This is a genomic window from Rhizobium sp. 01N48 (assembly GCF_056399145.1).
Genome location: NZ_JBFTQT010000003.1, coordinates 55,807 through 110,821, shown reverse-complemented (window position 1 = coordinate 110,821; position 55,015 = coordinate 55,807). Strand labels below are relative to the sequence as shown.

At 63.2% G+C, this 55,015-nt stretch carries 57 protein-coding genes (2 of these 57 running past the window's edge); 33 read left to right on the top strand and 24 right to left on the bottom strand.

Annotated elements, in window-relative coordinates; genetic code table 11:
- From chrA to AC1DOG_RS06880, 3 genes are all read left to right on the top strand, one after another.
- Positions 1 to 718: the 3' portion of a chromate efflux transporter gene (gene chrA, locus AC1DOG_RS06890; RefSeq protein WP_477927163.1), read on the top strand. It extends 710 nt beyond the left edge of the window; the window shows 718 of its 1,428 coding nt (coding positions 711–1,428); the start codon falls outside the window, past its left edge; the stop codon is at positions 716 to 718.
- Between the two features lie 118 nt (positions 719 to 836).
- The gene (locus AC1DOG_RS06885) at positions 837 to 1,685 is read left to right on the top strand and encodes a TIGR01459 family HAD-type hydrolase (protein WP_112533577.1); all 849 of its coding nucleotides are present in this window, start codon (positions 837 to 839) and stop codon (positions 1,683 to 1,685) included.
- A 58-nt stretch (positions 1,686 to 1,743) separates the two neighbouring features.
- Positions 1,744 to 2,730, top strand: coding sequence for a bifunctional riboflavin kinase/FAD synthetase (locus AC1DOG_RS06880; protein ID WP_477927162.1), 987 nt, complete (start codon positions 1,744 to 1,746; stop codon positions 2,728 to 2,730).
- Positions 2,731 to 2,734: 4 nt separating this feature from the next.
- Here AC1DOG_RS06880 and AC1DOG_RS06875 read toward each other — a convergent pair whose 3' ends face one another.
- Positions 2,735 to 3,637 carry a DMT family transporter gene (locus AC1DOG_RS06875; protein WP_477927161.1) on the bottom strand — a complete coding sequence of 301 codons (903 nt, stop codon included), beginning with the start codon at positions 3,635 to 3,637 and terminating at the stop codon, positions 2,735 to 2,737.
- Between the two features lie 583 nt (positions 3,638 to 4,220).
- On the opposite strand from AC1DOG_RS06875, the gene AC1DOG_RS06870 reads away from it, so the two are divergent.
- On the top strand, positions 4,221 to 4,418 hold the full coding sequence (locus AC1DOG_RS06870; protein ID WP_018898575.1) for a DUF3311 domain-containing protein: 198 nt from the start codon (positions 4,221 to 4,223) through the stop codon (positions 4,416 to 4,418).
- Entirely contained in the window at positions 4,408 to 5,883 is a 1,476-nt protein-coding gene (gene mctP, locus AC1DOG_RS06865) for a monocarboxylate uptake permease MctP (RefSeq protein WP_037186719.1), read from the top strand. Before AC1DOG_RS06870 ends, mctP begins: the two co-directional genes overlap by 11 nt.
- 42 nt (positions 5,884 to 5,925) lie before the next feature.
- On the opposite strand, the gene AC1DOG_RS06860 is transcribed toward mctP, so the two are convergent.
- Together AC1DOG_RS06860 and AC1DOG_RS06855 are read right to left on the bottom strand one after the other, a co-directional pair.
- Entirely contained in the window at positions 5,926 to 6,123 is a 198-nt protein-coding gene (locus AC1DOG_RS06860) for a type II toxin-antitoxin system HicA family toxin (RefSeq protein WP_477927160.1), read from the bottom strand.
- On the bottom strand, positions 6,124 to 6,378 hold the full coding sequence (locus AC1DOG_RS06855) for a DUF1902 domain-containing protein (protein ID WP_477927159.1): 255 nt from the start codon (positions 6,376 to 6,378) through the stop codon (positions 6,124 to 6,126). It abuts the gene before it with no gap.
- Between the two features lie 318 nt (positions 6,379 to 6,696).
- On the opposite strand from AC1DOG_RS06855, the gene ileS reads away from it, so the two are divergent.
- Together ileS and AC1DOG_RS06845 are read left to right on the top strand one after the other, a co-directional pair.
- On the top strand, positions 6,697 to 9,639 hold the full coding sequence (gene ileS, locus AC1DOG_RS06850) for an isoleucine--tRNA ligase (protein ID WP_477927158.1): 2,943 nt from the start codon (positions 6,697 to 6,699) through the stop codon (positions 9,637 to 9,639).
- 137 nt (positions 9,640 to 9,776) lie between these two features.
- A complete protein-coding gene (locus AC1DOG_RS06845; RefSeq protein ID WP_477927157.1) occupies positions 9,777 to 10,406 on the top strand; it encodes a hypothetical protein in 630 nt (209 codons plus the stop codon).
- A 54-nt stretch (positions 10,407 to 10,460) separates the two neighbouring features.
- Here AC1DOG_RS06845 and AC1DOG_RS06840 read toward each other — a convergent pair whose 3' ends face one another.
- The 3 genes from AC1DOG_RS06840 to AC1DOG_RS06830 form a co-directional block, all read right to left on the bottom strand.
- Positions 10,461 to 10,844 (bottom strand): ribonuclease toxin HepT-like protein, encoded by a 384-nt coding sequence (locus tag AC1DOG_RS06840; RefSeq protein WP_477927156.1) that lies wholly within the window; start codon positions 10,842 to 10,844, stop codon positions 10,461 to 10,463.
- Positions 10,845 to 10,960: 116 nt separating this feature from the next.
- A complete protein-coding gene (locus AC1DOG_RS06835) occupies positions 10,961 to 11,281 on the bottom strand; it encodes a nucleotidyltransferase domain-containing protein (protein ID WP_477927155.1) in 321 nt (106 codons plus the stop codon).
- An 88-nt stretch (positions 11,282 to 11,369) separates the two neighbouring features.
- Complete coding sequence (locus AC1DOG_RS06830) at positions 11,370 to 11,801, bottom strand: nucleoside deaminase (protein WP_477927450.1); 432 nt, start codon at positions 11,799 to 11,801, stop codon at positions 11,370 to 11,372.
- 89 nt (positions 11,802 to 11,890) lie between these two features.
- Between AC1DOG_RS06830 and AC1DOG_RS06825 the strand changes: the two genes are divergently transcribed.
- The 4 genes from AC1DOG_RS06825 to AC1DOG_RS06810 are packed head-to-tail and all read left to right on the top strand — an operon-like array spanning position 11,891 to position 15,831.
- Positions 11,891 to 14,059, top strand: a complete 2,169-nt coding sequence (locus AC1DOG_RS06825; protein ID WP_477927154.1) for a pseudouridine synthase — start codon at positions 11,891 to 11,893, stop codon at positions 14,057 to 14,059.
- The gene (rsmD, locus tag AC1DOG_RS06820; protein ID WP_018898585.1) at positions 14,040 to 14,600 is read left to right on the top strand and encodes a 16S rRNA (guanine(966)-N(2))-methyltransferase RsmD; all 561 of its coding nucleotides are present in this window, start codon (positions 14,040 to 14,042) and stop codon (positions 14,598 to 14,600) included. The genes AC1DOG_RS06825 and rsmD overlap by 20 nt, the downstream gene beginning before the upstream one ends.
- Before the next feature lie 23 nt (positions 14,601 to 14,623).
- Positions 14,624 to 15,532: a patatin-like phospholipase family protein gene (locus AC1DOG_RS06815; RefSeq protein WP_477927153.1), complete on the top strand. Its 909-nt coding sequence runs from the start codon at positions 14,624 to 14,626 to the stop codon at positions 15,530 to 15,532.
- 23 nt (positions 15,533 to 15,555) lie between these two features.
- The gene (locus tag AC1DOG_RS06810) at positions 15,556 to 15,831 is read left to right on the top strand and encodes a type II toxin-antitoxin system TacA family antitoxin (RefSeq protein ID WP_477927152.1); all 276 of its coding nucleotides are present in this window, start codon (positions 15,556 to 15,558) and stop codon (positions 15,829 to 15,831) included.
- Here the strand turns inward: AC1DOG_RS06810 and AC1DOG_RS06805 are convergent.
- Positions 15,828 to 17,636 carry a monovalent cation:proton antiporter-2 (CPA2) family protein gene (locus AC1DOG_RS06805; protein ID WP_477927151.1) on the bottom strand — a complete coding sequence of 603 codons (1,809 nt, stop codon included), beginning with the start codon at positions 17,634 to 17,636 and terminating at the stop codon, positions 15,828 to 15,830. The two genes, AC1DOG_RS06810 and AC1DOG_RS06805, sit on opposite strands and share 4 nt — an antisense overlap.
- A 118-nt stretch (positions 17,637 to 17,754) precedes the next feature.
- On the opposite strand from AC1DOG_RS06805, the gene AC1DOG_RS06800 reads away from it, so the two are divergent.
- The 6 genes from AC1DOG_RS06800 to lpxK all read left to right on the top strand — a co-directional run bounded on the left by AC1DOG_RS06800 (position 17,755) and on the right by lpxK (position 23,604).
- Positions 17,755 to 19,101: a TldD/PmbA family protein gene (locus AC1DOG_RS06800; RefSeq protein WP_477927150.1), complete on the top strand. Its 1,347-nt coding sequence runs from the start codon at positions 17,755 to 17,757 to the stop codon at positions 19,099 to 19,101.
- 33 nt (positions 19,102 to 19,134) lie between these two features.
- A complete protein-coding gene (locus AC1DOG_RS06795) occupies positions 19,135 to 19,929 on the top strand; it encodes a 3'(2'),5'-bisphosphate nucleotidase CysQ (protein ID WP_477927149.1) in 795 nt (264 codons plus the stop codon).
- A gap of 68 nt (positions 19,930 to 19,997) precedes the next feature.
- Positions 19,998 to 20,243: a DUF4170 domain-containing protein gene (locus AC1DOG_RS06790; protein WP_026283020.1), complete on the top strand. Its 246-nt coding sequence runs from the start codon at positions 19,998 to 20,000 to the stop codon at positions 20,241 to 20,243.
- Between the two features lie 158 nt (positions 20,244 to 20,401).
- Positions 20,402 to 21,721 (top strand): lipid IV(A) 3-deoxy-D-manno-octulosonic acid transferase, encoded by a 1,320-nt coding sequence (gene waaA / locus AC1DOG_RS06785; protein ID WP_477927148.1) that lies wholly within the window; start codon positions 20,402 to 20,404, stop codon positions 21,719 to 21,721.
- A 19-nt stretch (positions 21,722 to 21,740) separates the two neighbouring features.
- Positions 21,741 to 22,454, top strand: coding sequence for an HAD family hydrolase (locus tag AC1DOG_RS06780; RefSeq protein ID WP_477927147.1), 714 nt, complete (start codon positions 21,741 to 21,743; stop codon positions 22,452 to 22,454).
- 106 nt (positions 22,455 to 22,560) lie between these two features.
- On the top strand, positions 22,561 to 23,604 hold the full coding sequence (gene lpxK, locus AC1DOG_RS06775) for a tetraacyldisaccharide 4'-kinase (protein ID WP_477927146.1): 1,044 nt from the start codon (positions 22,561 to 22,563) through the stop codon (positions 23,602 to 23,604).
- A gap of 299 nt (positions 23,605 to 23,903) precedes the next feature.
- Here the strand turns inward: lpxK and AC1DOG_RS06770 are convergent, their stop codons facing one another.
- Positions 23,904 to 24,365, bottom strand: coding sequence for a MarR family winged helix-turn-helix transcriptional regulator (locus tag AC1DOG_RS06770; protein WP_477927145.1), 462 nt, complete (start codon positions 24,363 to 24,365; stop codon positions 23,904 to 23,906).
- A 118-nt stretch (positions 24,366 to 24,483) separates the two neighbouring features.
- On the opposite strand from AC1DOG_RS06770, the gene AC1DOG_RS06765 reads away from it, so the two are divergent.
- Together AC1DOG_RS06765 and AC1DOG_RS06760 are read left to right on the top strand one after the other, a co-directional pair.
- Positions 24,484 to 24,861, top strand: a complete 378-nt coding sequence (locus tag AC1DOG_RS06765) for a nuclear transport factor 2 family protein (protein WP_477927144.1) — start codon at positions 24,484 to 24,486, stop codon at positions 24,859 to 24,861.
- A 65-nt stretch (positions 24,862 to 24,926) separates the two neighbouring features.
- The gene (locus AC1DOG_RS06760; RefSeq protein WP_477927143.1) at positions 24,927 to 25,268 is read left to right on the top strand and encodes a YciI family protein; all 342 of its coding nucleotides are present in this window, start codon (positions 24,927 to 24,929) and stop codon (positions 25,266 to 25,268) included.
- 217 nt (positions 25,269 to 25,485) lie between these two features.
- Here the strand turns inward: AC1DOG_RS06760 and AC1DOG_RS06755 are convergent, their stop codons facing one another.
- From AC1DOG_RS06755 to mutL, 4 genes are all read right to left on the bottom strand, one after another.
- The gene (locus AC1DOG_RS06755; protein ID WP_477927448.1) at positions 25,486 to 26,232 is read right to left on the bottom strand and encodes a phosphodiester glycosidase family protein; all 747 of its coding nucleotides are present in this window, start codon (positions 26,230 to 26,232) and stop codon (positions 25,486 to 25,488) included.
- A gap of 92 nt (positions 26,233 to 26,324) precedes the next feature.
- A complete protein-coding gene (locus AC1DOG_RS06750) occupies positions 26,325 to 26,537 on the bottom strand; it encodes a hypothetical protein (RefSeq protein WP_113010083.1) in 213 nt (70 codons plus the stop codon).
- A 60-nt stretch (positions 26,538 to 26,597) separates the two neighbouring features.
- Positions 26,598 to 26,828: a DUF2093 domain-containing protein gene (locus AC1DOG_RS06745; RefSeq protein ID WP_047508114.1), complete on the bottom strand. Its 231-nt coding sequence runs from the start codon at positions 26,826 to 26,828 to the stop codon at positions 26,598 to 26,600.
- An 84-nt stretch (positions 26,829 to 26,912) separates the two neighbouring features.
- Positions 26,913 to 28,787: a DNA mismatch repair endonuclease MutL gene (gene mutL / locus AC1DOG_RS06740; protein WP_477927142.1), complete on the bottom strand. Its 1,875-nt coding sequence runs from the start codon at positions 28,785 to 28,787 to the stop codon at positions 26,913 to 26,915.
- 180 nt (positions 28,788 to 28,967) lie between these two features.
- On the opposite strand from mutL, the gene AC1DOG_RS06735 reads away from it, so the two are divergent.
- A complete protein-coding gene (locus AC1DOG_RS06735) occupies positions 28,968 to 30,686 on the top strand; it encodes a response regulator (RefSeq protein ID WP_477927141.1) in 1,719 nt (572 codons plus the stop codon).
- Between the two features lie 142 nt (positions 30,687 to 30,828).
- Positions 30,829 to 32,169: a putative bifunctional diguanylate cyclase/phosphodiesterase gene (locus tag AC1DOG_RS06730; RefSeq protein WP_477927140.1), complete on the top strand. Its 1,341-nt coding sequence runs from the start codon at positions 30,829 to 30,831 to the stop codon at positions 32,167 to 32,169.
- Positions 32,170 to 32,179: 10 nt separating this feature from the next.
- Here AC1DOG_RS06730 and AC1DOG_RS06725 read toward each other — a convergent pair whose 3' ends face one another.
- From AC1DOG_RS06725 to AC1DOG_RS06700, 6 genes are all read right to left on the bottom strand, one after another.
- Positions 32,180 to 32,380 (bottom strand): hypothetical protein, encoded by a 201-nt coding sequence (locus AC1DOG_RS06725; RefSeq protein WP_477927139.1) that lies wholly within the window; start codon positions 32,378 to 32,380, stop codon positions 32,180 to 32,182.
- A gap of 118 nt (positions 32,381 to 32,498) precedes the next feature.
- On the bottom strand, positions 32,499 to 33,104 hold the full coding sequence (locus AC1DOG_RS06720) for a PRC-barrel domain-containing protein (protein WP_477927138.1): 606 nt from the start codon (positions 33,102 to 33,104) through the stop codon (positions 32,499 to 32,501).
- 256 nt (positions 33,105 to 33,360) lie between these two features.
- On the bottom strand, positions 33,361 to 34,248 hold the full coding sequence (locus AC1DOG_RS06715) for an SMP-30/gluconolactonase/LRE family protein (protein WP_477927137.1): 888 nt from the start codon (positions 34,246 to 34,248) through the stop codon (positions 33,361 to 33,363).
- A 4-nt stretch (positions 34,249 to 34,252) separates the two neighbouring features.
- The gene (locus AC1DOG_RS06710; protein WP_477927136.1) at positions 34,253 to 34,885 is read right to left on the bottom strand and encodes a 2-dehydro-3-deoxy-6-phosphogalactonate aldolase; all 633 of its coding nucleotides are present in this window, start codon (positions 34,883 to 34,885) and stop codon (positions 34,253 to 34,255) included.
- Between the two features lie 24 nt (positions 34,886 to 34,909).
- Complete coding sequence (locus AC1DOG_RS06705; protein ID WP_477927135.1) at positions 34,910 to 35,827, bottom strand: 2-dehydro-3-deoxygalactonokinase; 918 nt, start codon at positions 35,825 to 35,827, stop codon at positions 34,910 to 34,912.
- Complete coding sequence (locus AC1DOG_RS06700; RefSeq protein ID WP_477927134.1) at positions 35,827 to 36,597, bottom strand: SDR family NAD(P)-dependent oxidoreductase; 771 nt, start codon at positions 36,595 to 36,597, stop codon at positions 35,827 to 35,829. Before AC1DOG_RS06700 ends, AC1DOG_RS06705 begins: the two co-directional genes overlap by 1 nt.
- 120 nt (positions 36,598 to 36,717) lie before the next feature.
- Between AC1DOG_RS06700 and AC1DOG_RS06695 the strand changes: the two genes are divergently transcribed.
- The 11 genes from AC1DOG_RS06695 (at position 36,718) to AC1DOG_RS06645 (ending at position 47,831) form a co-directional block, all read left to right on the top strand.
- A complete protein-coding gene (locus tag AC1DOG_RS06695) occupies positions 36,718 to 37,506 on the top strand; it encodes an IclR family transcriptional regulator (protein WP_477927446.1) in 789 nt (262 codons plus the stop codon).
- Positions 37,507 to 37,745: 239 nt separating this feature from the next.
- On the top strand, positions 37,746 to 38,480 hold the full coding sequence (locus AC1DOG_RS06690; protein ID WP_477927133.1) for a helix-turn-helix transcriptional regulator: 735 nt from the start codon (positions 37,746 to 37,748) through the stop codon (positions 38,478 to 38,480).
- 529 nt (positions 38,481 to 39,009) lie between these two features.
- Positions 39,010 to 40,176 carry an iron-sulfur cluster carrier protein ApbC gene (gene apbC, locus AC1DOG_RS06685; protein WP_477927132.1) on the top strand — a complete coding sequence of 389 codons (1,167 nt, stop codon included), beginning with the start codon at positions 39,010 to 39,012 and terminating at the stop codon, positions 40,174 to 40,176.
- Between the two features lie 417 nt (positions 40,177 to 40,593).
- Entirely contained in the window at positions 40,594 to 41,571 is a 978-nt protein-coding gene (corA, locus tag AC1DOG_RS06680) for a magnesium/cobalt transporter CorA (protein WP_018898613.1), read from the top strand.
- An 18-nt stretch (positions 41,572 to 41,589) separates the two neighbouring features.
- Complete coding sequence (locus tag AC1DOG_RS06675; RefSeq protein ID WP_018898614.1) at positions 41,590 to 43,488, top strand: potassium transporter Kup; 1,899 nt, start codon at positions 41,590 to 41,592, stop codon at positions 43,486 to 43,488.
- Between the two features lie 302 nt (positions 43,489 to 43,790).
- A complete protein-coding gene (locus AC1DOG_RS06670) occupies positions 43,791 to 44,867 on the top strand; it encodes a cell wall hydrolase (protein WP_477927131.1) in 1,077 nt (358 codons plus the stop codon).
- Positions 44,868 to 45,149: 282 nt separating this feature from the next.
- Positions 45,150 to 45,494, top strand: a complete 345-nt coding sequence (locus AC1DOG_RS06665) for an AtpZ/AtpI family protein (RefSeq protein WP_018898616.1) — start codon at positions 45,150 to 45,152, stop codon at positions 45,492 to 45,494.
- Positions 45,495 to 45,569: 75 nt separating this feature from the next.
- Entirely contained in the window at positions 45,570 to 46,322 is a 753-nt protein-coding gene (locus tag AC1DOG_RS06660) for a F0F1 ATP synthase subunit A (RefSeq protein ID WP_018898617.1), read from the top strand.
- A gap of 69 nt (positions 46,323 to 46,391) precedes the next feature.
- Entirely contained in the window at positions 46,392 to 46,619 is a 228-nt protein-coding gene (locus tag AC1DOG_RS06655; protein ID WP_015338972.1) for a F0F1 ATP synthase subunit C, read from the top strand.
- A gap of 78 nt (positions 46,620 to 46,697) precedes the next feature.
- The gene (locus AC1DOG_RS06650) at positions 46,698 to 47,336 is read left to right on the top strand and encodes a F0F1 ATP synthase subunit B (RefSeq protein WP_477927130.1); all 639 of its coding nucleotides are present in this window, start codon (positions 46,698 to 46,700) and stop codon (positions 47,334 to 47,336) included.
- Positions 47,337 to 47,339: 3 nt separating this feature from the next.
- Entirely contained in the window at positions 47,340 to 47,831 is a 492-nt protein-coding gene (locus AC1DOG_RS06645; RefSeq protein WP_018898619.1) for a F0F1 ATP synthase subunit B, read from the top strand.
- Positions 47,832 to 47,932: 101 nt separating this feature from the next.
- Here the strand turns inward: AC1DOG_RS06645 and AC1DOG_RS06640 are convergent, their stop codons facing one another.
- Together AC1DOG_RS06640 and AC1DOG_RS06635 are read right to left on the bottom strand one after the other, a co-directional pair.
- Positions 47,933 to 48,604: a ribonuclease HII gene (locus AC1DOG_RS06640; protein WP_477927129.1), complete on the bottom strand. Its 672-nt coding sequence runs from the start codon at positions 48,602 to 48,604 to the stop codon at positions 47,933 to 47,935.
- Positions 48,605 to 48,769: 165 nt separating this feature from the next.
- Positions 48,770 to 49,927: a PA0069 family radical SAM protein gene (locus AC1DOG_RS06635; RefSeq protein WP_477927128.1), complete on the bottom strand. Its 1,158-nt coding sequence runs from the start codon at positions 49,925 to 49,927 to the stop codon at positions 48,770 to 48,772.
- 141 nt (positions 49,928 to 50,068) lie between these two features.
- On the opposite strand from AC1DOG_RS06635, the gene AC1DOG_RS06630 reads away from it, so the two are divergent.
- Complete coding sequence (locus AC1DOG_RS06630; RefSeq protein WP_111561831.1) at positions 50,069 to 50,587, top strand: glycosyl transferase; 519 nt, start codon at positions 50,069 to 50,071, stop codon at positions 50,585 to 50,587.
- Between the two features lie 4 nt (positions 50,588 to 50,591).
- Here AC1DOG_RS06630 and moaB read toward each other — a convergent pair whose 3' ends face one another.
- From moaB to AC1DOG_RS06610, 4 genes are all read right to left on the bottom strand, one after another.
- Positions 50,592 to 51,137, bottom strand: a complete 546-nt coding sequence (gene moaB, locus AC1DOG_RS06625; RefSeq protein ID WP_477927127.1) for a molybdenum cofactor biosynthesis protein B — start codon at positions 51,135 to 51,137, stop codon at positions 50,592 to 50,594.
- Complete coding sequence (locus AC1DOG_RS06620; RefSeq protein WP_477927126.1) at positions 51,124 to 52,035, bottom strand: 4-(cytidine 5'-diphospho)-2-C-methyl-D-erythritol kinase; 912 nt, start codon at positions 52,033 to 52,035, stop codon at positions 51,124 to 51,126. Before AC1DOG_RS06620 ends, moaB begins: the two co-directional genes overlap by 14 nt.
- A gap of 6 nt (positions 52,036 to 52,041) precedes the next feature.
- Positions 52,042 to 53,874, bottom strand: a complete 1,833-nt coding sequence (locus AC1DOG_RS06615; protein ID WP_289728796.1) for a tetratricopeptide repeat protein — start codon at positions 53,872 to 53,874, stop codon at positions 52,042 to 52,044.
- Positions 53,875 to 54,003: 129 nt separating this feature from the next.
- Positions 54,004 to 55,015: the 3' portion of a polyprenyl synthetase family protein gene (locus AC1DOG_RS06610; protein ID WP_018898627.1), read on the bottom strand. 5 nt of this gene lie beyond the right edge of the window; the window shows 1,012 of its 1,017 coding nt (coding positions 6–1,017); its start codon lies off the right edge, out of view — the gene reads right to left on this strand; it ends in the stop codon at positions 54,004 to 54,006.

Below are 55,015 nucleotides of genomic sequence, written 5' to 3'. Positions count from 1 at the left end.
GCTGCTCGTCCGCAATCTGCACGCGCCATCCGATCTCATTGCCGAGGCGCTGAGCGGCGAGACCAATGTCTTCGGCGCGCTCTTCATCTTCTTCTCCAAGATGGCGGTCATCACTTTCGGCGGCGCCTATGCGGTGCTCACCTATGTCGCGCAGGTCGCCGTCGGCCATTATGCCTGGCTGCAACCGGGCGAGATGCTGGATGGCCTGGCGCTGGCCGAGACCACGCCCGGCCCGCTGGTTCTCGTCCTCTGTTTCGTCGGCTTCCTCGCGGGCTACCGTAACCCGCTTTTCATGGCGCCGCTGATGGGCGGCGCGCTCGGCGCCACGCTGGTTGCCTGGGCCACCTTCGTCCCGAGCTTCGTCTGGATCTTCGCCGGCGCGCCCTTCGTCGAGAAGCTGCGCGACAATGCCGGTCTGTCGGCGGCTCTATCGGCCATCACATCAGCCGTCGTCGGCGTCATCCTCAATCTGTCTCTCTGGTTCGGCCTGCATGTGCTCTTCGCCGAGGTCGGCCGGATCGCACTTCTGTCGCGCGGCGCGGGCCTCCCCATCGTCAGCCTCGCCTGGCCGCAATGGGCCACGATCGATATCGCGGCGCTGGCGATCTTCGTGATCGCGTCCGTCCTGCTGTTCTACGTGAAGATGGGCATGGTGAAGGTCTTGGGCCTTTGCGCCGTGGCTGGTCTCGCCATAAAGGGCGCCGAACTGCTGCTTTGAAGGCCGCAAGAGCGCACCGGGTCGCAAGAATTTCATCGTTCTGCATTGCAAAATTTCTTGCCATCGCGGCGGGGCTTTGCGATGTCAGCCCTCATCGAATGAAAACCGGGACTTTGAAATGGCGCAGCGCATCGAGAATTTCGCAGAGATCACCAGCCACTATGATGCGGTGTTCTGCGATGTGTGGGGCGTGTTGCACAACGGCGTTTCGCCGTTCCCGAAGGCCGCTGCAGCGCTGCAGGCCGCGCGCGAGGCCGGCCTGACGGTCGTACTGATCACCAATTCGCCGCGCATCGCGCCGCTCGTCGTCGATCAGCTCCGCAACATCGGCATTCAGGATGAAGCCTATGATCGGATCGTCACCTCCGGCGACGTTACCCGTGGCCTGATCGCCGAGGGCCCGAAGAAGGTCTTCCTGCTCGGCCCGGATCGCGACATCGCCATCATCGAAGGCATCGGCGTCACCCGCGTTTCCGCCGAGGAGGCCGATTGCGTCGTCTGCACCGGCTTCTTCGACGATGAGACCGAGACGCCTGAGGATTACACCGACATGCTCAAGGCCTTCCAGGCCCGCGACGTGCCGCTGATCTGTGCCAACCCCGACTTGATCGTCGAGCGCGGCCACAAGATGATCCCCTGCGCCGGCGCCATGGCCGCCTATTACGATCAGCTCGGCGGCAAGACCCGCATCGCCGGCAAGCCGCACAAGCCGATCTATGACGCCGTGCTCTCGGTTGCCCGCGAAATGCGTGGCGATCTCAAGATGGACCGCATTCTGGCGATCGGCGACGGCATGCCGACGGATGTGCGCGGCGCCCTCGATTACGGTCTCGATCTTCTCTATATCAGCGGCGGCATTCATGCGGCCGAATACACGCTGAACGGCGAGACCGACGAGGCGATCCTCACCGCCTATCTCGAACGCGAGAAGGCAACGCCGAAGTGGTGGATGCCGCGACTGGCCTGAGCCTTCGCGCACCTGAAGCCGCCTTGCCTAAGCCCGAAGCATCAGTAAAGTCTGCCCGATGACCGTCTTCCACCGCAACGAAACCCGAGAGCCCTTGCCCGATCACCTGCACGGTGGCGTGGTCGCCATCGGCAATTTCGACGGTGTCCATCGCGGTCATCAGTCGGTGCTGGAGCGCGCGCTCGAGATCGCCGAGGCGCGTGGCGTTCCAGCCCTCGTTCTCACCTTCGAGCCGCATCCGCGGACGGTCTTCAATCCGCAGACACCGGTCTTCCGCCTCACGCCTGCGCCGCTGCGTGCCCGCATCCTTGAGGCCATGGGCTTCGGCGCCGTCATCGAATACCCATTCGACCGCGAATTCTCGCAGCGCTCGGCTGACGATTTCATCCACTCGATCCTCAAGGATTGGCTGGCTGCATCCGAGGTTGTCACCGGCGTCGATTTCCATTTCGGCCGCGGTCGCGAGGGTGGCCCGGCCTTCCTCATGGACGCCGGCAACAAATACGGCTTCGGCGTCACCCTGATCGACACCTTCCGCGATGAGAACGCCGACGTGGTCTCTTCCAGCCGCATCCGCGCGCTGCTGAAGGAGGGCGAAGTCAGCGAGGTCGCCGGCCTGCTCGGTTATCACTACACGGTCGAATCCGAGGTGATCGGCGGCGAAAAGCTCGGCCGCCAGCTGGGCTTCCCGACAGCCAACATGCGCCTGCCGGCCGAGGTCGAGTTGAAGCCCGGCATCTACGCCGTCCGCTTCCGCTTCGAGGATGGGTCGATGCACGACGCCGTCGCAAGCTACGGCCGCCGCCCGACGGTCACCGACAACGGGGCGCCGTTGCTCGAGACCTTCGTTTTCGATTTTTCCGGCGATCTCTACGGCCAGATCTGTTCCGTCTCCTTCTTCTCCTACCTGCGCCCCGAGCTGAAGTTCGACGGCCTCGAACCGCTGGTCGAGCAGATGAACCGCGACAAGGAAGAGGCGAGGGCGGTCCTGTCAGGCATCCAGCCGATCAGCGAGCTCGACCGCAAACTCTGCGGCCTCGTCTGAAGCTTCATTCCTCTTCCGCATTGCGTTGAAGCAATGCCGCCACCGGATCCTCCGGCTCGATCGTCACGATCACGATCGAGAGAAAGATCAGCGCCGCCCCGACGCAGGCCATCACAGGCGGCCGCTCCAGCAAGACAAGGCAGGCGCCGATCGCGCCGAATATGCTCTCGCCGGACACCAATACCGCCGCCTTCGATGCCGGCACATGACGTTGCGCATAAGTCTGCAGCCCGAAAGCCGCCGCCGTCGAGAGAATGCCTAACATCGCCAGTTCCGGCGCCGCCCGCCACATCATCTCGCCCGTCAGCGGCTCCAGCAGCGGCGCCACCGGCATCAACAGCAGCGCGGCGATCGCGAATTGCACGAAGGCCGAGGTGAACGGCCCGCCATGACGCCGGGCGTGGCGCCCGAGCAGCACCATCCAGAACGCGTAGAAGACGGCGGATACCAGGCAGGCAATATCGCCCGTGTTCAGCGCCGCGAAGCCGCCGATCCCATCGGCCATCAGCCCGATGCCGGCAAGTGTCAGGCAGGCCGCGAAGACACCCAGCCGCCGCGTCGTCTCGCCGAAATAGACCCATGCCACGACAGGCGTGAGCACGGTGGCGGTGTTGACCAGGAAGCTCGCATTGACGACCGTGGCGTTGACATAGGCCGTCTGCTGTATCGCGATCGCCACGGTGAAGGTGAGCGCAACACGAATGATGCTTTTCGTCCACCCCGCGCTGCGGCGTTCATTGCGCTCGACGACCGCCAGCGGCAGCATCACCAGCGCCGCGATCAGGCAGCGCAGCATGGTGACCGACAGCGGGCCGATATGCGTGAGCACCGTCTTCTGCGCGATATTGCCGAAGCCCCAGAAGGCGGCGGCGAGGATCAGCGAAATATAGGCGCTTCGCTTCGACATGGCGGTTCACACCACGACCAGGTGGTGCGCCGCCCGCAAACCGGGCAAGATGTCGCCGCGCGCCGCATGATATGGAAAATCATCCATCGGCATGCCCTCCCGAAAAGAGATCGAGCCGAGGATGCCATAAGGGTATCGAGCGCTTGCGGTCGACGGCAGCCGCCGCCGCCCGCAAGCGTCGCCCCTCAAACACCCTGTCTGCTATTTGGATCTGCTACTTGGTATTGTTGGGATAGCGCCGGTCACTGCCGCGGTCGCTATCGATCACATGTTTCATCCGCGCCCTCTCGCTGAAAACAGGCAACGCTTCGCGCGCGGCGATTTCGCCACGAGCCACTGCCTGCAACCACGTACGTCAGATTGAAATCAACTTATAGTATATTAGCAATATTTGAATTGAATGTGAAGGCACGCGAGGAAAGCGGCGAGGCGAGGGAGCCTCCGCGTCCGACGCGCGCTTGCCCGCTCACGAACTGTGTCTTTTTCGCGGCAGAGATGCTTGCCGAGCGAGCCGGCTGGCATATCTCATCTATCTGATAAGACGCGGATAAGCCGCGCCCGATCCGCGAAAGGCACTCTCCCCATGGACAAAAGATTTGGAACGGCGGCCTGCTGGCTGCTCATCATTCCCTATATCGGGCTGCTCTGGGTCCCCTTCTACAATTTCCACGATCCGGTTCTTTTCGGCTTCCCCTTCTTCTACTGGTATCAGCTCCTCTGGGTGCCGATCACCGCCTTCCTGACCTGGATCGCCTACCGGAGCATGCGCAATGACGACTGATCTCAACGTCACGGCGCTCAGCGTCTTTATCTTCTTCTTTGTCCTCGTCACCGTCATGGGCTTCGTCGCGTCGCGTTGGCGCCGGCCCGAAACCATGGCGCATATCGACGAATGGGGCCTCGGCGGCCGCTCTTTCGGCACCTGGATCACCTGGTTCCTGGTTGGTGGCGATTTCTACACCGCCTACACCGTCATCGCCGTTCCGGCGCTCGTCTACACCGTCGGCGCCTACGGCTTCTTCGCGCTGCCCTATACGATCGTCGTCTACCCCTTTGTCTTCATGGTCATGCCGGTGCTCTGGAAGCGGGCGCGGGACTTCGGCTATGTCACGGCCGGCGACGTCGTCCATGGCCAGTATGGCTCGCGCGGGCTGGAGCTTGCGGTTGCAGCCACAGGCGTCATCGCCACCATGCCCTATATCGCCCTGCAGCTCGTCGGCATGACGGCGGCGCTGAAGGCGCTTGGCCTGCACGGGGAGGTGCCGCTCGCCATCGCCTTCATCGTGCTGGCACTCTACACCTATTCGGCGGGCCTCAGGGCGCCGGCACTGATCGCCTTCGTCAAGGACATCATGATCTATATCGTGGTGATCGCCGCCGTGGCGCTGATCCCCTCGAAACTCGGCGGCTACGCCAATGTCTTCGCCTCCGCCGACGCCGCTTTCCAGGCCAAGGGTTCCGGCAGCCTGCTGCTCGGCTCCAACCAGTATGTCGCCTATGCGACGCTGGCGCTCGGCTCGGCGCTCGCGGCCTTCATGTATCCGCACACGCTGACCGGCATCTTCGCCTCCAACAGCGGCAACACGATCCGCAAGAACGCGGTGCTGCTGCCGGCCTATACGCTGCTGCTCGGCCTCTTGGCGCTGCTCGGCTACATGGGCCACGCCGCCGGCCTCAAGCTCGACAGCGCCAACGATGTCGTCCCGGCTCTATTCCAGACGCTCTTCCCCAGCTGGTTCGCCGGCTTCGCCTTCGCGGCCATCGCTATCGGCGCACTGGTGCCGGCGGCGGTGATGTCGATCGGCGCAGCCAACCTCTTCACCCGCAACTTCTGGAAGGCCTATGTAAACCCCCAGGTGACGGATGCGGGCGAAGCAAAGGTCGCGAAGATGACCTCGCTGGTCGTCAAGGTCGGCGCGCTTCTGGTCATAATCTTCCTCCCCACCCAGTTCGCGCTCGACCTGCAGCTCCTCGGCGGCATCTGGATCCTGCAAACGCTCCCGGCCCTGGTCTTCGGCCTCTACACCAACTGGTTCCGCGCCCCGGGCCTTCTTGCCGGCTGGTTCGTCGGCTTCTTCGGCGGCACGCTGCTGGTCTGGATCAACGGCCTGAAGCCGCTGCAGCCGGTGACGATGGGCGAGACCTCGTTCACGATCTACATAGGGCTGCTGGCGCTGGCAGTGAACATCATCGTCGCGGTGGTGGTAAATGCTGTGGCACCGGGCAAGGCCGTGGCGCGGGCGTGAGAGTGATGAGAGGGGAGGGCTGCGGGTAAGCCGCGGCCTTCCTCAAAGCTTTCCCTTGTAACCGGCGTCTTTCAGGATCGCGTTCGCCGTATGGCGGCTCTGGAGATTGCGCGGCACCAGAAGCATCTTCTTGGTATCCGGCGATTGCCATTTCTCGTGTGATCCCTTGGCATTCTTCAGATAGACGTAGCCGAGGGCGGAAATGATCTCGCAGACGACCTTGTAGTAGCCCTCGGCCATTCAGGCCGCCGCGACATGTGGGGTCGGGCGCTGCCAGAGGATCGCCGGGATAAGGTCTTTCAGCGGCGTGTCGGCAAGATCAGATGGGGCGATGTGATTGGCGATGATCAGGTCGATGGCGCTGTCGAAGATGATGTCTTCGAAAGCGTCTATATCGGCCGTTTCGATATGCAGTCCTTCGATATCGCTCTCGGAATAGAAGACCTTGGCCTCCTCGTCCCAGATTGCCTTGATGAAAAAGGTACGTTTCACCATCGAAAGAGCCTCTGTGTTGCTATGGCCTCAATATATAGCATCGGCGGTGACGCACAACGGTAGCAGAGGGCGGAGCAGCGCCAATTCTCCTCTTCCTTTTCCCGCCAAAAGCGCCTATGAACCGGCGCGATGAACAAGTTCCGGCTGGCGATCACGATACGAATTATCGGCCCGGCCTTCCGCGCGCGCTAAGCGGCCGGAAGGTCCGGGTTTTCGGCGCTCGACCTCAGAGCGCTTCCGCCACCACGATATTTCCAAGTCCGTTGCGCCCGTTTGCGAGGCGTAAAGCACGATCGCTAGAAGAGACGATTGCCAGACATGACCGATACAGCCGAAAAGATCGATTACTCCAAGACCCTCTATCTCCCCGAAACCGATTTCCCGATGCGCGCCGGCCTGCCGCAGAAGGAGCCGGAGACCGTTGCCCGCTGGCAGGAGATGGGCCTTTACAAGAAGCTGCGCGCGTCTGCCGCCGGTCGCGAGAAATTCGTCCTCCACGACGGCCCTCCCTACGCCAACGGCAACATCCATATCGGCCACGCGCTGAACAAGATCCTGAAGGACGTCATCAACCGCTCGTTCCAGATGCGCGGCTTCGACGCCAACTATGTTCCCGGCTGGGATTGCCACGGCCTTCCGATCGAGTGGAAGATCGAGGAGAAGTATCGCGAGAAGGGCAAGAACAAGGACGAGATCCCGGTCAACGAATTCCGCAAGGAATGCCGCGAATTCGCCGCCGGCTGGATCCAGACTCAGGCCGCCGAGTTCAAGCGTCTCGGCATCGAGGGTGATTTCGACAACCCCTACACGACGATGGCCTTCCACGCCGAAAGCCGCATCGCCGGCGAACTCCTGAAGATCGCCAAGTCCGGGCAGCTCTATCGCGGCTCCAAGCCTGTCATGTGGTCGGTCGTCGAGCGCACCGCGCTGGCCGAAGCCGAGGTCGAATACCACGACATCGAGAGCGACATGATCTGGGTGAAGTTCCCGGTGGCGCCGCATGATCCGACGAAGATGTGGCACGACAAGGCTACAAATACGGCGGTTGCTGTTCCTCAGCAGTTTTCTGATCTAGCAGATGCCTTCGTCGTCATCTGGACAACCACTCCCTGGACGATCCCCGGCAACCGCGCGATCGCCTTTTCGTCGCGCGTTTCGTACGGCCTTTATGAGGTTACCGAAGCCGCGAACGATTTCGGCCCGCGCCCCGGCGAAAAACTCATCCTGGCTGACAAACTGGCCGAAGACGCTTTTGCCAAAGCCAAGCTGCAGTTTAAGCGTTTGCGCGATGTTCCGGCTGAGTATCTCGCCGCCATCACCTGCGCCCACCCCTTCAAGGGCCTCGGCGGCGGCTACGAATTCCTCGTCCCCCTCCTCGATGGCGACCATGTCACCGATGACGCCGGCACCGGCTTCGTGCACACCGCGCCAAGCCACGGCCGCGAGGACTTTGATGCCTGGATGAGCCATGCTCGCGAGATCGAAGCCCGCGGCATCGACACCAAAATCCCGTTCCCCGTCGACGACGCCGGCTTCTACACCGCGGATGCCCCCGGTCTCGAAGGCGGCCGCGTCATCGACGACAACGGCAAGAAGGGCGATGCCAACGAGCGCGTCATCAAGGAGCTCATCGCTCGCAACGCGCTCTTTGCCCGCGGCCGGCTGAAGCATTCCTATCCGCATTCCTGGCGCTCCAAGAAGCCGGTCATCTTCCGCAACACGCCGCAGTGGTTCGTCTACATGGACAAGACGCTGGCCGATGGCACGACGCTGCGCTCGCGTGCGCTGAACGCCATCGACGACACTCGCTTCGTCCCCGCCGCCGGCCAGAACCGTCTGCGCGCCATGATCGAAGGCCGCCCGGACTGGGTCCTGTCGCGTCAGCGCGCCTGGGGCGTACCGATCTGCGTCTTCGTCGACGAAGCCGGCGAAGTCTTGGTCGACGACGAGGTCAACGCCCGCATCCTCGAAGCCTTCGAAGCCGAAGGCGCCGATGCCTGGTTTGCCGAAGGTGCGCGCGAGCGCTTCCTCGGCAAGATGGCCAACGAACCCTGGAAGCAGGTCATGGACATCCTCGATGTCTGGTTCGACAGTGGCTCGACCCACACGTTTACGCTGGAAGACCGCCCGGACCTCAAGTGGCCGGCCGATCTCTATCTCGAAGGCTCCGACCAGCATCGCGGCTGGTTCCACTCGTCACTCTTGGAATCGGCCGCCACCCGTGGCCGCGCGCCCTACAACGCCGTTCTCACCCATGGCTTCACCATGGACGAGAAGGGCGAGAAGATGTCGAAGTCCAAGGGCAACGTCACCTCGCCGCAGGAGATCATGAAGGATGCCGGCGCCGACATCCTGCGCCTCTGGGTCATGACATCAGACTACGCAGACGACCTGCGCGTCGGCAAGACGATCATCCAGACCAATGTTGATGCCTATAGAAAGCTGCGCAACACCATCCGCTGGATGCTCGGCACGCTGGCACACGACAAGGGCGAGACATTCGAAGTCTCCGAAATGCCGGAGCTGGAGCAGCTGATGCTCCATCGTCTGGCCGAGCTCGACCAGCTGGTGCGCGAGAACTACGACGCTTTCGACTTCAAGAAGATCGCCCGCGCGCTGATCGACTTCGCCAATGTCGAGCTCTCGGCCTTCTACTTCGACGTCCGCAAGGATGCGCTCTATTGCGACGCGCCGTCGAGCCTGCGCCGCCGCGCCTCGCTGCATGTCATCCGCAACATCTTCGATTGCATGGTGACCTGGCTTGCCCCGATGCTGCCCTTCACCACCGAAGAGGCATGGCTGTCGCGCAACCCCGGTGCCGTCTCCGTCCACCTCGAGCAGTTCCCCGAGATTCCAGGCAACTGGAAGAACGAGGCGCTGGCCGAGAAGTGGAAGAAGATCCGCGCGGTCCGCACGGTCGTCACCGGCGCTCTCGAAATCGAGCGCAAGGACAAGCGCATTGGTTCCTCGCTGGAAGCCGCACCCGTCGTCCACATCGCCGATGCCGAGCTCCTGAAGGCGCTTGAGGGCCAGGACTTCGAGGAGATCTGCATCACCTCGGGTATCGTCGTCGAAGGCAATGAAGGCCCGTCCGAAGCGTTCCGCCTGCCCGAAGTGGCCGGCGTCAGCGTCGAGCCGAAGCTTGCTGAAGGCGAGAAGTGCGCCCGCTCGTGGCGGATCACCACGGATGTCGGCTCGGATCCCGAGTATCCCGACGTTTCCGCCCGCGATGCTGCCGCGTTGCGCGAACTTGCGGCATAAACGCAAGAAAGTTACCGGATGAATTGCGCTATCGCGGTTCATCCGGTAAAAGCTGCCTGAAATTGGCCGGATTTTTCCGTCACGGGGAGGGTGTCCGGTTGAGCATTGACTGCACCGGCATGGCTGGAAGGGTTTTCATGTTATCGAAGCGTTGGTTCCGTTTGGGCGTATGCCTGACTGTTGCGATGGCAGGCACTGCGATGATGTCGAGCTGCACGAGCGGCCCCCGCTACGGCACGGACAAGACGGCATTCGAGCAGCTGACCGATGACCTTGGCCAATCCACCTCCCTGACGGGCACCGAGCCGAAGAACAAGGGCGTCAAGTACAATCCGCGTCCGGGCCTCGTGGTTCCGAAGGCCGGCGACAAGGAAAACCTGGTCGCGCCGCAGGAATCGATTGCCAGCAAGGACAATCCGCAGTGGGTCGAATCGCCTGAGGAAACCCGCGCCCGCCTCGTCAAGGAAGCGGACGAGAACAGCGACAAGTCCGGCTACCAGTCGCCGCTCGCCAACAACGAGGTCGAAGGCGGCCGCCGCACGACGGAAGCCCAGGCCAAGGCCTTCCGCGAAGCTCGCGCCATCCAGAAGGGCGCCTATATCGACCAGCGCCGCTACATCTCCGATCCGCCGACCGAGTACCGCCAGATCGACGATCCCGCCAAGCTCGACGATCTCGGCGAGCCTGAGCTGAAGAAGATGAAGAAGAAGAAAAAGGAAGCCGCAGTCGCCGGCTCCGGCAAGCAGTGGTGGAACCTGCTGCAGTAAGGCTTCGGGCCGGGCGGTAGCGAAGGTGAAAAGTTGCCGCCATCCATGCCTGAACTAGGTTTTAGGCGTATGCGGTGTGCCGTCCTCTTCGACGCCATCTCTCATTGCCGCTTCCAACGTGGTGACTGCGGCGATGAATGTCGGAAAGACTCGCCGCAAAAGCTCCAGATTTTCAACGACCTTATCTGGCTTTAGATCGAATCCGTACCGATGGCGTACGAGGTGTCGAAAGCCCTTGAGCTCCGTCAGGGCCTCATAGAGATCTTGATCTATAAGCGCCGGTCGCGTTCCCGAAACTTCCGATGCCATCTGGTCGAGTACATCCTGGTGCGCGGAAGGCCCTGTCGGGACATCGTCGTCGATGTCACGGGCGAGACTGAGAAGAATGTCCTCTATTCCGTTGTAAACATTGTGGATGCCGGCGGAGACGGCCGACATGGCGCCCCAGTCATTTGCAGCCGTCTCGGCCGCATGCTTCGCATAGAGCTTCCATCTGGGCGAGCTCGCGCTCGGCGCGATGAATCTTGGGCGTAAGCCGCGCAAATGCCGGCAGGCTAAACGATGCCATCGAGAAGCTCCTGAAGGCGATCGTGGGGGAGATCGGCCTCGAAGACGAGGTCATATGGAATTTCCGACGCCCGCATCCCGTCAGCCACGAGCTGTTCAGCCAAGGCGCGGCGCTTTCGGTCCATGGGGCCGCGAACGAGCAGATCGACATCCGAATGCGAGCGGAATTCTCCTCGCGCAAGGGATCCCACGAGCGTGATGTCGATGCCCTTGATGGATGCGTCGTGTAGCACCTGCGAAACGGCTGCCGATGCCGCACTGTGCCGCCTGTCGCGTCTCCTCGCCATCAGTGCCGTCATTCCGACCATTCAGAAACTCCGATTTCTTTCAATTGTATAGCATTGGAAGATCGGCGAAAAGTGGCGCAACGCGGTGGATGATTGGCCGCAAGCGCCCCTAATCCCGCTTCCCCTGAAAGAACCCCCGCAGGATCTCCGCCGCCTGCACCTCGCTCATCCCGGAATACACCTCCGGCGCATGATGGCACGTCGGCTGTGCGTAAAACCGCACCCCGCTATCCACCCCGCCACCCTTCGGATCTTCCGCCCCATAATAGAGCCGGCGGATGCGGGCGAACGAGATCGCCGCGGCGCACATCGTGCAGGGTTCCAGCGTCACGTAGAGATCAGCACCCGTCAGCCGCTCCTGGCCAAGCGCCTCGCAGGCCATGCGGATGGTGGCCACTTCGGCATGCGCGGTGATGTCGTTGAGCTCGCGGGTGCGGTTGCCGGATGAAGCAATCACGGTGCCGTCGAGGACGACGACGGCGCCGATCGGCACCTCGCCGCGCGCGCCTGCGGCACGCGCCTCATCCAGCGCCAGCTCCATAAATTGATTTGTCTTCACGATCCGACAATTTCCACTTAACCGCAGGGGCGCGAACTGATAGAAGGCCCCAAAAGGCAGGCAAACAACAAATGACATTCAAAGACAAGCCAAAACGGCCGGGTGGCAAGCCATCCCCGCGCGATACCGGCGCGAAATCGGGAGAGAAGCCCGTAAGGAAGTTCGCAAAATCGGCTGACAAGGCGGATGCCGTGTCCGACGCGACGAGCGACAGCAAGGCGGAACGCATCTCCAAGGTGATGGCGCGCGCCGGCGTTGCCTCGCGTCGCGACATCGAGCGCATGATCCTCGATGGCCGCGTCACGCTGAACGGAAAGCCGCTGGATACGCCCGTCGTCAACGTCACGCTGACCGACAAGATCGAAGTCGACGGCATGCCGATCCGCGGCATCGAGCGTACTCGCCTGTGGCTCTACCACAAGCCGGCCGGCCTGGTGACAACCAACGCCGATCCGGAAGGCCGCCCGACCGTATTCGACAACCTGCCGGACGATCTGCCGCGCGTCATGTCGATCGGCCGCCTCGATATCAACACCGAAGGTCTGCTGCTGCTTACCAACGACGGTGGCCTCGCGCGTGCGCTGGAGCTGCCGACGACAGGCTGGCTGCGCCGCTACCGCGTGCGCGCCCATGGCGAGATCGACCAGGAAGCGCTCGACAAGCTGAAGGACGGCATCGCCGTCGACGGCGTGCTCTACGGCGCCATCGAGGCGACGCTCGACAAGGTGCAGGGCTCCAACGTCTGGCTCACCATGGGCCTGCGCGAAGGCAAGAACCGCGAAATCAAGAACGTGCTCGGCGCGCTCGGTCTCGACGTCAACCGTCTGATCCGCATCTCCTACGGCCCGTTCCAGCTCGGCGATATCCCTGAGCGGGCGGTAATCGAAGTGCGTGGCCGCACCCTGCGCGACCAGCTCGGCCCGCGCCTGATCGAGGACGCCAAGGCCAATTTCGACGCGCCGATCTACAACGCGCCCGCCGTGACTGAGGAAGAAGAAGCCGACGCCAAGCCCGAGCGCCGCGAACGCTCGTGGAAGCCGGAAGACAAGCGCGAACGCGCGCTGAGCCGCCTCGACACCAAGCGCGACGATAAACGCGACGACCGCCGTGGCGGTGATCGCGATCGCGATGGCGGCCGTGGCCCGAGCCGTGCTGGCGACCGCAAGGACGAGGGCCCGAAGCGTCCCGCGCTCGGCAGCCGCCGCAACGCCAATGTGTGGATGGCGCCCGGCGCCCGTCCGCTCGGCGAAAAGGCAGCAGCCAAGGCAGAAAAGAACGCCCAGACGGCGCTTCGCCGCGGCGAAAAGCCCGGCCGCTCCAAGCCGCAGCCGACAAGCTACGACGAAGGTCCGCGCGTGCAGATCAACCGCGCCCGCGACGAAGAGGGCGAATGGATCCGCTCCAGCGATGTGAGCCGCGACGACGACCGCAAGCGCGGTGATCGTGGCGATCGCGGCTTCGGCGACCGTCCCCGTGGCGACCGCTCCTTCGGGGATCGTGCTGACCGCTCCGGCGGCGACCGCACGGCACGCGGCGACCGGCCTTATGGTGATCGCCCACCCCGTGGCGACCGTCCCCAGGGCGAGCGCCCAAGGGGCGATCGTCCCTTCAGCGACAAGCCTCGCGGCGAGCGCAAGCCGCGCGAGGATGGCGACCGTCCGCGCTCCTTCGGCGACCGCCCACCCCGTGCTGACAGGCCACGTGGCGATCGGCCTTTCGGCGATCGTCCTCCCCGTGGTGACCGGCCGACAGGCGACCGCCCGTTCGCAGCCAAGCCTCGCGGCGACCGCAGGCCGCGTGAGGATGGCGACGACCGTCCCCGTTCCTTCAGCGATCGTCCCCCACGTGGCGACCGGCCGTTCGGCGACAAGCCGCGTCGTCCGCGCGAAGAGGGGGACGAGCGTCCTCGCGCCAACCGTTTCTCCGGCGAGGCTCGCTCCGAGCGTCCGGCCGGCGAGCGTTCGTATGGCGACCGGCCTCGTGGTGAACGTCCGCAGGGTGACCGTCCCCAGGGCGAGCGCCCGAGAGGCGACCGTCCCTTCGGCGACAAGCCGCGTGGTGACGGGCCGCGCGGCAAGAGCTTTGGCGGCAAGCCAAGCGGCTCCAAGCCGGGTGCGAAGAGTTTTTCGGGCAAGCCTTCGGGCGATCGTCCCGGTGGCGGTGGCAAGCCCTCGGGCGGGCCGTCTCGTGGTGGACCAAAAGGCAAGGGAATAGGACGCGGTGCGGATCGTCGGCGGTGAGTTTCGCGGACGGTCGCTCGCCGTGCCTAAATCCAACGACATCCGGCCGACTGCTGACCGGACGCGTGAGAGCCTGTTCAATATTCTGAGCCATGCCTATCCGGAATGCGTCGATGGCACCCGGATACTCGATCTCTTCGCCGGCACCGGCGCCGTCGGGCTGGAGGCCGTCTCGCGCGGCTGCCGCCATGCGCTCTTCGTTGAAAACAGCGTCGAGGGCAGGGGGCTGCTCTGGGAAAACATCGATGCGCTCGGCCTGCACGGCAAGACGCGCATCCTGAGGCGCGACGCGACCGATCTCGGCAGTGTCGGCAATCTTGAGCCGTTCCAGTTCCTCTTCGCCGACCCGCCTTATGGCAAGGGTCTCGGCGAGAAGGCAATGGCCGCTGCCGCCAAGGGTGGTTGGCTGTTTCCGGGCGCGATTGCCGTGCTCGAGGAGCGCGCCGACGTTGCCGTTTCGGTCGATCCTTCCTATCTGTTCCTGGAAAGCCGGATTTTCGGCGATACCAGGGTGCATTTCTACCGCTACCAGCCTGAATAGGTAGCGGCTATCGGGAGCAAAGGGTGACACAGCAGGCCGAAAAGACCAGTTCCGCGTTCCCTGCTCTCGAAGATGTCGCCTCCGGCGCGTCGCCGCGCGTGGCCATCGCGTTCGGCGGCGGCGGCGCCCGCGGGCTTGCCCATATCCACGTTATCGAAACGCTCGATGAGCTCGGCATTCGCCCGGTGGCGATATCGGGCTCCTCGATCGGCGCCATCATGGGCGCCGGCATGGCGGCCGGCATGACCGGCGAGGCGATCCGCGAACACGCGCTGATGACCGTCGGCAACAAGACCGCCGTGGTGAGCCGCCTTTGGGGCCTGCGCCCGCAGACCGTGCGCGATGCGGTGGCGAACGGCGTGCGCATCGGCCAGTTCAACCTCGAACGTATCCTGAAAGCATTTCTCCCGGCCGATCTCCCCGATCGCTTCGAGGACCTGCCGATCCCGATGACGGTGACTGCCACCGACTATTACGGCCAGCAGGAAGTGCTGGTGAGCGAAGGCCAGCTGTTTCCGGCGCTTGCAGCCTCGTCGGCCATCCCCGCCGTGTTCATGCCCGTCAGGCTGCACGGCCGAGTGATGATCGACGGCGGCATCAGTAATCCGGTTCCCTATGAGTGCCTGATGGATCGCGCCGATATCGTCATCGGCATCGATGTCGTGGGCGCCCCGGAGGGTGACGGCACGCATATACCGAACCGCATGGAAAGCATCTTCGGCTCCGGCCAGCTGATGATGCAGACCGCGATCACCCTCAAACTCCGCATCCAGCCCCCGCACATCTTCCTCCGCCCCGCCGTCGGCCGCACCGGCGTCATGGATTTTCTGAAGGCCCGCGAAGTGCTGGCCATGTCTCAAGGCGTCAAGGACGAGCTGAAGTATGCGCTGGACGGGGCGATCGAGGCGCATGCGCGGGCCGAGCGACTGTGATAACGTCCGCATAGGAGGGCGTCATGAGCAATGCGAGGCGGCCAATGCGTACAGTCAGATTGAAAACGTCCGACGACGTCTGGTCGCTGATCGACCGCGCCGCGAAGCTACGAGGGCAGACAAGCGCCGAGTTCCTTGTCGATGCCGCGCAGCGCGTAGCCGAGGATGTCCTTGCCGATTGCCCGGTCGCGTTGGTCCCGGCCCCAAGCTACGACCACTATCTCCAAATCCTGGATCAGCTGCCATGCAATGATGGTTTTCGACGGCTCATGCGCGTGGAAAAGCCCTGGCAGGACTAAGCATCCGCCACCGCATCCCCCGTTCCCGCCAGCGGGTCCTGCGAAAAATCCATCGTCCGCTTCGGCTTGACCAGCGGTTCCGGCTTGACCGGCTGCGAATAGAGCATGTCGCGGCCTGCCTGCAGTCCCTCGGTGACCTGGAGCACCAGTCGCTGTTCGTCGCGGCGGCGGATGTCTTCGCCGATCTCGTAGGCGGCGGCCTCGCTGATGCCGAGCGCTTCCAGCGTCCGGCGGCCGAACAGCAAGCCCGATTCCAGCGTCTCGCGCAGTTCGTAGTCGACATTGAGGTTGCGCAGCGCGATCGAATGGACGCGGTCGTAGGAGCGCACGAAGAGCTTGGCCTCGGGATAGTCGGCCTGCACCAGCTCGACGATCTTGTCGGTCACTTCCCGCTTCTGCGTGCAGACGACGACGATCTTGGCATGGTCGATGCCAGACGCGCGCAGCACGTCCTTGCGTGTACCATCGCCGAAATAGATGCGAAAGCCGAAGGAGGAGGCCTGGCGGATACGGTCGGCCGAGGTGTCGATGACGGTTACCGCACGCCCGCCGGCAAGCAGGATCTGCGCCGCGATCTGGCCGAAACGGGAGAAGCCGATCATCAGTACGTCGGCGCCCGCGCCCTCGAAATCTTCTTCCAGCGTCTCCTTCGTCTCTCCGCTCTCGAGCCGCTTGGCAAGCTTCGTGCCGATCGGCGTCAGCGCCATGGAGAGCGTCACGATGGCGATGAGAAGTGATGCAGTGCTCGATGGCATCAGCGACGAGGCGCCCGCTGTCGAAAACAGCACGAAGCCGAACTCCCCACCCTGCGGCAGCAGGAAGGCGATACGGATCGCGTCATTGTGATCGGAGCCCGTCAGCCGGCAGAGCCCGTAGATGATCAGCGCCTTCGCCGCCATCACGACAGGAACGGTGACGAGAATGACGAGTGCATTGTCCCACAGCACGTCGAGCTGCAGCGACAGGCCGACGGCGATGAAGAAGATGGCGAGAAGCACGCCGCGGAAGGGCTCGATATCCGCTTCCAACTCGTGTCGGTAAGAGGATTCGGCCAGCATCACGCCTGCCAGGAAAGCTCCCATCGCCATCGACAACCCGGCCATCTGCATCAGCGTTGCCGATCCCATGACGACGAAAAGTGCCGCCGCGATCATCGCCTCGCGCGCGCCGGTGCTGGCGATGATCTGGAACAGCGGCGTCAGCAGGTAGCGCCCCATGACGATCATCGCGCCGACAGCGCCGATAGCAATCCCGAAATCGACGATCGGCGTGCCGTGGCCCTTGCCGGTGTCGAGAATATTGATCAGCGCCAAAAGCGGCACGATGGCGAGGTCCTGGAACAACAGCATCGAGAAGGAGCGTTGTCCGTAACGCGTGCTCACATCGCCGTCATCCTCGAGGATCTGCATGGCAAACGCCGTGGAGGACAACGCCAACCCAAAGCCGGCGATGATACTGCCGCGCCAGTCGAGCAGGCCGGAGAGATCGGCAAGCGCCGTCAGCACCAGCCCTGTCAGGATCACCTGCGCCGTGCCCAGCCCGAAAATGTCGCGCCGCATCTGCCACAGGCGGCTTGGCTTCAGCTCCAGCCCGATGATGAAAAGCAGGAAAACGACACCGAGTTCGGCGACGTTGAGGATCTGCTCTCCGTCAGTCAGCCCGTGAAAGATCGGGCCGATCACCACGCCGGCGGCGAGATAACCGAGCACGGTTCCAAGCCCCAGCCGCTTGAAGATCGGGGCCGAAACGACGGTGCCGCCGAGCAGCAGGATCGTTTCGGTGAAGAGGGCGTTGGGCTCGGACATCCGCTAAGCTTCTTTCAATGATCATGGTTGCGCAAGCAGCGCGAAAAAGAATCGGCACTGTCGGCCTTGATGCTTTCCGTAGCGCACAATAAATGGAACGCGAAGGAAAGGCCAAACCATGTCCTCTGAAATTGATTCCTCGACGCTTCTCTCCCGCGCCAGCCAGCTGATCGATCTCGCCAGGAAGGCGGGCGCCGATGCCGCCGATGCGGTGGTCGTCCGCTCCCGTTCGCAGTCCGTCAGCGTGCGGCTCGGCAAGGTGGAGGAAACTGAATCCTCCGAGAGCGATGATTTCTCGCTGCGCGTCTTCGTCGGCAAGCGTGTCGCCAGCGTTTCGGCCAATCCCGGCTTCGACATGTCGGTGCTCGCCGAGCGCGCGGTCGCCATGGCCAAGGTCTCGCCGGAAGATCCATTCGCGTGCCTGGCGGATGAGAGCCGGCTCGCCAAATCCTATCCCGACCTGCAGCTGCTCGACACGACGGAAGTCTCCGCGGACCAGCTGCGCGAGGCCGCCCTTGCAACGGAAGCGGCCGGCCTTGCGGTCAATGGCGTCACCAATTCCTCGGGCGCCGGTGCTTCGGCCGGTCGCGGCGGCATGGTGCTCGTCACCTCGCACGGCTTTGAAGGCAGCTACATGGGCTCGCGCTTCGGCCGCTCCGTCAGCGTCATCGCCGGCGAGGGCACCGGCATGGAGCGCGATTACGATTTCGACAGCCGCATCTATTTCTCCGAACTGGACGATCCCGCCGAGATCGGCCGTCGCGCCGGCGAGCGCGCCGTCAAGCGCCTGAAGCCGCGCCAGGTCGATACCGGCAAGAACGTCACCGTGATCTTCGATCCGCGTATCGCGCGCGGCTTCGTCGGCCACATCGCCGGCGCCATTAACGGTGCATCGGTCGCCCGCAAGACCAGCTTCCTGCGCGACAAGATGGGCGAGCAGGTGCTGAAGTCCGGCCTGTCGATCACCGACGATCCGATGATCGTGCGCGGCCCGGCCTCGCGCCCCTTCGATGGTGAAGGTGTCTCCGGCGAGCGCATGGTGATGATCGAGGACGGTGTGCTGAAGCACTGGTTCCTTTCAACGTCTACCGCCCGCGAGATCGGCATGGAAACCAACGGCCGTGGCGTGCGCGGCGGCAATGCCGTGACGCCCGCCTCGACCAACCTGGCGCTCGAGCCTGGCGATATCTCGCCCGAGGACCTGATCCGCGGCGTCGGCAACGGTTTCTACGTCACCGAGCTGATCGGCCAGGGCGTCAACATGATCACCGGCGAATACAGCCGTGGCGCCACCGGTTTCTGGATCGAAAACGGTGAATTGACCTTCGCGGTTTCGGAAGTGACCATTGCATCGAACCTCAAGGAGATGTTCATGCGGGTAACGCCTGCCAACGATATCGACCGCAAGTACGGGGTTGCCGCCCCGACGATCGCGATCGAGGGAATGACGCTGGCAGGACGGTGATGCCGGCTGCTTGCTGACGGATTGGAACTTGGGATGAGCGACGTGGACAATGCCCGCTGGCAGAGCGATCTGGAGCTGATCGCCGACGCTGCAAAGCGGGCGGGTGCCGTGGCGCTCAGTCATTTCAACCAGTCGCCGGAGGTCTGGTGGAAGAACGAGGGCCGCTCGCCGGTCAGCGCCGCCGATTTCGCCGCCAACGAAATCCTCGAAACCGTGCTGCGCGCCGCCCGGCCGGATTACGGCTGGCTGTCGGAAGAGACCGAGGACAGCGCCGATCGCCTGTCGCGCGACACGCTCTTCATCATCGATCCGATCGACGGCACGCGCGGCTTCCTCGCCGGCCAGAAGCTCTGGTGCGTCAGCGTCGCCGTCGTTCACAAGGGCAGGCCGGTGGCAGGCGTGCTCAACGCGCCGGCGCTCGATGAGCTCTATGAGGCGGTCGTCGGTGGCATCGCCTTGAAGAACGGCCTGCCGATCCGCGTATCGGAGCCGAAGCCGCCCGTTCGCTTCGCCATCGCCGAGGATGTGCTGAATGGCTTCGCCAAGCCGCTGCGCGGCAGGATCGAGCGCGTCAAGCACGTTCCCTCGCTCGCCTATCGCGTCGCCATGGTGGCCGATGCGGCGATCGACGGCACCTTCGTGAAGCGCAATTCCCACGACTGGGATCTGGCCGCCGCCGATCTCATTCTGGAAAGGGCAGGCGGCCGTCTCGTCAATCTCGACGGAACGGCGCTGACCTATAACCGCGCGGATGTGAGACACGGCGAGCTTTGCGCCGGCTCCGAGCCGCTGTTGAATGAATTTCTATCCCCTATCGCCGCGCGCTGAGCAGTTGACGTTTCCGTCAAAATCCCTCAGATGAAACGGCGGAGGAGCAGATGAAGGAAGTGACTGAAATGACCAAGTCCGGTGAAAAGAAGCAACTGTTGCACCTCGTGTTTGGCGGCGAACTGGAAAGTCTCGATGACGTGCAGTTCCGCGACCTCTCTGGCCTGGATATCGTCGGCATCTTCCCTGATTACGCATCTGCACTGACGGCCTGGAAGTCCAAGGCGCAGTCGACCGTTGATAATGCCCACATGCGCTATTTCATTGTCCATATGCACCGCTTGCTTGATCCCGAAGACAAGTCCGGCAAATAAGTTTTCGGCCCTCGTGGCCCTGTTTTACCCAGCCGCCTGCCTTATCCGGGCATAGGGGTGGCTGTTGACGCATTCTGAACAAACTGATCGGTCATTTCGGCCGCAATGATATTTGGGAATGGGTTGATGTCGATCATCGTTGACCGGAGACGTGTTATATGAGCGGCCGCATGGCGCGTTTGGCGCTGGGCGCTTATCAGGCGGTTGGGACGTTGATCACGCCCTTCGTCGGCGGCTACCTGACCTATCGCGCCGCCAAGGGCAAGGAAGACAGGGCCCGGCGGCTTGAGCGCTCTGGCTATGCGAGCGCCGATCGCCCGGCCGGCCCGCTGGTCTGGTTCCACGCCGCAAGCGTCGGCGAGATGAACGCCGTCATTCCCCTCATCCGCGAGATCCGTCGCCGCGACGTCCACGTCATCCTGACGACAGGCACCGTAACCTCGGCCAAGCTTGCCGCCGAACGCGTCGGCTCCGAAGTCATCCACCAATATGTGCCGCTCGACCTGAAGCCTGCCGTCAGCCGCTTCCTTAATTACTGGCAGCCCGATTGCGCGCTGATCGCCGAATCCGAGATCTGGCCGGCAACGGTTCTCGAACTCGGCCGCCGCCGCATCCCGCAGATCCTCGTCAACGCCCGCATGTCCGACCGCTCATTCGCCCGCTGGACGCGCCGCCAGGCGCTGGCCGAGGCGCTGTTCGAGAACCTAGCGCTGGTCATCGCGCAGTCTGATGTCGATGCCGAGCGCTTCCGCGATCTGGGCGCCCGCCAGGTGTTGATGTCCGGCAATCTCAAGGTCGATACCGACGCGCCGTCCTACGATCCCGCCACCTTCGCCCGCTACCAGCAGCAGGTCGGCGACCGCAAGACATGGGCGGCGATCTCCACCTTCGATGGCGAGGAGAAGGCCGCCGGCATCGTCCACCGCACGCTGAAAGAGCGCAACGGCCAGCTGACCATCATCGTGCCGCGCCATCCCGAGCGTGCCGATGCGATCGAGGCCGAGCTGGTCAAGCAGGGGCTCAAGGTCGCCCGCCGCACCCGCGACGATGCGCTGACGCCCGATATCGATGTTTTCCTCGGCGATACGATCGGCGAAATGGGGCTTTATCTGCGCATGACCGAGGTCGCCTTCGTCGGCCGCTCGCTGTTTGGCGAGGGCGGGCAAAACCCGCTGGAACCCGCCATGCTCGGCTGCGCGGTGCTCTCGGGCAGTAACGTCCAGAATTTCCGCGAGGCCTATCAGCGGCTCGCCCGCCGTGGCAGCGCCCGCACGGTGCGCGATACTGAGATGCTGGCCAAGGGCGTGCATTATTTGCTGACCAACGACCCGGCGCGCCGCAATATGATCGAGGCCGGCGCCGCCGCCGTGCAAGAAATGCGCGGTGCGCTGACGGCGACGATGAAGGGTCTCGAACCCTACATCAATCCGCTGACGGTGAAGGCCAGATTGCTGCCGAAGACGGCGGCGCAACGCTAGTTAGAGGGCAGGTTCGGGCATGCAGGCGATCAAGGGTATCCTGTTCGACAAGGACGGCACGCTCCTCGATTATGACGAGAGCTGGCTACCTGTGAACCGCGAGCTGGCACGCATCGCCGCCAAGGACGACGCTGCCCTTGCTGACCGCCTGCTGCTTGCCTGCGGCATGGATCCCGTCACCGGCCACATCGTTCCCGACAGCCTGCTTGCCGCCGGCAATACGCGCCAGATTTCGGAGGGGCTCGTGGCCGCCGGCTCGACGGTCCCCGTCGAAGAGTTGACGGTCAGGCTCGACGAACTCTTTGCGCATGCCGCCGATTTCTCCGTGCCGGTCACCGATCTCGCCGCCTTCTTCGCCCGCCTGCATGCGCGCGGCTTCAAGCTCGGCGTCGCCTCCAGCGACAATGAACGCTCGATCCGCCAGACGGCCAAGCGCTTCGGCTTTGCCGATTACATCGATTACGTCGCCGGCTACGACAGCGGCCACGGCACCAAGCCGGAGCCGGGCATGGTGCTCGGCTTCTGCGCGGCAACCGGTCTCGACCCCTCGGAAGTCGCCGTCGTCGGCGACAACAACCACGATCTGCACATGGGCCGCAACGCCAAGGTGGGGCTTACGGTCGCGGTTTTGACCGGCACCGGATCGCGGGAATCGCTCGCCGCCGCCAGCGATCACTGCCTCAACGATATAACCGAACTCGAAGGGCTGCTGCCCGACCTGCAGTTCGCCTGATCGACCAAAGGCTTGCTTTTTCTTGAAAATTGCCTTCTCTTTTCGCCCAATTAGGGGTGACGTCCGCGTGGAGCGGGCCGGTGGCGCGAAAGGCAGGACGGCAAAGATGGTATCCGAAGCGCCACCGTTCTGGTGGACGAAAGCCGATTGGCGCGCCTGGACGCTTTATCCGATCTCCTTTCTTTACGGCCGCATCTCCGGCTACCGCATGGTCAACGCCAAGCGCGCCTCCGTGCCGGTGCCCGTCATCTGCGTCGGCAATTTCACCGTCGGCGGCGCCGGCAAGACACCGACCGCGATCGCCATTGCCCGCGCGGCCAAGGCCAAGGGCCTGACCCCCGGTTTCCTCAGCCGGGGATATGGCGGCTCGCTCGATGTGACGACCGTGGTCGATGCCGGCCATCACCGTGCCGTGGCCGTCGGCGACGAACCGCTGCTTCTCGCCCGCGAGGCGCTCACCGTCATCTCCCGCCGCCGTGTCGAGGGAGCAAAGCGCCTCGTCAAGGAAGGCGCTGACCTGATCATCATGGACGACGGCTTCCAGAGCGCCCGCCTCGCCATCGACTACGCGCTGCTCGTCATCGACGCCACGCGCGGCCTCGGCAACGGCCACATCGTTCCGGGCGGCCCGGTGCGCGCGCCGATCAAGCTGCAGCTGCGCTACGCGACGGCGCTTCTGAAGGTCGGCGCAGGGGTTGCCGCCGACCAGATCGTGCGCATCGCGGCGCGCGCCGCCAAGCCCTATTTCACCGCCTCCGTCACCGTCTCCGACGGCGCCGACCTGAAGGGCCGGAAGGTGCTGGCCTTCGCCGGCATCGCCGATCCCTCGAAGTTCTTCCGCACGGTGGACGGCATCGGCGCCGAAACCGTCGCCCGCCGCTCCTTCGGCGATCACGAGCACCTGACCGACGACGAGATCGACGACATCCTCGAAACCGCAGCCCGCGACGATCTCCAGATCGTGACCACCTCCAAGGACTTCGTGCGTCTTGCGGGCCACCACGGCAAGGCCGAGACGCTGGCATCCAAGTGCCGGGTGATCGAGGTGGAAATGACCTTCGAGGACCATCTGGCGCCGGGGCTGATCATCGACCGCGCGCTCGATGCGTGCAGGGAACGGCGGCTGAAGGAGAAGGCGGCGGCGGGGTAGGGGCATTAACGGGCGTTCTGCCGTGCAACACCCCCCTCTGTCCTGCCGGACATCTCCCCCACAAGGGGGGAGATCGACTCGTGGTCTGCTCTCAGCCAAACAATTGAGAGTGAAACGAGCGGCCGCGCCCAGCAATCTCCCCACCTGTGGGGGAGATGCCCGGCAGGGCAGAGGGGGTAATCCTCGCTCCACGCCTGCCTCGAACAACCCTTGCTCCGCTGCCCAAAGCCCCCTCGGCTCCACGCCTGCCGTGAGCGACGGCTGAAGGAGAAGGCGGCGGGTAGGTTCCACGCGCCTCCCTAGCGATCCTCCAATGCCGGCGAGGCGCTGGCGATCCGGTCCAGGTTCCCGATCAAACGCGTCAGCAGGGTCACGAGCTGCACCGTCTCCGCTTCCGAAAAGCCGTTCAAGGCGTCGCGATTGCCTTGCATCAGCGTTGCGATCGCTTCCGGCATCCGCGCCCGCGCGTCCTCTGTCAGTACGATGCGGCGACTGCGCCCGTCGGCGGGGTCGGGTGTCCGTTCGATCAATCCGTCGCGCTCCATCCGGGCGAGCATCTGCGCCATCGGCGGCTGCTCGGTTTTTGCGAAGTGAGCAAGATCGCGTTGCGTGCTCGCATTTCCCTCTTGAAGCGCCACCAGCACCGGCAATTGACCGACACCGAAACCGTGCCGCTTGAGGCGCGCTTCCGCCAGCCGTGCGAAGCCGCGTGCTGCAAGGCTGATGAGGTGGCCCGGCGTGGAAAGTACGTCCATGTCCATATTCAGCAGTGTCCGGTTCAACGGTTGACCAAAATACATACGTACATATATAAATTGGCGGGCCGGTATGGTCAAGGACGGCCGCAGACTGGTTTCAAAAGGGAATTGGAGAGACGTCATGTCGGAAAAAGACAGCCTGCTGATCAGCCACATCTATGATCGCTTCAACGCACGGGACATCGACGCTGTGCTGGCGGTGCTCACCGACGACGTCGCTTGGGCAAACGGAATGGACGGCGGCCATGTCCACGGACATCAGGCCCTGCGCGACTACTGGACGCGGCAATGGTCCATCGTCAGTCCCCATGTCGAGCCGGTGTCGGTGCGCCGGACAGCCGATGGCCGTATTGCCGCCGAGGTGATCCAGACAATCACCGATCTCGATGGAAAGCCGCTGCAGGGGCAAAGCCATGGGCTGAAGGACAAGACGGTGGTCCATCTCTTTCAAATGGCCGGCGACAAGATCACGCGCTTCGATATCGAGGACGCCGAATAGAATGGCATGTCGGATGCCGCCGGCCCCATTCGTCTCTACAATAGGTTCAACATGGAGGAGACGTCATGCCCCGCTATCTGGTAGCCATTCACCACCCCGACAACTACGACCCCGCCGTCTCGGAAGATGAGGCGATGCATCGGGCGATCGATGCGCTGAACGACGAGATGATCGCGGCCGGCATCCGGATCTTCGTCGGCGGCCTGCATCGGGCGGGCACCGCCAAGTCGTTGCGCGCCGATGCCGATGGAACCGTGTCGGTGAGCGATGGTCCATATCTCAACACCAGCGAGCATGTCGGCGGTTTCTGGGTGCTGGAGGCTGACGGCATGGAGGAGGCGCTGGCCTGGGGCCGCAAGGCTGCTATCGCCTGTCGGGCTCCTGTAGAGGTTCGGGCTTTTCATTAGAGTGCTGTCGAGACGAGGGGCGTTGTGCCGTGTGTCGCCCCCCTCTGTCCTGCCGGACATCTCCCCCACAGGTGGGGAGATTGGCTGGGCTTGGCCGCTCGCTCAACCTTCATTGTTTGGCGTAGACCTCGCCACTGGCGGATCTCCCCCCTTGTGGGGGAGATGCCCGGCAGGGCAGAGGGGGGTAATCCTGGCTCTAACCTCGCGACAAGCCGGCCTACTCCACCAACCCGAACACCGGCCCATACCCACCATGCCAGGAAAAATCGCTGCGTCCCAATTCCGCGCTATAGAACCCCGCGCCACCACCGCCATCGAGAAACAGCGCATCGGCGCATTGCAGATGGTCGCGGAACAGCCGCGCGAAATCGTGGAAATTCACCGCATCGTCGCTGACGACAAACCGCACCATCCCATCCGCGCAGACACCCACGCCGCTGCGCCGCGTCCGATCGCTGGAGCCGACGATGAATATCGGGTTGATCCGGTTTGCAATCACCAGCATCGGCCCCGATTGCGTGGCAAGCCTGACGTCGGGACGTCGCTTCTCGAACGTCGTGGTCGGCAGGATGCCCGCGCCCTTGTCGCCGATAAAGAACACGCCATTGGGGTTCTTGTAGAAGTTCGGCACCGGCCCGCTTGCCTTTGGCGCCTTGACGCTCGCCACCGGCCGCAACTCCTGGCCATCTTCGACATAAAGCCCGATCGGCGAGAAATCCTCGTGATACATCCCGGCATTGAGCGCGAAGACGAGCGTCTTTCCTTTGGCGGTTATGACGTCAGCGATACCGGGGAAGGAGCGGTAGGGCGCCCCGTCGTCACCCTTCCAGAACAGGCGCAGATCCGACTTGGCGGGATCGACGGTGCAGATGACATAATTGGTGTTCTCGACCGTTTCCGGCGCGCAGGGTCCGGCAAGCACAGGCCGGGTGGAGCCGAATAAAGCACCCAGCAAAACGGCCATCCCGATGAGGACGGCGGAGAGCAGGCCGGATGAACGGATAGGCACCAGTTCTCGTCCTTTGCGGTGTGAGGAGCTGGCGGCGGGCGCCCGGTTTAGCTCTTGCGCGCTTCCAGGCGCCGGCGGTCGCGCTCGACGGTCTGGAAGCCCATCGGCGTCAGGCGGAATTGCCGCTTCTGGAATTCGCCGCGGATTTCGACGAAGCCCTGCTGCTCGGCCTCATAGAGCGTCTTCAGCCCCATCTCCTTGGGAGGAGTCTGCCAATCCCGGCCGACGGCGCTGTGCAGCAATGCGAGGATCTTGATCATTGTTTTCTCCATGGCCGAGGCGCGGCTTCCGCCGTCTCGCCAAAGCGGTCAGGCAAGCGATTAGCGCTTCTGGTTCGGCAGCACGCCGGCGCGCTTGTCGGCCTCGAAGGAGGAGACGGCGTCGGCATAGGGCTCCTGGCGGGCGACGCTCCAGTAGCGCAGTTCGTCGAGTGGGATCTGCTTGCCCGTCATGGCGCAGACGACATAGGAACCCGGCGACAGGATCTGAAAATCCGCATCGAGATAGCGTATCTTCGCTTCGCGGTTTCCGTTTCCTTCAAACAAGTTCATGCGCTCCAATCCTTAAAGCCAATCCTCAAAACGAGGCCGTCATCGGATTGCCATAACCCGCCACAGCCGCCATTGCCAGCGATTTCAGCTCCGGCCGAACAGCCGCTCGATGTCGGAAAGCTTGAGCTCGATATAGGTCGGCCGGCCGTGATTGCACTGTCCGGAACCCGGCGTCACCTCCATCTGGCGCAACAGCGCGTTCATCTCCTCCGGCCGCAGCCGCCGTCCGGAGCGCACCGATCCGTGGCAGGCCATGGTGGCGGCGACATATTCGAGCTTGGCCGAAAGCCCCGAGGCCGTGTCCCATTCGGCGATCTCGTCGGCCAGCTGCTTAATCAGCCCGGATGCATCGACCTCGCCCAGCATTGCCGGCGTCTCGCGCACCGCGATCGCCCCCGGCCCGAAGCGCTCGATGCCAAGCCCGAGCTCGCCGAATTCGGATGAGAACTGCATCAGTCGGTCGCAATCCTCTTCCGGCAGGTCAATGATCTCGGGGATCAGCAGCACCTGCGATGCCAGCCGCTTGGAGTGCAGCGCCTTGCGCATCGCCTCGAACACCAGTCGCTCATGCGCCGCGTGCTGATCGACGATAACAAGCCCCGTTTCTGTCTGCGCCACGATATAGTTCTCGTGCAGCTGCGCCCGCGCCGCCCCAAGCGGAAACCGCGACGGTGCCTCCGTCTCGGAGGCCGGCGCTGGCGCCGTCCAGGACGAGGTCTGCGCGGTCTCGGCCCGCGCCGCCGGCATGGTCAGTCCATCGAACGAAGCCTGCGGCCTCTCGCCGAAGCCGTTACCAACAGGGCGTTGATAAGATGGGGAATAGGCCGACGAGCCCGCGGAGGAGAAAGGCCGTGACGGCGAGGTCTCGGCGCTCCAAGGTTGCTGCGGCTGCTGCTGCGGCCGGTATCCGTTCGGCTGGAAGCCGGGGCGGAAGGCGCGCAGCATGCCGTCGGCGCCGGTCGTCGCCGCCCGGCTGCCGTCGCGCGCCAGGGCCTCGCGGATCGCGCCGACGATCAGCCCGCGCACCAGCTGCGGATCGCGGAAGCGTACGTCGGACTTCGCCGGATGCACGTTGATGTCGACGAGCGCCGGGTCGAGCCCGATCGACAGCACCGCCACCGCGTAGCGTCCCGAGGGGATCGTCTCGGCATAGGCGCCGCGGATCGCCGACAGCACCAGCTTGTCCTGCACCGGCCGTCCGTTGACAAAGGCATATTGATGCGCCGCGTTGCCGCGGTTGAAGGTGGGTACGCCGGCAAAGCCCGTCAGCGTCACATCCTCGCGCTCGGCATTGATCTCGATGGCGTTGTCGCGGAAATCCTTGCCGAGGATCTGTGCCATGCGCGCCAGATGGTCTTCGCCGGTCGCCGGAAATTCCAGCGTCGTGCGGTCGGTGCCCGAAAGCACGAAGCGCACCTGCGGGAAGGCGATCGCCATGCGCTTGACGATCTCGGTGATCGCGGCCGCCTCGGCCTTTTCCGTCTTCAGAAACTTCAGCCGCGCCGGCGTCGCGAAGAACAGGTCGCGCACCTCGACGACGGTGCCGGGGTTGAGCGCTGATGGCCTGAGATGCTGCAGCTTGCCGCCCGCCACCGAAATCTCCGCCCCGCCATCGCTGTCGCGGCGGCGGCTCGAAATTGTCAGCCGCGCCACAGAGCCGATCGAGGGCAGAGCCTCGCCGCGAAAGCCGAGCGTGCTGATATCGTCGAGCGTATCGGTGATCTTCGAGGTGCAATGCCGGCGCACGGCAAGCTCCAGATCGCGCTCGTCCATGCCCGAGCCGTTGTCGGTGACGCGCAGCAGGCTCTTGCCGCCGCCGGATGTGGCGATCTCGATGCGTGTCGCACCCGCGTCGAGCGCGTTCTCGATCAATTCCTTGGCCGCACTCGCGGGCCGTTCGATGACCTCGCCGGCGGCGATTTGGTTGATGAGCGTTTCGGAAAGCTGCTTGATCGACATGCCGCCATTTTCGCGGATTCGACGGGGATAGGGAAGGGTGAAAACGACGATCTTGGGGCTTGTCCAGACCCTAGGATTCCGCTGCTTAATGTTAAGCACGCCTTAAGACAAAACTGGCATTTTGCCGATAGTACCCCGCCGCAAATGCAATCCATTCGGACAGATGTAGGACGCGTAAGTATGAGTGCCGGTCGCGATCAAGCGGACACAGCCCCGCAGGAGGGCGCGGTTGAGACCGCTGCTGGCCTCCAGGCGGCGTTGTTCGACGCGGTCTGCGAAAGCCTGTCCTCCGCCTTCATCGTCTATGACAAGACCGATCACATCGTCTTTGCAAGCCGGCAGGTGCTCGATTTCTTCCCGATCTGCGCCGATCTCCTGCAGCCCGGAACGCGGCTTCGCGATTTCCTCGGCGCCGTCTACGAGACCGGCATCCGCAGCCGCTCGGCCGGCAAGCAGGGCGCGCTCAGCCGCGAGGATTGGCTGTCGCAGAAGATCGCCACGCACTGGCGCGAACGCTACGAAGCGGTCGAGCGCTACGGCAACGATTGCTGGGTCGGCTTCCAGAAGCGCCGTCTCCCCAACGGCTACGGCGTCTGCGTCATCTCCGATATCTCTGAAGTGAAGAAGCGCGAGGAACAGTGGCGGCTCGATCTCGAGCGCGTGCAGCTCACCGAGGATATTCTCGACAATCTGCCATTCCCGCTCTTCGTCAAGGACCGCAACCTCGTCTACGTCGCCGTCAACGTCGCCTTCTGCGAGAAGTACCAGACAACCGCCGATGAGGTGCTGGGCCGCAGGAGCATCGAGCTTTTCTCGCCCGAGGTCGCTGCGCGCTTCGAGGAAAGCGACCGCCACGTTCTCGAAACCGGCGAGATGTCGGTCGTGCGCCAGCGCCAGATCGCCCGCGATGGGTCGGAACGCGAAATCATCTCGCGCAAGCACCGCATCGGCAAGCCGGGACGCTATTTCCTCGTCTCGACCATGCAGGACCTGCCGCGCGAGGGGAGTGATCTCGAAGAATTCGAAAAGGCATCGAGCGTCACGACATCGGCCAAGAGCACCTACCGCCGCGCCTATGTTCCGATGAACGACGACAGCGAGCGCCGTGAACCGGCCGCCATGGAAGCCATCGTGCCCGAGAATTTCTCCGGCCGCCGCATCCTCGTCGTCACCGGCGATATCGCCGCCGAGACCGCGGCGCTGAGAACGCTCGCCAAATATGGCTTCGAGGCTTGCTCGGTGCGCAATGAGGACGAGCAGGAGCAGTTCCTGGAGATCGCCTCGTCGGCCGGCCTGTCGCTCGATCTCGTCATCATCGACAATCAGATGGGCATGCGCTGCCTGGAGCTTGCCGAGCAGTACGGCATCTCGTCGCTGGTCATGGATGGCTTCCAGATTTCCACCGAGCTCACCTTCCAGATCGCCCGCCATTTCAATCGCAACAATCGCGGCGCCATGGCCGACCGGATCGACAGCGACTGGGAGATCACCACTTCGGACGAGCAGCTCGATCTCGATGTGCTGGTGGCCGAAGACAACGATATCAACCAGATCGTTTTCTCGCAGATCCTCGAAGGCCTCGGCTACCGCTACCGCATCGCCGCCAGCGGCGACGAAGCCGTACGCATGTGGACGGAGCACCGGCCGAAGATCGTGCTGATGGATATCTCGCTGCCGGGCTTCAACGGTTTCGAAGCCGCCCGCCTGATCCGCCAGGTCGAAGGCGACGGACCCCGCACCCCCATCATCGGCGTGCTCACCCAGGCCTTCGAGCGTGACCGCGCCGAATGCGCCAATGCCGGCATGGACGATGTGATCATGAAGCCCGTCAGCCCCGATATCCTGGAAACGGTTTTCCAGAAATTCATGCAGCCGGAAGCCCAGCGGGCCTCTCTCTAGGCTCCGATAGCGGTCAACTCCCCAATTCTTGGGAGGCGATTCACGATGATCCAGGGTTGTCGAATATCGAATTTTTAAGACTTGCCCGCCATTCTGCCGGGTATTGGGGAAGCTCTGGATCAGAATTATGATGTTGGCGGATATGCCATTGGCACCGGTAAGCCAGAACGAGCTTCAGACGATGGCCTACACCGACCCGCTGACCGGGCTCGGAAACCGCTATCGCATGCGCGACCGTATCGCCCAGATCTCGGCCGAACGCGCCGATGATCCGGCGCCGTTTACCATCGGCATCGCCAATCTCGATAGCTTCAAGCCGATCAACGACCTCTTCGGCTCGGCCGCCGGCGATGAAATTCTCTGCCAGGTCGCGCACCGCCTGAAAGCCTGCATTCCCGATGGCGCCGTCGTCACGCGCCACGACGGCGACGAATTCGCCTTCGTCCTGCCGCTGGTCTTCGAGCGCGCCAGCGCCGAAAAGTTCGGCCAGATGATCCGCGAGGTCCTCTCGGCGCCCTATGATCTCGGCGACCGCAATGTCCGCCTCTCGGCCTCCTTCGGATTCGCCATCTATCCCTTCGCGGGCGAGGAGTTCGAGGAACTCTTGAAGAGCGCCGAAACCGCGCTCTATCGCTCCAAGCGCCGCGGCCGCAGCCAGATCACCGTCTATTCGCGCGAGATCGCGCAGGAGATGAAGCGCGCCACGCAGCTGGAGCAGGCGCTTCGAAACGCCATCATCTCCGACGCCATCGACGTTCATTTCCAGCCGATCGTCTCACTCGCCACCAGCCAGGTCCTCGGCTTCGAGGCATTGGCCCGCTGGAACGACCCGGATCTCGGCTTCGTCTCTCCAGGCGTCTTCGTGCCGCTCGCCGAAGAACGCGGCTTCATCGACGCGCTCTCGGAAGCGCTGCTGCGCAAGGCCGCCGAAGCGGCACTCTCTTGGCCGCGCGAAATGTTCCTGTCCTTCAACCTTTCATCCGCGCAGCTGATGGACCCCGGCACCAGCGCCAACGTGCTCTCCATCCTAGGTCGCGTCGGCTTCGATCCGCACCGTCTCGAACTCGAGATCACCGAGACCGCGGTCATGGGCTCGGCCGATACCGCCAACCGCATCATCGCCGACCTGCGCCAAGCCGGCGTGCGCATCTCGCTCGATGACTTCGGCACCGGCCAGTCCAGCCTCGGCCGCCTGCGCGATTTCATGTTCGACAAGATTAAGATCGACCGCGCCTTCGTCTCGCGCATCAACTCCGACCGTGCCTCCGAGCACATCATCAAGGCGATCCTGACCATGTGCGAAGGCCTCGATCTCGAAGTCGTCGCCGAAGGCATCGAGGATTATTCGGAGGCCGCGAAACTGCGCATGCTCGGCTGCGGCATGGGGCAGGGCTACTATTTCGGCAAACCCGCCGACGCCATCGCGACGCTCAGGTTCCTGCACGAGAACGAATACGACACCGGCGAACGGGCGATGGCGTAAGCGCCGGTCATTACTTGATCAGCGCGAAGAGGCCTGTGGTGGCCGCGATTGCGGCGAGCACGACGCCGAGAATGATGCAGACGACATTGATGATCCAACCCTGATCGGGTTTGGAATCGAGCTTGCTGTCGATGCGCGCCAACTGTCCGAGCACTGTGTTCAGCGTCGAGCGCATGTCATCGGCGATGGCTTTGGTGTCGCGATATCCCATGTTGTCGATTGTGCCATTTCCGCTGCCCGTCAGCAACGATCTGCACTTACAACAAAAGTCGATGGCGCCCTCTCGGACGCCATCGGTTACGCATGCACTGCGACTAACGATGCAGTGTTTACTTGGCTGTCGTGGAGCCGGTTGCGGTGTTGTCCATCGCACCCGGAGCCGGGGCCTTTTCGGCCGACTGCATCTGCAGCGTCTTGAACTCAGGCGCTGCCTTCAGCGTTTCGGCCGTTTCCGTGGTCGTCAGCTTGACGCTGCCATCCGTCGTGTTCTGCGCCACGGTGATCTTTTCCATCGGCACGGCCACGTTCTTTTCGCCGATGCCAAGGAAGCCGCCGACACCGATCACGGCTGCGACGAGGCCGCCATCCTTCTTCATGATCAGGTCGTTGACATTACCAATGCTTTCGTTCGTGCCGTTGTAGACGGCCTGACCGATATAGGTGTTGGCGCTGACCTGGTCCGCGGACTGCTCCGTCAGATAGGTGCCGCCGCCCGCCTGTGCGGTATCGGTGGTGGCAGCCGGTGCAGGCGCCTGGGCGGCATCACCTGCCGGCTTCATCGCATCCGGTTTGGGCGCTGCCGGGTCGGCCGGTGCCGACATGGACGGTGCGCTCGGCGAGGCCGGCTGGGTCGCGCTCTGCGAGAAAGCGACCGGTGCGAAGGCCGTTGCAAACAGGGCGCCAGCGGCAACGGTGGTGAGAAGTTTGCGTGTCATATCGTACCTACTTTCAGTGTCCTTGGGTGATCTCTGGCCGCGCTTTTCTCTTCTAGCGAGAGCTGTATCAGCTCGGCCGGTTCGTGAAGTAAATGAATGGGTTGGCTAATGGTTCCGAGAAAAATACACGCAGAAACTGACGGAATTTTCGGAACTTTTCCGGCACTGGGACCGCGCGGGCCACAGATCGCCGTGCTCCTGAAACGCAAAAGGGCGCCCCGAGGGACGCCCTTCAAAACATATCCTGGAAGATGCCTTAGAGAATGTAGGCCGCGTCGAAAACGCCACGGACACTGACGCCGAGCTCAAGCAGGGCGCCGGCATCCGGCTGGTTGGCGCGGGCCGCGTCGTCGAGGCCTTCCCAGGCGGTGGTGACCGCCAGCCGGTCGGCATCGGGGCCGATGAAGGCGGGGCAGGAGGGCTGCGCAGCGGGCACCTTGTAGCGGGCGATGCGCAGGCCGTCGGGGCTGTAGCGATCGACAGTGCCGGCACCCCAGCGCGCGTTCCAGATATAGCCGTCGGCATCGACCACGGAGCCGTCGATCCCGCCATCTTCCTCCATGCTGTCGACAAGCACGATCGGCTCGCCGGTCGGCAGGCCGGTCTCGCGATCGACCATCACGCGCATCAGGCGGCTGAGATGCGTATCGGTGAAATAACCGACAGAGCCATCGGGCGAAAAGCAGATCGAGTTCGGAATGGTGATGCCGCCGAAGAGCTTCGTCACCTTGCCGCGCGCCACATGATAGATCGCGCCGGCCTGGCTTTCGGCCCGCTTGCTCATCGTGCTGATCCACAGGCTGCCCGAGGGATGCATGCGCCCGTCATTGGAGCGGTTTTCCGGCCGGTCGTTTTCGAGTGCCGCGTAAAATGTCAGGCCGCCGCTTTCGACATCGCGCACGAACAGACCCTGCTCGGTCGCGAGTAGCTGCCGTCCGGCATCGATCCGCGCCAGCACGCTCGCCATCACAGGCAGCGCGTGCACCTTCTTCTCTTCGGTCGAAAGGTTCAGCTCGTGCAATTCCTTGCCGAGAATGTTGAACCACCAAATGGTATTGGTATCGGGATCGTAGGTCGGTCCTTCGCCCAGCACCGAATTGGTGCTGGAAAGGGTCCGCCCCGCGAACTCATGAATGTCGGTCATACGCTCAAGCTCCCACTGCTGCGTCGTATGCGTAAATGGTTGCCTTGGCGCGCTCGGCAACCTCGGCGACAGTCATTCCCGGCTTGTAGATGCTCGTGCCGAGACCGAAGGCGAGGATTCCGGCCTTGGTGTATTCGGCGAAATTCTTGTCGGAGACGCCGCCGACGGCCGCGATCGTCAGTTCCGGCGGCAGGATGGCGCGGATCGCCGTGATGCCGGATGGGCCAAGCACGCTGGCCGGGAAAAACTTCAGCCCGGTGGCGCCGGCGCGCGCCGCGGCAAGCGCTTCCGTAGGCGTGAAGACGCCGGGCATCGTCACCATGCCGTAGTCGCGGGCGCGGATGATCACGTCTGGCTCGACGTTCGGCGTCACCAGCAGCTTGCCGCCGGCATTGTGGAGGCTGTCCACCGCCTCGGTCGTCAAAACGGTGCCGGCGCCGATCAGCACGTCGGCCGGCGCCATCTTGGCGGCGGTCTCGATCGACTTGAACGGCTCTGGCGAGTTCAGCGGGATCTCGATCGCGGTCAGGCCGTTTTCGATCAGCGCGCCGACGACGCCCTCGGTCTCCTCGGGCTTGATCCCACGCAGGATGGCGATCAGCGGGCGTTTCATGGCGGGGAAGGGGATGCGGTTCATCGCTCTGTTCTTTCTTGATTGGGCTTAGTTGGGCCAAATGGCGTTTGCGGCGGCCGAAAGGCCGGCAAGCACCGCCTTATCGGCATCGATGGTCGTGACGTTGAGCGAGAGCGCCTTGAAGGCGGTCTCGTAAAGCTTCTGCAGGCGGCCGGACGCGACGAGCGCGATCGGCGTGTCGTTGGCGGCATCGGCCAGCGCGCCGGAGATCTCCAGGCCGATCAGCGTGCCCGAAATCCGCGCCTGCGCCGCCGAAGCGGTCATGCCGTGCAGCAGCTGGCCGGAGCGGGCCGTGAACAACAGGTTGGTCGCCATCTGCGGCTGGCGGAAGGCAGTCGACACCGACGCCTTGAACGCGGAATTGTCGGCCGGCGATTGCTCGGCGCCGGCAACGGCATGCGACAGGATCGTATGCTTGGTGATCGCGTCGAAGAGTTCGCCGGTCATGAAGGTGGAGAAGCCAATCACTTCGCCTTCCTGCACATGCACCCACTTGGAATGCGTTCCGGGCATGCAGACGGCCTGCGCGCCGGTGCTGTCGGGCCCAAGCGCGCCCAAGAGCTGGGTCTCCTCGCCGCGCATCACATCGGGCGATGCCCGGTCGCGCTGGGCAAGGCCCGGCAGGATGCGGATGTCGCGGCTCTGACCGGGCACAGGCACGGCGCCGGTCAGGATCGCCGACAGCGACGTGGGGACGTCGACATAACCGGCTTCGACCCAGCCCTGCTTGGCGCCGGCCATGCCGCAGACGATGGCGGGAATATCGGCGGGCGCCTCGACCTTGGCGAGATGCTTGGCCAGCACCTCGGCGAAGCCGGTCCTGGCCGCCGTCGTCATGCCCTCGTCGCTGCGGCTTTCATTCAGCACGCTGCCATCGCTGCCGATCAGCCACAGCCGGAAGCTGCTCGTGCCCCAGTCGACCGCGATATATCGGGGTGTTGCCATCAGAAAATGCCTCCATCGACAATAAGGGACTGCGCCGTCACTGCGGAGGCGCCGTCGGATGCTAGAAACAGGCAGGGCCCGACAATGGCGTCGGCCTGCAAAACGCGTTTGATGCACTGCCGCTCGATCATGCCGGCAATGCCTTCTTCGGTGAGCCACAGCTTCATCTGCCGCTCGGTAGCGATCATGCCCGGCAGGATGCAGTTGACGCGGATGTTGTCGGGACCGAGCTTGCCGGCCAGGCTCTTCGTCAGCCCGATGATCGCCGCCTTTGCCGTCGTGTAGGCCGGGAAGTCGGGCATGTTGAGCATGAAGGCGATCGACGACATGTTGATGATCGCCCCGCCGCCGGCCTCGCGCATCGATGGCGCCACAGCCTGCGCCGCGAAGAACACGTGCCGCAGATTGGTCGCCTGGTTGTTGTCCCAGTATTCGGGCGTCACCTGGTCGAAATCATGCCGGTCGTCGCGCGCCGCGTTGTTGACGAGCACGCCGATCGGGCCGGAATGGGCAACGATCGCCTCAATGGTCGCGCGGATCGCCGCGACATCGCGCAGGTCGGCGTGGTGGAAGCGCACCGGGTGCAGGCTGTCGCGCGACAGGCGGTCGACCAGCGCGTGGCTCTCGTCCTCGGCGATATCGATGAAGGAGACCTTGGCGCCCTGGCGCGCGAACCCCTCGACGATCGCGGCACCTATGCCGGAGCCGCCGCCCGTCACCACCACGCTTCGGTCCCTGAATTCGGGATATCGCGCTCCAAGCTCCGCCACCACTATCCTCCCGATAGTTCCATTATTCAGAACTTAATTTGACTATATGGAATTATCGGATTAGCCTTGGGTCTCTGTCAAGGCATGAGGGCCAGCATGAGCGCGACTGATGGCGACATCATGGATAAAAATGAGGCCGCGGACAAACGCGAGACGGGCACGCTCGGCAAGCTGATGGTGCTGCTCGATATAGTGACGCACGCAGACGCTCCGATGCGCTTCACCGATATTCTCGCAGTCGCCGGCCAGCCGCGCGGCACGCTGCACCGCCAGCTTGGCCATCTCACCGAGGAAGGCCTGCTGGAAGTGCTGGCGGACGGCCGCTATGCACCCGGCCTGCGCCTTCTCGATCTCGCCTCGCGCAGTTGGGCCCGCAACGAGTTCCGGCTGATTGCCGAGCCGCATCTGAACGCCCTGCAGCAGCTGACTGGCGAGACCGTGCATCTCGGCGTCCTGCGCGGCGCCTCCGTCATCTATCTCGACAAGGTTGAGGGAAGTCAGCCGGTCCGGATGTATTCGCAGATCGGCAATGCCTCGCCCATCTACTGCACCGGCGTCGGCAAGGCGGCGCTCTCCGCGCTGCCGGACGATCGGCTGGCCGCGATTATCGCGAGCGTGTCGTTCCAGCGCTTTACCGAAAACACGCTGACGCCGGAAACGCTACGCCGCGAGATCACCGACATCCGCCGCTCGGGAAATTCCTTCGACCGCGAGGAACACGAGGTCGGCATCCGCTGCGTGGCGGCACCCGTCTACTCCGAGGACCTGTCTTTCGTCGGCGGCGTCTCCGTGACCGGGCCGGCCTATCGGCTGACCTTCGAGCGGTTGGAGGAGTGGGCGTTGCCCGTCCGCCGGGCTGCCCAGAGCATCATGAGCGGCATGCGGATCGGCCTTGGCCCGCGCCGCTAGAGCCCCAGCAATTTGAGAATTGTCAAATCTGCACACGCTTCGTCACCTTTCGTACAGAAATATGCTCATTTTCCGGTAGTGGACGTATTGTGATTTTGTGAAGAATCGTCACAATTGCCAGTTGTCAACCCCAAGTCTTGGGGTGTAGTGCCGTAGGCTATATTGACGGCGATGCCGCCGTCGGCGTGCGATCCAAGCACGTCACTTACGACGTTCCTGATTTTTTTTGAGCTGATGACATGATGAACCCTTTGCCGCACCAGACTTCCGTGAACGTGTACGTAAATGAGGTATCTGGATTAAACACCCAGTTCGATATCTTTCGTTTCATGAAGAGGCTGACGGAAGCCTACCGGGTTCGCGCCTTCATGGTGCTCAATCTCCCCTCGGCCACCGCACGCGATCTGCAGAGCAACACCGTCATCACCAACTGGCCTGCCGAGCTGCTCTCGGCCTATGATCATGAGGCGCTGCTCACGAACAGCCCGATCGTCCGCAAGCTGCGATCGTCGACGGTTCCGTTCTTCAGCGACTTGTCGAAGTCGAAGCTGGAACGCTCGGACGGCAAGTCGAACCTCGTCGTGGCTTTGTTCGAGCGGTTCCGGATGATGCGCTGCGCCTATTTCCCGACGCACGATCCCTCCGGCGCCCGCGGCGCGGTGTCCTTCTCCGGCGATCGTGAGCCATTCGCGCCCGAGGAGATGCTGGAGCTCCACTATATCTCGACGCACGTATTCGACAGGCTGGCCGAGATCCGCGCGCTCGATAACCGGGTGGTGGACGCTCTGACCGACCGCGAGATCGATTGTCTCAACTGGACCGCCGCCGGCAAGACCAGCGTTGAGATCGCCGATATCCTTGGCCTGTCCGAACACACGGTCAATCACTACCTCAACCGCGCCACCAAGAAGCTCGACACGGTCAATCGCACCCAGGCGGTTGCCAAGGCATTGCGCATCGGCTTGATCAAGTAACTGCCCAAATCCTGTGCGCTATTGTCGCACCAGCCTAAAAATTGCGCCAGGACGTGATCGCGGCGAGGTTCTTCAGCTAGCGTTGCCGCCGAATTCGTCGCCATTTCGAGTTGGCACGCTTCATGCTTCTCTATTGCCAGCGGTCCAGAGGGGACTTGGCAACGACGCCATAAAAGGCGCGACCTTCAACCCGCCGCTCGATCCCGGCAGCCTAGTGCGCTGGACATCGAGCGGCGGTTTGTTGTTTTTGGGATACGCCTCCCGGTCCATAAGCGCGAGCTGATGCATTTTTCCCTCAATTCTGACTGGTCTTTCAGATCTGACGCCCTAGAAACCCCTTATCCACTTGGGTGACCGTTGTGCCATCAGGGCGAAAGCCCGGCGGACTTGATGGCTCAGCGGTCTCCTTTGGAAACTCCCCCTCGTTTCGCAGCTATCGATGCCCGCCGATTTTGCCCTGCACCGATTTTGTTTGGCGATCACTTCGCGCTCCTCTATCTACAGAGCCAGATAAGGGTGTGAGGACGATATGACTGAAGTCACCAAGGAACAGGTGCTGGAAACGCTGGCAACGGTGCGCGGCCCCGATCTCGAGCATAATATTGTCGAGCTCGGCATGGTCTCCGATGTGTTCATCTCGGATGGCAAGGTCTACTTCTCCATTACCGTCCCCGCCGAGCGCGCCAAGGAGCTGGAGCCGCTGCGGCTCGCCGCCGAGCGTGTCATCAAGGAAATGCCCGGCGTCAAGGGCGCCCTGGTCGCGCTGACCGCCGACAAGAAGGGCGCGCCATCTGGCGCTGCCGCCTCCCGCACGCCGCCGCAGGCTGGTCACGGTCATGCCGGCCATGGTCACGAAGGCCACGCACACGCGCAGCCGCAGCAGCGCGCCGGCAAGATCGGCGTGCCCGGGATCGGCGCCATCGTCGCGGTCGCCTCCGGCAAGGGCGGCGTCGGCAAGTCCACTACATCGGTCAACCTCGCGCTCGGCCTGCAGGCAAACGGCCTGCGCGTCGGTATTCTCGACGCCGATATTTACGGCCCGTCGATGCCGCGCCTCCTGCAGATCTCCGGCCGCCCGACCCAGACCGATGGCCGCATCATCAATCCCATGGAGAATTACGGCCTCAAGGTCATGTCGATGGGCTTCCTCGTCGATGAGGAAACCGCGATGATCTGGCGCGGTCCGATGGTGCAGTCGGCTCTGATGCAGATGCTGCGCGAAGTCGCCTGGGGCGAGCTCGATGTTCTCGTCGTCGACATGCCGCCCGGCACCGGCGACGCGCAGCTGACAATGGCCCAGCAGGTGCCGCTCGCCGGCGCCGTCATCGTCTCGACGCCGCAGGATCTCGCGCTCATCGATGCCCGCAAGGGGCTGAACATGTTCAAGAAGGTGGAAGTGCCGGTTCTCGGCGTTGTCGAGAACATGAGCTACTTCATCGCCCCCGATACCGGCGCGCGCTACGATATCTTCGGTCATGGYGGCGCCCGCGCCGAAGCCGAGCGCATCGGCGTACCCTTCCTCGGCGAAGTGCCGCTGACGATCAACATCCGCGAGGCCTCCGACGCCGGCACCCCGCTGGTCGCCAGCGAGCCGAACGGCATCGTCGCCGGCATCTACCGCGACATCGCCGCCAAGGTCTGGGCGCAGCTCGAGGGCAATCCTCAGCGCGCCGCTCCCGCGATCGTATTCGAGTGATGTGTGCCGTTTCGGGGCGCGCGGCTAGACTCCCAATTGCGGGCAAAATGTGATCAAACAACGCAGTTCACGTAAGATGTCTTGATTCTTGCGTGGGTTTCCGTCATATGGCGCGCCGTCGCCATGAGGGCGGCGTGTGCGAATGCTCGATGATAGCCAGCCCTGCAGCGGCGAATGCCAGCTGCATGTTCGGAGTTCTCTTGTCGATCGAAGGATTGGTGACTGCGATGCGGTTGAGCATAGTGCATACCCGAGCTTCGGCCGGCTATGACGGGATATTGATGAACATTCTTCAGCCGCTTTCGTTAATCTCAAAGACTTGCAGCTTGAGCGCCGCTTTTTCTGGCGCTTCGCGGAAGGTTTTTTGATGCGAACGGCGATGGCCCTCACAGCCCTGGATCACGGGAGACGCGCCCGGTGATCACTGCCTATTGCTCCAATTGCCAATCGGTCGAACTCGGTGATCTCACCAAGGTCGAGACCATGCGCGACGATATCGTCTGGATCGACATGATCGAGCCGACGCGCGAGGAAGAGGCCTATGTCGAGAAGGCGCTCGGCATCGAAGTGCCGACCCGCGAAGACCTCAAGGACATCGAGCCCTCCGCCCGTCTCTATACGGAAGGCGATGCCGTCTTCATGACCGCCTCGCTGGTCTGGAAGGCAGAGACCGATGCGCCGGTCCTGACCGATGTCGCCTTCATCCTTGCCGGCAAGCGCCTGATCACCATCCGCTACGCGCAGCCCAAATCCTTCGCGCTCTTCATCGCAGCGCTCCACCGCATTCCCGCCCACTGGCGCAACGGCGCCTCGCTGCTGGCCAAGCTGTTTGAGACCATCATCGACCGCACGGCGGAAATTCTCGAAATTTCGGTCGCCCGCATCGATATCCTCTCGACCCACGTCTTCGGCGATCGCGCCAAGAAGGTACGCAAGCCCTCGAACTATCTCGAGGAGAAGCTGCGCGATATCGCCGCCCATCAGCGCCTCGTCAGCAAGGTGCGTGACAGCCTGGCCTCCATGTCGCGGCTGATGACCTTCTTCTACAATGTCCCTGCCGTCCAGCAGGACCGTGCCACCAAGGAACTCTGCCGCACCGTCTCGCGTGATATCCAGTCGCTCAACGAGCACTCGTCCTATATCGCCGGTAACATCACCTTCCTGCTCGACGCATCGCTCGGTCTGATCAACATCGAGCAGAACTCGATCATCAAGATTTTCTCGATCGCATCGGTGGTCTTCTTGCCGCCGACGCTGGTCGCCTCCATCTATGGTATGAATTTTGAATTCATGCCGGAACTGCATTTCGCCCAGGGCTATCCCTATTCGCTCGGGCTGATGCTGGTTTCCGCCGTAATCCCCTTCTTCTTCTTCCGTTGGAAAGGCTGGCTCTGAAGAGCCTGTTTTTGTTTCATGTCCGCAGACAGCCATTCACACGACCAGAACATGAGCCCGCGCAAGCTCTTCTATCTCGCGTTAGGTTCTGTCGGCGTCGTCTACGGTGACATCGGTACCAGCCCGCTTTACGCGTTTCGCGAAGCGCTGAAGCCCGTCGCCGCCGATGGCCTCACCCGCTTCGAGGTCATCAGTGTCGTATCGCTGATGATCTGGGCGCTGACCATCATCGTCACAATCAAATACGTGCTGCTTCTCTTGCGCGCCGATAACGAAGGCGAGGGCGGCACGCTGTCGCTGCTGGCGCTTCTGCTGAAGACCGCCAATGGCCACACCGCGCTTCTGATGATGCTCGGCCTCGTCGGCGCCGCACTCTTTTTGGGCGACGCGATGATCACGCCGGCGCTGTCGGTTCTGTCGGCCGTCGAAGGTCTGAAGCTCGTCGCGCCGCAGCTGAGTAGCTATATCGTGCCGATCTCGGTCGCCATTCTCGCCGTGCTCTTTGCGGTGCAATCGCGTGGCACGGGAACGATGGCGCGCTATTTCGGGCCGATCACCGCGCTCTGGTTCATCGTGCTCGCCGTCGTCGGCATCTCGCACATCTCGGATGATTTCGGCATCCTCGCCGCCTTCAACCCCTATTATGCCGTGAGCTTCCTCATGCATGAGGGCTTCTTCGGCGTGATCGTGCTCGGCGCCGTGTTCCTGACGCTGACGGGCGCAGAAGCGCTCTATGCCGACCTCGGCCATTTTGGGCGCCGACCGATCCAGTGGGCGTGGTTCGTGCTGGTCTTCCCGGCTCTGACGCTGAACTATCTCGGCCAGGGCGCGCTGGTGCTCGGCAACCCGCATGCCATGAGCGATCCGTTCTATCTGATGTTCCCGAAGTGGGCCCTGCTGCCGGCCGTCATCTTGGCCACCGCCGCCACCATCATCGCCAGCCAGGCGGTCATCACCGGCGCGTTCTCGCTGATCCGCCAGGCGATCAACCTTGGCTTCCTGCCGCGTATGGAAATCCTCTTCACCTCGGAAACCAACACCGGGCAGATCTTCGTGCCGTCGGTCAATCTGTTGCTGTTCCTGGGCGTGATCTTCCTCGTCATCTCCTTCGGCTCGTCGGATTCGCTGTCGACGGCCTATGGTATCTCCGTCACCGGCGCCATGGTCGTGACCTCCATCATGGCCTTCGAGTTCGTCCGCGTCCGCTGGAACTGGTCGGTGCTGACGGCAACCGCCGTGCTGGCGCCGCTCTTCGTCCTGGAAATGATCTTCCTCGGCGCCAACCTCATCAAGATCCACGATGGCGGCTACATCCCTGTCTTGATCGCCACCGCCTTCGTCGTCGTCATGTGGACATGGCGTCGCGGCTCGGCGCTTTTGATGGAAAAGACCCGCCACACGGATATCCCGCTGGCCTCGTTCATCTCCTCGATCGAGCGCAAGAGCGATCACTCGCCGGCTCATGTGCCGGGTACCGCGATCTTCCTCACCAGCGATCCGGAATCCGCACCCGCGGCACTGCTTCACAATCTGAAGCACAACCACGTCCTGCACGACAAGAACGTGATCCTCACGATCCGCACGGTCAACAAGCCGCGCGTGCCGAGCGCCGATCGCTACAAGGTCGAGCAGATCTCCGAGCGCTTCTCGCGCGTCGAGCTTCTGTTCGGCTTCATGGAATCGCAGAACGTCTCGCAGGCGCTGGCGACGTTGCGCAAGACCGGGCTGAAGTTCGACATCATGTCGACCTCCTTCTATCTCGGCCGCCGCAAGTTGGTGCCGGATGCGAAGTCGGGCATGCCCTATTGGCAGGACCGCCTCTATATCGCGCTCGCCAACGCCGCCGCCAACCCGTCGGATTACTTCCGCCTGCCGGCCAACCGCGTGGTCGAGCTCGGCTCGCACGTCATCATCTGACGTGGCACTGCATCCTCCAAAAGCCCGGCCCTCGCGCCGGGCTTTTGCGTTTCAGTGTCTATAAGCAAATGCTGTATCAATTGAGGGCGGCGTATTAACCAAGCATCAAGGTTAATGAGACATTTTTATCGGCATGTTCATGCGTCCCATGCCGGAGTCTGGTGTTGCGTCGAAATAGTCGTGTCCCTGGCAAATCACGCACCCCTGGTGCGTCGCGCCGCTTCGATAAGCTGCGCCCTTTGCTGCAAAGATGGAGTTCCCCCGCGCTCTTCGGCGTCTGCGCGTGGCTGGCGTTTCCCACCATGGCCTCGCATGCCGATCTGGCAGCCCTTCTGGCCGGCCTCGACCAGGGCCGCGAGAACTGGCGCATGGTGCTGACCAATTCCCCCGCCGGCTCCATCCACCAGGCCGAGCTCGCCTTTGCCGATCCTGCTGTCACCGGCGCCATCGCATCCGGCGCCGGCATGGTGCTGCCCGATGGCCGCAAGGTCGCCTTCACCGCCGAGAACAAGGGCCACGAAGACACCCCCGATGAAGACCGCGTCAACCGCGCCACCAAGAAGGGCAGGGTGGTCGCTGTCGAGCGCGTGCAGCCGCCGAAGGATTTCTCCGCCGGCTCGATCCTGCAGCGCACGCGTCTTCTGTTTCAGCCGACCTTCAACCTGAAGGACAAGTCGGCCTTCGTGAAACCGAAGATCCGCGGCAAGGAAATCGAGATCGCCACCAATTTCTATCGCAAGCAGCCGCCGAAGCCCGCAGCCGACATCTCGCCGATGCTGGCCGATCTCGTCACCAGCAACAAGTCCGACGTGCTCGCAACCGCCTTTGCCCCCGCCGCTCCCGATTACGCGCGCCAGTCGCCTTTCGATTCGATCCTGACGGAGAAGGCCGACAATGGCCGCTTCGTGCCTCAGATCGGGCCTAAGGATCACGCCTGGGCCGCGAGCATCCTGCCGGCCAGCGTCTTTTCGCCCGCCGAGCAGCAATGTCTCGCCTCAGGCATCTATTTTGAGGCGCGTGGGGAAACCGTGAAGGGCCAGGCGGCCGTCGCCCAGGTCATCCTCAACCGCGTGCGCAACCCGGCTTACCCGAAGACCATCTGCGGCGTCGTCTACCAGAACGAGGATTGGCGCAACCGCTGCCAGTTCTCCTTCGCCTGCGACAACATAAAGGAGCGCGTGAACTCACAGGCCCATTGGAGAATCGCCCGTGATGTGGCGATGGCCGTCACCGCCGGCCGCATCTGGCTGCCCCAGGTCGGCTCCGCCACCCATTACCACGCCGTCTACGTCCGCCCGAAATGGGCAAAGACCATGGAAAAGGTCGGCCGCATCGGCCTGCACGTCTTCTACCGCACCTATGGCGGCGGCTGGAGCTGACAAAAACCCGGTAAAAGGCGCGTTTTCGCGCCTTATTGCCGCGTCAGCCCGCGGATTCTTTCCCCCGATTCCGCCACAACCCGCCCGTATCGATCTAACCGTATGTTTTTGATCGCTTATTTTATGGCTGGACATCGGCCTGCTACGCCTTGACTATGGATTTTGCTAAAACTATGTTGCGCGCGACTTCAAAGCGGGCCGGAAGGTTCTTCAGCCTTGGGGTCGTTGTCCGGTAAACCGGGGTAGCGGCGTAGCGGACGGCGGCAGGCGGAGGAGAGCACGATGGCGGATGACCGCGAGGAGAGTCTGGAAAAGCGCCGTGCGCAACTGGGAGCGGAACTCGCGACCAAGCGCATCGAGGCGGGGAAGGACGAGGCCGACGAGGCCCGCGCCGAGGTAAGCCGCAAGGGCTATGCCCAGGCGATGAAGCTTTCGAGCGAGTTCATTTCCGCGGTCGTGGTCGGCGCTGTTCTGGGCTATCTCTTCGACCGTTTTGTCGGCACTGCGCCTTGGGGATTGATCGTACTTCTTCTTCTTGGATTTGGTGCCGGCGTGCTGAACGTGATGCGCGCTGCGGGCAAGGTTGCGAAACCTGATCTCGATATGCGCGAAAGCGACCGGAAATAGGGCGGAACGTTCAGGCGTTCGATCCAGTGCAATAATCCCGTCTCGTGCGGGTATAAGATATAGAGAGAACAAGCGGTGTCTAACGATCCGACTCATCAGTTCCTGATCCAGAAGATTGTGCCGATCGAAATCGGCGGGATTGATTTCTCGTTTACGAACGCCTCGCTGTTCATGGCCGCTTCCGCTGCCGTGGCCGCCGGCTTCCTCTATTTCTCGACGTCGAACCGCGCCATCGTGCCGGGCCGCTCGCAGTCGGTCGCCGAAATGTCCTACGAGTTCATCGCGGGAATGCTGAAAGAGGGCGCCGGATCCAAGGGGATGAAGTTCTTCCCGCTGGTCTTCTCGCTCTTCATGTTCGTGCTGACCGCAAACCTGCTCGGCATGTTCCCATACTTCTTCACCATCACCAGCCAGATCATCGTCACCTTTGCTCTTGCTCTGCTCGTCATCGGCACGGTTCTGGTCTACGGCTTCTACAAGCACGGCTTCCACTTCCTGAATGTCTTCGTGCCTCAGGGCGTTCCCGGCATCTTGCTGCCGCTGGTCGTCGCCATCGAAATCATCTCGTTCCTGTCGCGGCCGATTTCGCTCTCCGTTCGTCTCTTCGCCAACATGCTGGCCGGTCACATCACCCTTAAAGTGTTCGCGGGCTTCGTTGCCTCGCTTGGAGCCATGGGTGCTGTTGGTATCGGCGGCGCCGTTCTTCCCCTCATCATGACCGTCGCCCTGACGGGTCTCGAGTTCCTCGTCGCCTTCCTCCAGGCTTACGTCTTTGCGGTGCTGACTTGCATGTACCTCAACGACGCGATCCATCCGGGTGGCCACTAAGGGATACCGACATTGACGCCCGCGGGCGTCAGTCAATTCGCCGCAACAACCATTTCAAAGGAGTACAACATGGACGCGGAAGCAGCAAAATTCATCGGTGCAGGCCTCGCTTGCTTTGGTATGGCCGGTACGGCTCTCGGCCTCGGCAACATCTTCGGCAGCTACCTGTCGGGCGCCCTGCGCAACCCGTCTGCCGCTGACAGCCAGTTCGGCCGTCTGGTATTCGGCTTCGCCGTTACGGAAGCTCTGGGCATCTTCTCGCTGCTCGTCGCTCTCCTTCTGCTGTTCGCCGTTTAATTTCGGCGCACTGAGGGATCACGGCCTGCGAACAGCGAGCCGTGATCCTTTGTATTTGCAGTACACCTGGAGGTGAGCATGTTTTTTGTGACCCCGGCTTACGCTGAAGAAGCCCCGGCGGGAACCGCAGAAACTGGTGCAGCGACCGGTACAGACGCGCATGCTGCCCCGGCCGCAGGCGAGGTTCATACCGAGACCGGCGTGCCAGCCGAACACCATGGCGGTGTTTTCCCGCCTTTCGATACTTCGACGTATGCGTCCCAGCTGCTCTGGCTGGCGATTACCTTCGTCATTTTCTTCGTGCTCATGCAAAAGGTCATTGCACCGCGCATCGGCGGTATCCTCGAGCAGCGCCACACGCGCATCGCCCAGGACCTCGATGAGGCTGCACGCCTGAAGGCGCAGGCAGACGCAGACGTTGCTGCCTACGAAGCCGAACTCGCAGAAGCCCGCGCCAAGTCGAACGCCATCGGCGCGGCAGCGCGCGACGCCGCCAAGCTCAAGGCCGAGGCCGACCGCCGCGCGGTTGAAGCCGCTCTGGGCGAAAAATTGAAGGCTGCGGAAGGCCACATCGCCGATATCAAGGCGAAGGCATTCGCGGATGTCGGCACGATCGCCGAGGAAACGGCAAAGGCCGTCGTCGAACAGCTGATCGGTGGCACCGCCACCAAGGCTGAAGTCACGTCCGCCGTCACCGCGGCCAAGAAGGGAGCTTGATCGATGGAATTTGCATTGGACGCAACATTCTTCGCATTCGTCGGTCTCGTCCTGTTCCTGGCGCTGGTCGTCTACCTCAAGGTTCCCGGCATGATGGCGACGTCGCTCGACGACCGCGCCGATCAGATCCGCAACGAGCTGTCGGAAGCCAAGCGGCTGCGTGAAGAGGCCCAGCACCTGCTGGCCGAATATCAGCGCAAGCGCAAGGAAGCCGAAGCGGAAGCTGCCCATATCCTGGCAGCTGCCGAGCGCGAAGCGGAAATGTTCACCGCCGAAGCCAAGAAGAAGACCGAGGAATTCGTCGCCAACCGCACAGCGGTTTCGGAAGCGAAGATCAAGCAGGCCGAAGCCGATGCGATGAAGGCGGTTCGTTCCGCAGCCGTCGACCTCGCCATCGCCGCCGCTGAAACGGTTCTCGTCAAGAAGGCCGATGCCAAGGTTCAGTCCGAACTCTTCGGCAACGCCCTCGGCCAGGTAAAGACCCGCCTCAACTGAGATCGGTCCTGTCGCATTTCAAAGCCCCGGTTCGCCGGGGCTTTTTGCGTTTTGGCGATGTCGTTTGCGGTCGCGCCCGGCAAGTCGACCGAGCCGGCAGCCTACTCGCCGTCGGTGACCAAGAACTGCTTGAGCCGCCCGAAGCTCATACGGTGCAGCGGGCAGGGGCCATGGCTGTCGATGCCGGCGCGGTGGCGCGCGGTGCCGTAGCCGGCATGTGCGGCGAAGCCATAGGCGGGGAAGATCAGGTCTGCGCGGGTCATCATCCGGTCGCGCGTGACCTTGGCGACGATGGAGGCGGCCGCGATCGACACCGAGCGGGCATCGCCCTTGACGACGGCCTCGCCGGGGCACTCAAGCCCGGGGGGCACGTCCAGCCCATCAGTCAGCACATAACTTGCCGGGATGGAGAGGCTGAGGATGGCGCGGCGCATGGCATCCAGGCTCGCCTTGCGGATATCCGTCTCGTCGATACGGCGTGAGCTGGATGAGGCGATCGCGACGGTCGCGGTGGCAAGGATCTGCTCGAAGAGCTCTTCCCGCCGCTGCGCGGAAAGCTGCTTGGAATCATTCAGGCCATCGGGGATGCGCTTTGGGTCGAGAATGACGGCGGCGGCGACCACAGGTCCCGCCAGCGGCCCGCGGCCCGCCTCGTCGGCGCCGGCAACCGGCCAGTGGCCGGCCTCGCGCGCCTTCAGCTCCAGCCGGAAATCCGGAAGCAGCGGGACATCTTCGAAAAGCATGGGAGAATCGGGTGGCGTGCGACGTTTCATGCGGCTGAACTTCGCACGCCAACCCGATTTCCTGCAAGTCCCCGGATCAGGGCGGCGGACCGGGGACTTGAGAACGGAAGGCCAGGGTCAGCCGTCCGTAAGGGAATGTCCGAACATGTCGCGCAAAACTGTGCAGCGGTTTTGCGAAAACGACATGCTACAAAACTAGAGCAGCGACAGCTGCACGCCGCTGCCGTTCGGCGGCACGAACAGGTCGTCGCGCAGCGGCATGCTGCGGCGGGTCATGCCGAGCCGCTTCGTGGCCATCTCGAAGCGCCGGGCGATCTGCCAGGCATAGGGACCGGCGCCCTTCATACGCTTGCTGAAATCGGCGTCGTAATCCTTGCCACCGCGCATCGAGCGCACCAGCGACATGACGTGGCGGTAGCGATCGGGATAGTGCTGCAGCAGCCAGTCACGAAACAGCGGCGACACCTCCAGCGGCAGGCGCAGGATCACATAGCCCGCTTCCGTGGCGCCCGCTGCATGCGCCGCATCGAGAACGCGCTCGATCTCGTGGTCGTTCAGCGCCGGAATGACCGGGGCCATCATCACCGACGTGCGGATGCCGGCGTCGCTCAGCGCTTTCAGCGCATCGAGCCGCTTCGATGGCGTCGATGCGCGCGGCTCCATCGTCCGCGCCAGCTTGCGGTCCAGCGTCGTCACCGACAGAGAGGCGCGCACCAGGTTTTTCTCCGCCATGCGCTGCAGGATATCGAGATCGCGCAGGATGAGCGCAGACTTGGTGACGATCGAGACAGGATGGTTCGCCCGCTCCAGCACCTCGAGTATATCCCGCATGATCCGCCATTCCTTCTCGATCGGCTGATACGGGTCCGTATTGGTGCCGATCGCGATCACACGCGGCTTGTAGCCGGGCTTGGCGAGCTCGCGCTCCAGGAGCTTGGCCGCATCCGGCTTGGCAAACAGCCGCGTTTCGAAATCCAGCCCGGCGGACAGGCCCATATAGGCGTGCGTGGGCCGCGCGAAGCAATAGATGCAGCCGTGCTCGCAGCCGCGATAGGGATTGATCGAACGGTCGAAGGGGATATCCGGCGATTCATTGCGGGTGATTGCCGTGCGCGGCTTCTCGATCTGCACCTCGGTCTTGAATGGCGGCAGCTCTTCCAGCGTCTGCCAGCCATCGTCGAAGCCTTCGCGGCTCTGCGGCTCGAAGCGCCCGCTCGGGTTCAGTCCCGCACCGCGGCCACGCCGGCGGTCGACCTCGATCCTGAGGCCGGAAGAAACGATCATCGCGTCGGCAATATCCGCCGTATTGGCAGGCGCGAATGCGGCCTGCCCTGCAAGGGACTGTTCGTTCATCGGGTTTCTCCGTCGATGGAAGACTCGGCGTCCCCATCCGTTCTGGTGATTAAATTCCTATCGCCGAAATGAGAACAATGCAAGAACAAATTTGGAAAACTGTCGCTGGTAATGTTTTGTGCGTCGCACTATAAATGAGCAATGTTGACTGTCGTATTGGAATGCCGGGATCAGGAACCTGAGCTGGCGCAGACATTATCGGTGTTGGTTGCTGGTGCCGTGGAAGGGCTGGTGAGCGACGTGGTGGTGCTCGACCACGGCTCGCGCGATGGCTCGTCCAAGGTCGCGGACGCCGCCGGCTGCCGCTTCCATCAGCATTGGGATATCAAGGACATACTGCGTTCGGCGCGCGGCGAATGGCTGTTGTTCGTCGAGCCCGGTGCCCGCCCGCAGAGCGGCTGGATCGACGAGATCGCCGAATATGTGGCGCTGAACAAGCTGCCCGCTCGCTTCACTGCCTCGCGCGGTTATCGCAGGCCCTTCTATCAGCGCCTGCGCCGTCTGGCGCCGCTCGAGCTTGGGCTGTTGCTGCCGAAAAAACATGCGCTGGCGACGGCGCGCAGCGGCATGCAGCTGGCGGAATTCGTCAAGGGGCAGAAGCTGCGCAAGCTGTCGGCGGAGCTTATCCCGTCCTGGGTGGCGCGTTCGGCGCGGAGCTAGTCTTTTAAGCGCCGCGCTTCAGGTGCTCGTCGAGCCGGGGCATGATTTCCACGAAGTTGCACGGCATGTGGCGATAATCGAACTGCGCCTTCAAGATGCCGTCCCACGCGTCCTTGCAGGCGCCGGGCGACCCCGGCAGCACGAAGACGAAGGTGGTGCCGATCAGCCCCGCCGTCGCGCGCGACTGCACGGTGGAGGTGCCGATCTTGTCCTGCGAGATCCGGTGGAAGACGGCCGAAAAGCCATCCATGCGCTTGTCGAACAGTGGCTCCAGCGCCTCGGGCGTCACGTCGCGACCGGTAAAGCCGGTTCCGCCGGTGGTGATGATCACGTCGATATCCGATTGCGCCGTCCAGGCCTGCACCTGCGTGGCGATCGCCTGTCTGTCGTCGGGCGCGATGGCGCGCGCGATCAGCCGGTGTCCGGCCTCCGAGATGCGTGCCGCCAGCGTATCGCCGGAGCGGTCGTCGGCGGTGGTGCGCGTGTCTGAAACCGTTAGCACGGCAAATCCCACCGGAATGAACGGACGCGTGTCGTCAACGCCTGTCATCATCGTCTCCCGCCAATGTTTCGGTTGCCTCGAAATACCAGTCCGGCCGCTTGCCGTGAAGCGCACGCGCCGCAGCCTTCGCCTCGTCCATATTGGCGAATATGCCGAAGCATGTCGCGCCAGAGCCCGACATTCGCACGAAGAGCGCGCCCTGATCGGAGAGCATATCGGAAATCTCGGCGATCTCAGGCAGCAGCGCGCGCGCCGCCGGTTCGAGATCGTTGCGCATGGTGCGTATGGCGTCGAGCCAGGAAAGGCCGGGTGCTACCGCAAGCGTGCCGTTCGTCTTGGTCGCCAGTCGGCGGAACACCTCGGGCGTCGAAACACCTTTCAGCGGATTGGCGAGCACCATGGGAAAGGCAGGCAAGTCGCGCACCGTCTCGATACGCTCGCCGATCCCGCGCGCAATCAGCGGACGGCTCGCCAGACACATCGGCACATCGGCGCCGAGCTTGATGGCGATGGCGTCGATGGTCGCCGCGGGTAGGGGAGTGCCCCAGAGCCGCATCAGCCCACGCAGCGCCGCTGCCGCATCCGCCGAGCCGCCGCCGATGCCTGAGGCAATCGGCAAATCCTTACGCAGATGGATGCTGACCGGCGGTGCCACGACACCCGCCTCAAGCACGGCCGTGCGCAACGCGTCGCGCGCCTTCAGCACCAGATTGGTACCGCCATCGCCAGCAAGCGCGTCGCCGAAGCGGCCAGAGATGTGAAATTCGTCGGCATCAGCCGGCGCGAAGTCCAGCCGGTCGCCCGCGCGCGTGAACGTCACCAGCATTTCGAGCAGATGATAGCCGTCGTCTCTCTGGCCCGTCACATGCAGGGCCAGATTGATCTTGGCAAAGGCATCCTCGCTGATCGCAACGCCGTCGGCGAAGCCGAAGCCGGTGTCAGCCATGGATGATCAGGTCTTCTTGTCGGCCGGCTTCGGGTCGACAGGGGCCGGATCCGGCATCTTCTTGTCGACGGTCTTGGCATCGTCGGTCACCGCAGGCAGGCCGTTGGCGATCTTGTCCTTGATCTTCGGGATCTCGGCGGCCTCTGGTTCCGAGCCCAGCGCCCGGTTCCACTGGTAGACGGCCTCGAGCTTGCGCCCGACGCGCCAGTAGGCATCGCCCAGGTGGTCGTTGATCGTCGCGTCGCCGGCCTTGATCTGTGCGGCGCGCTCCAGCTCCTCGGTGGCGTCGTCGAACTTGCCGAGGCGGAAATAGGCCCAGCCGAGCGAATCGATGATGTAGCCATCGTCGGGGCGCAGATCGACGGCCTTCTTGATCATCTCAAGACCCTCGTCGAGGTTCTTGTTCATGTCGATCCAGGAATAGCCGAGATAGTTCAAGACCTGCGGCTGGTTGGGGTTCAATTCCAGAGCCTTGCGGAAGCTCGGCTCGGCCTTGTCCCACTGCTTCAGCCGCTCATAGGCGATGCCGCGCTGGAAGAAGACAGTCCAGGTGTTCTTGCCCGGCAGCGGCCCGATCACATCGACAGCCTTGTCGTAGTTCTCAGCCATCGCCTTGTAGTCCTTGGCGTCGGAGAGAACGCTGCCATAGGCGAGGTAGCTGCGGATATCCTTCGGGTCCGACTGGATGAGCCCCTGCAGATGCGCACGGGCTTCATCGACCTTGCCGCCTTCGGCGAGCGCCAGGCCAAGCTGCAGCTCGGAGATGCGGCTCATCGGCGAATTGTCGGGCACTTCCTTGTAGAGTGCGATTGCGCGGTCCAGCTGGTTCTGCTTCTCGGCGAGGCCGCCGAGCATGACCAGCGCATCGGCGCTATCTGGATCGAGCGCGCGGGCGATCTGCAGGTAGAGCGAGACGATGTCTTCAGCCCCATCGCGGTTCAGCGCGCCGGCAAAGGAAAACAGCACGCCGGCCGCACCCTGCTTGGCGGTGGTGATCTGCTGCACCTGCTTTTCGTCTTTGGTGATGCTCTGGCGCAGCGCGTTGAGCGGCGCGTAGTTGGGCAGCAGGTTGTCGCCGACCGAAACCGTGTCGAGCGCCTTCTGCTTATTGCCCTGCGTGGCTTCCAGGCGAGCGAGCGCCATGATGGCGCGCATGAAGGTATCGGGAGCAGTGGCAGCGCCATCCTTGTCGAGCACGGCGTCGTTCAAGTGCTTGCGCGCCGAGCGCACGTCACCATTGACGATGGCGATCGCGCCGGCATTGTAGTTCTGGAAGATCGCGAGCCACTCCGGCCCCTTCAGCTTCTCGACCTGCGACAGCGCGTCCTTGCCCTTGCCGGCACCCAGTCGCGCCCAGGCGGCCATCAGGTCGTTCATGACACGGTCGAGATCGGTCGGGCCGGTAGTCTTCAGCGCGCTCTCGGCGGTCTTGTATTCGCCGCGGCGGATCGCATCGGCGCCGCGCACGATGGTGGAGAGGCGCTCGATGCTCGGATCGTTCTTCAGCTCGTTGGCGTAGCGCACGCTGTCCTTGATGTCGCCATTGAGCAGCAGCGAGATCATCAGGCGCTGGCGGATCTCCGGATTGCCGGGCTCGATCTGCAAGGCCTTCTTGTAGAGCTCGATCGCCGTTTCGTAATCGTGGTCGACATCGGCGGTGCGGGCGGCAAGCAAAGCGCCGGAGAAGGTGTTGACGCTGTCAGGATCGAAGATCACGGTCGCGCTGGCGTCGTCCTTCTTGGCCGCGTCTTCGGCATTGGCGCCGCCGAGCACGCTCAGCGACAGAACTGCCGCAAGCGACGCGCTCGAAAGAAGACGTATGGCAAATTTCCGCCGCATTAGAAAACCTTTCGTGAGAACAGCCCACCAGCGTCGACTGCAAAATCAGTTGAGAAGACTGATTCACGACAGGATGGCTTTTTTGAAGCGACCCCGCAAGAAAATCAGCCTTTGACCAATGATCGTCGGTTAATTGACGCGCTCGATGCAGAAGTCGATGACTTCCATCAGTGCGGATTTCCATGCCGTATCGGGAAGCGGCGCCAGTGCATCGCGTGCAATCGTGCCATAATGGACCGCCCGGCCGATGGTATCGTTCAGCGTTCCGTACTTGGTGATCAGGCCAAGTGCCTTTTCGAGGTTCTGATCGTTGCTTTCGCCACCCTCGATCGCCTTGCGCCAGAAGGCGCGTTCTTCCTCGGTGCCGCGCCGATAGGCGAGGATGACGGGAAGCGTGATCTTGCCTTCGCGGAAGTCGTCACCGACATTCTTGCCGAGATCGGCAGCCTTGCCGCCGTAATCGAGCACGTCGTCGACCAGCTGGAAGGCGAGGCCAAGGTTCATGCCGTAGGACTTCATCGCGTTGCGGCCGGCCTTGCCGGCATCCGCCACGATCGGGCCGACTTCGGCGGCAGCCGCAAACAGCGCCGCCGTCTTGGCGCGGATGACCGAGAGATAGTCGTCCTCGGTGGTTTCCATGTTCTTGGCGACGGAAAGCTGCAGCACTTCGCCTTCCGCGATCACGCAAGCGGCCGACGAGAGCACGTCGAGCGCATCGAGCGAGCCGACATCCACCATCATGCGGAAGGCCTGGCCGAGCAGGAAGTCGCCGACCAGCACGCTTGCCTGGTTACCCCAGATCATGCGGGCGGTGGACTTGCCACGGCGCAGGTCGCTTTCATCGACGACATCGTCGTGCAGCAGCGTCGCCGTGTGCATGAACTCGACCGCGGTCGCGAGCTTGATGTGATTTTCGCCCTGATAGCCATAGAGCGCGGAGGAGGCGAGCGTCAGCATTGGGCGCAGGCGCTTGCCGCCGGACGAGATCAGATGGTTCGCCACTTCGGGGATCATCTGCACGTCTGAACCGGCCTTAGAAAGGATCAACTGGTTGACCCGCTCCATGTCCGCCTTGGTTAGATCCACCAAAGGCTTGACGGATGCCAGTTTGTTTTTGCTTTCTTCAAGCGGTATGACCACG

Excerpts from the sequence above, each read along its gene's own strand:
- ileS (WP_477927158.1), top strand. The coding sequence starts at position 6,697 with ATGACCGATACAGCCGAAAAGATCGATTACTCCAAGACCCTCTATCTC.
- AC1DOG_RS06615 (WP_289728796.1), bottom strand. The coding sequence starts at position 53,874 with ATGCGGCGGAAATTTGCCATACGTCTTCTTTCGAGCGCGTCGCTTGCG.
- AC1DOG_RS06670 (WP_477927131.1), top strand. The coding sequence starts at position 43,791 with ATGGCCTCGCATGCCGATCTGGCAGCCCTTCTGGCCGGCCTCGACCAG.
- lpxK (WP_477927146.1), top strand. The coding sequence starts at position 22,561 with ATGGTATCCGAAGCGCCACCGTTCTGGTGGACGAAAGCCGATTGGCGC.
- AC1DOG_RS06645 (WP_018898619.1), top strand. The coding sequence starts at position 47,340 with ATGGAATTTGCATTGGACGCAACATTCTTCGCATTCGTCGGTCTCGTC.
- AC1DOG_RS06755 (WP_477927448.1), bottom strand. The coding sequence starts at position 26,232 with ATGGCCGTTTTGCTGGGTGCTTTATTCGGCTCCACCCGGCCTGTGCTT.
- AC1DOG_RS06860 (WP_477927160.1), bottom strand. The coding sequence starts at position 6,123 with ATGGCCGAGGGCTACTACAAGGTCGTCTGCGAGATCATTTCCGCCCTC.
- AC1DOG_RS06720 (WP_477927138.1), bottom strand. The coding sequence starts at position 33,104 with ATGACACGCAAACTTCTCACCACCGTTGCCGCTGGCGCCCTGTTTGCA.
- AC1DOG_RS06765 (WP_477927144.1), top strand. The coding sequence starts at position 24,484 with ATGTCGGAAAAAGACAGCCTGCTGATCAGCCACATCTATGATCGCTTC.
- AC1DOG_RS06675 (WP_018898614.1), top strand. The coding sequence starts at position 41,590 with ATGTCCGCAGACAGCCATTCACACGACCAGAACATGAGCCCGCGCAAG.
- moaB (WP_477927127.1), bottom strand. The coding sequence starts at position 51,137 with ATGACAGGCGTTGACGACACGCGTCCGTTCATTCCGGTGGGATTTGCC.
- AC1DOG_RS06620 (WP_477927126.1), bottom strand. The coding sequence starts at position 52,035 with ATGGCTGACACCGGCTTCGGCTTCGCCGACGGCGTTGCGATCAGCGAG.
- AC1DOG_RS06695 (WP_477927446.1), top strand. The coding sequence starts at position 36,718 with ATGGATAAAAATGAGGCCGCGGACAAACGCGAGACGGGCACGCTCGGC.
- AC1DOG_RS06650 (WP_477927130.1), top strand. The coding sequence starts at position 46,698 with ATGTTTTTTGTGACCCCGGCTTACGCTGAAGAAGCCCCGGCGGGAACC.
- AC1DOG_RS06710 (WP_477927136.1), bottom strand. The coding sequence starts at position 34,885 with ATGAACCGCATCCCCTTCCCCGCCATGAAACGCCCGCTGATCGCCATC.
- mutL (WP_477927142.1), bottom strand. The coding sequence starts at position 28,787 with ATGTCGATCAAGCAGCTTTCCGAAACGCTCATCAACCAAATCGCCGCC.
- AC1DOG_RS06630 (WP_111561831.1), top strand. The coding sequence starts at position 50,069 with ATGTTGACTGTCGTATTGGAATGCCGGGATCAGGAACCTGAGCTGGCG.
- AC1DOG_RS06725 (WP_477927139.1), bottom strand. The coding sequence starts at position 32,380 with ATGGGATATCGCGACACCAAAGCCATCGCCGATGACATGCGCTCGACG.
- AC1DOG_RS06690 (WP_477927133.1), top strand. The coding sequence starts at position 37,746 with ATGATGAACCCTTTGCCGCACCAGACTTCCGTGAACGTGTACGTAAAT.
- AC1DOG_RS06640 (WP_477927129.1), bottom strand. The coding sequence starts at position 48,604 with ATGAAACGTCGCACGCCACCCGATTCTCCCATGCTTTTCGAAGATGTC.
- waaA (WP_477927148.1), top strand. The coding sequence starts at position 20,402 with ATGAGCGGCCGCATGGCGCGTTTGGCGCTGGGCGCTTATCAGGCGGTT.
- AC1DOG_RS06735 (WP_477927141.1), top strand. The coding sequence starts at position 28,968 with ATGAGTGCCGGTCGCGATCAAGCGGACACAGCCCCGCAGGAGGGCGCG.
- AC1DOG_RS06745 (WP_047508114.1), bottom strand. The coding sequence starts at position 26,828 with ATGAACTTGTTTGAAGGAAACGGAAACCGCGAAGCGAAGATACGCTAT.
- AC1DOG_RS06805 (WP_477927151.1), bottom strand. The coding sequence starts at position 17,636 with ATGTCCGAGCCCAACGCCCTCTTCACCGAAACGATCCTGCTGCTCGGC.
- mctP (WP_037186719.1), top strand. The coding sequence starts at position 4,408 with ATGACGACTGATCTCAACGTCACGGCGCTCAGCGTCTTTATCTTCTTC.
- AC1DOG_RS06715 (WP_477927137.1), bottom strand. The coding sequence starts at position 34,248 with ATGACCGACATTCATGAGTTCGCGGGGCGGACCCTTTCCAGCACCAAT.
- AC1DOG_RS06750 (WP_113010083.1), bottom strand. The coding sequence starts at position 26,537 with ATGATCAAGATCCTCGCATTGCTGCACAGCGCCGTCGGCCGGGATTGG.
- AC1DOG_RS06760 (WP_477927143.1), top strand. The coding sequence starts at position 24,927 with ATGCCCCGCTATCTGGTAGCCATTCACCACCCCGACAACTACGACCCC.
- AC1DOG_RS06800 (WP_477927150.1), top strand. The coding sequence starts at position 17,755 with ATGTCCTCTGAAATTGATTCCTCGACGCTTCTCTCCCGCGCCAGCCAG.
- AC1DOG_RS06835 (WP_477927155.1), bottom strand. The coding sequence starts at position 11,281 with ATGGTCGGAATGACGGCACTGATGGCGAGGAGACGCGACAGGCGGCAC.
- AC1DOG_RS06830 (WP_477927450.1), bottom strand. The coding sequence starts at position 11,801 with ATGGAGCTGGCGCTGGATGAGGCGCGTGCCGCAGGCGCGCGCGGCGAG.
- AC1DOG_RS06885 (WP_112533577.1), top strand. The coding sequence starts at position 837 with ATGGCGCAGCGCATCGAGAATTTCGCAGAGATCACCAGCCACTATGAT.
- AC1DOG_RS06655 (WP_015338972.1), top strand. The coding sequence starts at position 46,392 with ATGGACGCGGAAGCAGCAAAATTCATCGGTGCAGGCCTCGCTTGCTTT.
- AC1DOG_RS06665 (WP_018898616.1), top strand. The coding sequence starts at position 45,150 with ATGGCGGATGACCGCGAGGAGAGTCTGGAAAAGCGCCGTGCGCAACTG.
- AC1DOG_RS06825 (WP_477927154.1), top strand. The coding sequence starts at position 11,891 with ATGACATTCAAAGACAAGCCAAAACGGCCGGGTGGCAAGCCATCCCCG.
- AC1DOG_RS06875 (WP_477927161.1), bottom strand. The coding sequence starts at position 3,637 with ATGTCGAAGCGAAGCGCCTATATTTCGCTGATCCTCGCCGCCGCCTTC.
- AC1DOG_RS06845 (WP_477927157.1), top strand. The coding sequence starts at position 9,777 with ATGTTATCGAAGCGTTGGTTCCGTTTGGGCGTATGCCTGACTGTTGCG.
- AC1DOG_RS06870 (WP_018898575.1), top strand. The coding sequence starts at position 4,221 with ATGGACAAAAGATTTGGAACGGCGGCCTGCTGGCTGCTCATCATTCCC.
- AC1DOG_RS06790 (WP_026283020.1), top strand. The coding sequence starts at position 19,998 with ATGACCAAGTCCGGTGAAAAGAAGCAACTGTTGCACCTCGTGTTTGGC.
- AC1DOG_RS06730 (WP_477927140.1), top strand. The coding sequence starts at position 30,829 with ATGCCATTGGCACCGGTAAGCCAGAACGAGCTTCAGACGATGGCCTAC.
- AC1DOG_RS06705 (WP_477927135.1), bottom strand. The coding sequence starts at position 35,827 with ATGGCAACACCCCGATATATCGCGGTCGACTGGGGCACGAGCAGCTTC.
- AC1DOG_RS06855 (WP_477927159.1), bottom strand. The coding sequence starts at position 6,378 with ATGGTGAAACGTACCTTTTTCATCAAGGCAATCTGGGACGAGGAGGCC.
- AC1DOG_RS06795 (WP_477927149.1), top strand. The coding sequence starts at position 19,135 with ATGAGCGACGTGGACAATGCCCGCTGGCAGAGCGATCTGGAGCTGATC.
- AC1DOG_RS06840 (WP_477927156.1), bottom strand. The coding sequence starts at position 10,844 with ATGTCGGCCGTCTCCGCCGGCATCCACAATGTTTACAACGGAATAGAG.
- AC1DOG_RS06770 (WP_477927145.1), bottom strand. The coding sequence starts at position 24,365 with ATGGACATGGACGTACTTTCCACGCCGGGCCACCTCATCAGCCTTGCA.
- AC1DOG_RS06810 (WP_477927152.1), top strand. The coding sequence starts at position 15,556 with ATGAGCAATGCGAGGCGGCCAATGCGTACAGTCAGATTGAAAACGTCC.
- AC1DOG_RS06635 (WP_477927128.1), bottom strand. The coding sequence starts at position 49,927 with ATGAACGAACAGTCCCTTGCAGGGCAGGCCGCATTCGCGCCTGCCAAT.
- AC1DOG_RS06880 (WP_477927162.1), top strand. The coding sequence starts at position 1,744 with ATGACCGTCTTCCACCGCAACGAAACCCGAGAGCCCTTGCCCGATCAC.
- AC1DOG_RS06780 (WP_477927147.1), top strand. The coding sequence starts at position 21,741 with ATGCAGGCGATCAAGGGTATCCTGTTCGACAAGGACGGCACGCTCCTC.